At 51.6% G+C, this 43,177-nt stretch carries 42 protein-coding genes and 1 pseudogene; 12 read left to right on the top strand and 31 right to left on the bottom strand.

The window, feature by feature from the left end; genetic code table 11:
* Positions 1-148 precede the first annotated feature (148 nt).
* The 6 genes from MKX70_RS33345 to MKX70_RS33320 all read right to left on the bottom strand — a co-directional run bounded on the left by MKX70_RS33345 (position 149) and on the right by MKX70_RS33320 (position 5,808).
* Positions 149-1,360: an MFS transporter gene (locus MKX70_RS33345; protein ID WP_340841747.1), complete on the bottom strand. Its 1,212-nt coding sequence runs from the start codon at positions 1,358-1,360 to the stop codon at positions 149-151.
* Between the two features lie 320 nt (positions 1,361-1,680).
* Complete coding sequence (locus MKX70_RS33340) at positions 1,681-2,244, bottom strand: TetR/AcrR family transcriptional regulator (protein WP_340841749.1); 564 nt, start codon at positions 2,242-2,244, stop codon at positions 1,681-1,683.
* 273 nt (positions 2,245-2,517) lie between these two features.
* On the bottom strand, positions 2,518-2,868 hold the full coding sequence (locus MKX70_RS33335) for a type II toxin-antitoxin system PemK/MazF family toxin (protein WP_019913013.1): 351 nt from the start codon (positions 2,866-2,868) through the stop codon (positions 2,518-2,520).
* A gap of 3 nt (positions 2,869-2,871) precedes the next feature.
* Positions 2,872-3,153 carry a CopG family ribbon-helix-helix protein gene (locus MKX70_RS33330; protein ID WP_039307597.1) on the bottom strand — a complete coding sequence of 94 codons (282 nt, stop codon included), beginning with the start codon at positions 3,151-3,153 and terminating at the stop codon, positions 2,872-2,874.
* Between the two features lie 210 nt (positions 3,154-3,363).
* Positions 3,364-4,545 (bottom strand): alanine racemase, encoded by a 1,182-nt coding sequence (alr, locus tag MKX70_RS33325; RefSeq protein ID WP_042233123.1) that lies wholly within the window; start codon positions 4,543-4,545, stop codon positions 3,364-3,366.
* A gap of 180 nt (positions 4,546-4,725) precedes the next feature.
* On the bottom strand, positions 4,726-5,808 hold the full coding sequence (locus tag MKX70_RS33320; protein WP_042233121.1) for a LolA family protein: 1,083 nt from the start codon (positions 5,806-5,808) through the stop codon (positions 4,726-4,728).
* A gap of 275 nt (positions 5,809-6,083) precedes the next feature.
* Between MKX70_RS33320 and MKX70_RS33315 the strand changes: the two genes are divergently transcribed.
* Complete coding sequence (locus MKX70_RS33315) at positions 6,084-8,147, top strand: methyl-accepting chemotaxis protein (protein ID WP_340841746.1); 2,064 nt, start codon at positions 6,084-6,086, stop codon at positions 8,145-8,147.
* A gap of 104 nt (positions 8,148-8,251) precedes the next feature.
* Here MKX70_RS33315 and MKX70_RS33310 read toward each other — a convergent pair whose 3' ends face one another.
* The 5 genes from MKX70_RS33310 to MKX70_RS33290 form a co-directional block, all read right to left on the bottom strand.
* Positions 8,252-9,214, bottom strand: coding sequence for a DUF4367 domain-containing protein (locus tag MKX70_RS33310; protein WP_340841745.1), 963 nt, complete (start codon positions 9,212-9,214; stop codon positions 8,252-8,254).
* Positions 9,211-9,774: a sigma-70 family RNA polymerase sigma factor gene (locus MKX70_RS33305; protein ID WP_340841744.1), complete on the bottom strand. Its 564-nt coding sequence runs from the start codon at positions 9,772-9,774 to the stop codon at positions 9,211-9,213. Before MKX70_RS33305 ends, MKX70_RS33310 begins: the two co-directional genes overlap by 4 nt.
* 216 nt (positions 9,775-9,990) lie before the next feature.
* The gene (locus tag MKX70_RS33300) at positions 9,991-11,694 is read right to left on the bottom strand and encodes a methyl-accepting chemotaxis protein (RefSeq protein ID WP_340789798.1); all 1,704 of its coding nucleotides are present in this window, start codon (positions 11,692-11,694) and stop codon (positions 9,991-9,993) included.
* On the bottom strand, positions 11,691-13,016 hold the full coding sequence (locus MKX70_RS33295; RefSeq protein WP_340841743.1) for an ABC transporter substrate-binding protein: 1,326 nt from the start codon (positions 13,014-13,016) through the stop codon (positions 11,691-11,693). Before MKX70_RS33295 ends, MKX70_RS33300 begins: the two co-directional genes overlap by 4 nt.
* Before the next feature lie 276 nt (positions 13,017-13,292).
* Positions 13,293-14,495, bottom strand: coding sequence for an MFS transporter (locus tag MKX70_RS33290; protein ID WP_340789801.1), 1,203 nt, complete (start codon positions 14,493-14,495; stop codon positions 13,293-13,295).
* 182 nt (positions 14,496-14,677) lie between these two features.
* On the opposite strand from MKX70_RS33290, the gene MKX70_RS33285 reads away from it, so the two are divergent.
* Positions 14,678-15,253, top strand: a complete 576-nt coding sequence (locus tag MKX70_RS33285) for a TetR/AcrR family transcriptional regulator (RefSeq protein WP_042233109.1) — start codon at positions 14,678-14,680, stop codon at positions 15,251-15,253.
* Here the strand turns inward: MKX70_RS33285 and MKX70_RS33280 are convergent.
* From MKX70_RS33280 to MKX70_RS33265, 4 genes are all read right to left on the bottom strand, one after another.
* Complete coding sequence (locus MKX70_RS33280; protein ID WP_042233107.1) at positions 15,218-15,550, bottom strand: aspartyl-phosphate phosphatase Spo0E family protein; 333 nt, start codon at positions 15,548-15,550, stop codon at positions 15,218-15,220. The two genes, MKX70_RS33285 and MKX70_RS33280, sit on opposite strands and share 36 nt — an antisense overlap.
* A 2-nt stretch (positions 15,551-15,552) precedes the next feature.
* On the bottom strand, positions 15,553-16,188 hold the full coding sequence (locus tag MKX70_RS33275; RefSeq protein WP_197073038.1) for a DUF3600 domain-containing protein: 636 nt from the start codon (positions 16,186-16,188) through the stop codon (positions 15,553-15,555).
* A 109-nt stretch (positions 16,189-16,297) separates the two neighbouring features.
* Complete coding sequence (locus MKX70_RS33270; RefSeq protein ID WP_042233105.1) at positions 16,298-16,882, bottom strand: sigma-70 family RNA polymerase sigma factor; 585 nt, start codon at positions 16,880-16,882, stop codon at positions 16,298-16,300.
* A 61-nt stretch (positions 16,883-16,943) separates the two neighbouring features.
* Positions 16,944-17,858: a DMT family transporter gene (locus tag MKX70_RS33265; protein WP_340841742.1), complete on the bottom strand. Its 915-nt coding sequence runs from the start codon at positions 17,856-17,858 to the stop codon at positions 16,944-16,946.
* Between the two features lie 193 nt (positions 17,859-18,051).
* On the opposite strand from MKX70_RS33265, the gene MKX70_RS33260 reads away from it, so the two are divergent.
* The gene (locus tag MKX70_RS33260; protein ID WP_042233103.1) at positions 18,052-19,176 is read left to right on the top strand and encodes a stalk domain-containing protein; all 1,125 of its coding nucleotides are present in this window, start codon (positions 18,052-18,054) and stop codon (positions 19,174-19,176) included.
* A 25-nt stretch (positions 19,177-19,201) separates the two neighbouring features.
* Entirely contained in the window at positions 19,202-19,981 is a 780-nt protein-coding gene (locus MKX70_RS33255) for a TatD family hydrolase (RefSeq protein WP_042233102.1), read from the top strand.
* Between the two features lie 208 nt (positions 19,982-20,189).
* Here the strand turns inward: MKX70_RS33255 and MKX70_RS33250 are convergent, their stop codons facing one another.
* From MKX70_RS33250 to MKX70_RS33235, 4 genes are all read right to left on the bottom strand, one after another.
* Positions 20,190-20,765, bottom strand: a complete 576-nt coding sequence (locus MKX70_RS33250) for a histidine phosphatase family protein (RefSeq protein WP_042233100.1) — start codon at positions 20,763-20,765, stop codon at positions 20,190-20,192.
* Between the two features lie 85 nt (positions 20,766-20,850).
* A complete protein-coding gene (locus MKX70_RS33245; protein ID WP_042233097.1) occupies positions 20,851-22,140 on the bottom strand; it encodes an MFS transporter in 1,290 nt (429 codons plus the stop codon).
* A gap of 86 nt (positions 22,141-22,226) precedes the next feature.
* Positions 22,227-23,381: a winged helix-turn-helix domain-containing protein gene (locus MKX70_RS33240; protein ID WP_042233095.1), complete on the bottom strand. Its 1,155-nt coding sequence runs from the start codon at positions 23,379-23,381 to the stop codon at positions 22,227-22,229.
* 314 nt (positions 23,382-23,695) lie between these two features.
* A complete protein-coding gene (locus MKX70_RS33235; RefSeq protein WP_340789817.1) occupies positions 23,696-24,451 on the bottom strand; it encodes a YjgB family protein in 756 nt (251 codons plus the stop codon).
* Positions 24,452-25,022: 571 nt separating this feature from the next.
* On the opposite strand from MKX70_RS33235, the gene MKX70_RS33230 reads away from it, so the two are divergent.
* The 3 genes from MKX70_RS33230 to MKX70_RS33220 are packed head-to-tail and all read left to right on the top strand — an operon-like array spanning position 25,023 to position 28,175.
* Positions 25,023-25,499 carry an RNA polymerase sigma factor gene (locus MKX70_RS33230; RefSeq protein WP_445323733.1) on the top strand — a complete coding sequence of 159 codons (477 nt, stop codon included), beginning with the start codon at positions 25,023-25,025 and terminating at the stop codon, positions 25,497-25,499.
* Positions 25,496-25,840 carry a hypothetical protein gene (locus MKX70_RS33225; RefSeq protein WP_042233091.1) on the top strand — a complete coding sequence of 115 codons (345 nt, stop codon included), beginning with the start codon at positions 25,496-25,498 and terminating at the stop codon, positions 25,838-25,840. Before MKX70_RS33230 ends, MKX70_RS33225 begins: the two co-directional genes overlap by 4 nt.
* Entirely contained in the window at positions 25,830-28,175 is a 2,346-nt protein-coding gene (locus MKX70_RS33220) for a carboxypeptidase-like regulatory domain-containing protein (RefSeq protein WP_340841741.1), read from the top strand. Before MKX70_RS33225 ends, MKX70_RS33220 begins: the two co-directional genes overlap by 11 nt.
* A 92-nt stretch (positions 28,176-28,267) precedes the next feature.
* Here MKX70_RS33220 and MKX70_RS33215 read toward each other — a convergent pair whose 3' ends face one another.
* Genes MKX70_RS33215 through MKX70_RS33205 form a run of 3 tightly spaced genes read right to left on the bottom strand, consistent with a single transcriptional unit; the run spans position 28,268 to position 29,690 of the window.
* Positions 28,268-28,819: an RDD family protein gene (locus MKX70_RS33215; RefSeq protein WP_340841740.1), complete on the bottom strand. Its 552-nt coding sequence runs from the start codon at positions 28,817-28,819 to the stop codon at positions 28,268-28,270.
* 19 nt (positions 28,820-28,838) lie between these two features.
* A complete protein-coding gene (locus MKX70_RS33210) occupies positions 28,839-29,324 on the bottom strand; it encodes a hypothetical protein (RefSeq protein ID WP_340841739.1) in 486 nt (161 codons plus the stop codon).
* A gap of 57 nt (positions 29,325-29,381) precedes the next feature.
* Positions 29,382-29,690: a hypothetical protein gene (locus MKX70_RS33205; protein WP_340841738.1), complete on the bottom strand. Its 309-nt coding sequence runs from the start codon at positions 29,688-29,690 to the stop codon at positions 29,382-29,384.
* A gap of 201 nt (positions 29,691-29,891) precedes the next feature.
* Between MKX70_RS33205 and MKX70_RS33200 the strand changes: the two genes are divergently transcribed.
* A complete protein-coding gene (locus MKX70_RS33200; RefSeq protein WP_340841737.1) occupies positions 29,892-30,872 on the top strand; it encodes an N-acetylglucosamine kinase in 981 nt (326 codons plus the stop codon).
* Between the two features lie 64 nt (positions 30,873-30,936).
* Here the strand turns inward: MKX70_RS33200 and MKX70_RS33195 are convergent, their stop codons facing one another.
* Positions 30,937-31,845 carry a L,D-transpeptidase family protein gene (locus tag MKX70_RS33195; RefSeq protein WP_340841736.1) on the bottom strand — a complete coding sequence of 303 codons (909 nt, stop codon included), beginning with the start codon at positions 31,843-31,845 and terminating at the stop codon, positions 30,937-30,939.
* Between the two features lie 256 nt (positions 31,846-32,101).
* On the opposite strand from MKX70_RS33195, the gene MKX70_RS33190 reads away from it, so the two are divergent.
* A complete protein-coding gene (locus tag MKX70_RS33190; RefSeq protein ID WP_340841735.1) occupies positions 32,102-32,665 on the top strand; it encodes a hypothetical protein in 564 nt (187 codons plus the stop codon).
* A 117-nt stretch (positions 32,666-32,782) separates the two neighbouring features.
* Here the strand turns inward: MKX70_RS33190 and MKX70_RS33185 are convergent, their stop codons facing one another.
* Positions 32,783-33,790 (bottom strand): sugar kinase, encoded by a 1,008-nt coding sequence (locus MKX70_RS33185; RefSeq protein ID WP_340841734.1) that lies wholly within the window; start codon positions 33,788-33,790, stop codon positions 32,783-32,785.
* Complete coding sequence (locus tag MKX70_RS33180; RefSeq protein ID WP_340841733.1) at positions 33,787-34,842, bottom strand: SPFH domain-containing protein; 1,056 nt, start codon at positions 34,840-34,842, stop codon at positions 33,787-33,789. The genes MKX70_RS33185 and MKX70_RS33180 overlap by 4 nt, the downstream gene beginning before the upstream one ends.
* Before the next feature lie 349 nt (positions 34,843-35,191).
* Here MKX70_RS33180 and MKX70_RS33175 point away from each other — a divergent pair, with 349 nt between their 5' ends.
* Together MKX70_RS33175 and MKX70_RS33170 are read left to right on the top strand one after the other, a co-directional pair.
* Positions 35,192-36,196, top strand: a complete 1,005-nt coding sequence (locus tag MKX70_RS33175) for an ABC transporter substrate-binding protein (RefSeq protein WP_052416012.1) — start codon at positions 35,192-35,194, stop codon at positions 36,194-36,196.
* 146 nt (positions 36,197-36,342) lie between these two features.
* Positions 36,343-38,055 carry a helix-turn-helix domain-containing protein gene (locus tag MKX70_RS33170; protein ID WP_340841732.1) on the top strand — a complete coding sequence of 571 codons (1,713 nt, stop codon included), beginning with the start codon at positions 36,343-36,345 and terminating at the stop codon, positions 38,053-38,055.
* A 232-nt stretch (positions 38,056-38,287) separates the two neighbouring features.
* Here the strand turns inward: MKX70_RS33170 and MKX70_RS33165 are convergent, their stop codons facing one another.
* The 3 genes from MKX70_RS33165 to MKX70_RS33155 all read right to left on the bottom strand — a co-directional run bounded on the left by MKX70_RS33165 (position 38,288) and on the right by MKX70_RS33155 (position 41,067).
* Positions 38,288-38,980 carry a copper homeostasis protein CutC gene (locus MKX70_RS33165; RefSeq protein ID WP_340789847.1) on the bottom strand — a complete coding sequence of 231 codons (693 nt, stop codon included), beginning with the start codon at positions 38,978-38,980 and terminating at the stop codon, positions 38,288-38,290.
* 363 nt (positions 38,981-39,343) lie between these two features.
* Positions 39,344-40,075 (bottom strand): ThuA domain-containing protein, encoded by a 732-nt coding sequence (locus tag MKX70_RS33160; RefSeq protein WP_039309665.1) that lies wholly within the window; start codon positions 40,073-40,075, stop codon positions 39,344-39,346.
* Between the two features lie 113 nt (positions 40,076-40,188).
* Positions 40,189-41,067 carry an AraC family transcriptional regulator gene (locus MKX70_RS33155; protein WP_340841731.1) on the bottom strand — a complete coding sequence of 293 codons (879 nt, stop codon included), beginning with the start codon at positions 41,065-41,067 and terminating at the stop codon, positions 40,189-40,191.
* A 200-nt stretch (positions 41,068-41,267) separates the two neighbouring features.
* Between MKX70_RS33155 and MKX70_RS33150 the strand changes: the two genes are divergently transcribed.
* Positions 41,268-41,927 carry a sensor domain-containing protein gene (locus MKX70_RS33150; RefSeq protein ID WP_340841730.1) on the top strand — a complete coding sequence of 220 codons (660 nt, stop codon included), beginning with the start codon at positions 41,268-41,270 and terminating at the stop codon, positions 41,925-41,927.
* Here the strand turns inward: MKX70_RS33150 and MKX70_RS33145 are convergent.
* From MKX70_RS33145 to MKX70_RS33535, 3 genes and pseudogenes are all read right to left on the bottom strand, one after another.
* Entirely contained in the window at positions 41,919-42,209 is a 291-nt protein-coding gene (locus MKX70_RS33145) for a hypothetical protein (protein WP_042233062.1), read from the bottom strand. The two genes, MKX70_RS33150 and MKX70_RS33145, sit on opposite strands and share 9 nt — an antisense overlap.
* Before the next feature lie 71 nt (positions 42,210-42,280).
* Positions 42,281-42,757: a DUF3658 domain-containing protein gene (locus MKX70_RS33140; RefSeq protein ID WP_340841729.1), complete on the bottom strand. Its 477-nt coding sequence runs from the start codon at positions 42,755-42,757 to the stop codon at positions 42,281-42,283.
* Positions 42,758-42,766: 9 nt separating this feature from the next.
* Positions 42,767-42,850 (bottom strand): annotated as a pseudogene (locus MKX70_RS33535) (DUF1835 domain-containing protein); the annotation flags it as partial.
* Positions 42,851-43,177: the final 327 nt, after the last annotated feature.

The raw sequence follows: 43,177 nt of genomic DNA, 5'->3' as shown, positions 1-43,177 counted from the left end.
ATATGCCTTAGATTAAGTGCTGTTTTTCCAACTGCTGTTTGAGAGCAGCTTCTTCATTTATGAGGAAGTGGAAAAAATCCAACTATTTCCTTGGCCTGCTGCAGCCCCCCTGGTTAATGAGGAAGTTCCCGGTGTCTTTACCCTCCCGTTACCGCATCACCGGACTCCGCCGGCTCCGTTTCCTTCTGCCGTAACTCAGCGACATGAGGAAGCAGAGCACCATGACGAGCGCAGCCGCCGCATAAGGGAAATTCACATCCATATCGAACAGGATTCCGGCAACAATCGGGCCGGCAATATTGCCAAGACTGGTGTAGGCAGAGTTCATCCCCATGACAAACCCCTGCTGCGATTCATCCGCCATCTTGGAGAGTTGTGTGCCGACGGCGGGGCGGAGAATATCCATTGCCAAGAATACGATGAAGGTCACTGCAACGATAGCTGCGAACCCATGAACGAACAGCGTGAGGAAGATAAACAGTCCGGCAATGAGCAGACAAATGGAGATCACTCTATTTTCGCCGAAACGGTTCAAAATCCAGCTAAACACTGTAACCTGAACCACCGCACCCGCGATGGAACCGAATGTCAGGACAAACGCAATATCCTTAGGAGTGAACCCGAACTTATGATCCACAAACAGCCCGAACACTGTATCATAGTTAGCCAGTCCGAAGGAGAGCACGAATATGATCACCAGACCGAAGAAATAAGGCTCCCGGTAAGAGCGTAGCATCTGCATCCCCAGATTCTCCTTGTTCCCCTCATCAGACTTCGCTTCATGTCGCTTCTCCGCAGACAGTGATTCCGGCAGAACGGCAAAAGTAATGAGTGCCACAACGGCAGCCGCTCCGGCAGCGACGAAAAAAGGGACCCGGATGCCGAGCTCAGCCAAATACCCGCCAATTCCCGGACCAATGATGAATCCCGTAGTGATGGCCGCATTAATCAAGCCCATACCTTTGGCGCGTTCTTCAGAAGAAGTCGTATCGGCAACATAAGCCATAACCGCCGGCATAATCATCGCCGCACCCGCACCGCCGAGCATTCTGGATACGAAGAGCAGCCAGGGTACCGTGGCCAGACCAAAGAGCAGCTCCGAAAAGGCAAAGACAATTAGTCCGGCGATAATGATTTTTTTGCGGCCCATCCGGTCCGACCAGTTCCCGGCAAACGGTGATACCAGCAGCTGTGTCAGGGCAAAAGCGGCCACCAGCAGTCCGACAACACTCCCGCCAATGCCCAGCTCATTCATGTAGGTCGGCATAATAGGGACAACCAGACCAATCCCCGTGAACGCCAAAAATATATTCAACATCAGGAGCAGCATCGCGCCCCGGTTTCTTAGTAATAATGACATTGTAAATCCCTCCGTATTTCCCGGGCAAATCTTCAGGCTCCAGGTGTACTTCATCTCATGTAATAACAGTCTCTCCCATTAACGGCAAAGAACTCATAACGGCACGGGTACAGCTGCTTGCATAACGCCGTGGACTAGACCGACCATCCGGTCTATTTAAAAAATGATAATTTATACGCTTCGCACCGCAAATAATTATCCCTATCTTTCACGCAGAAACAGCCTGAAAGCAATATGCAATATCGCTGCCTCGGAAGCATAAGCTCCTATGAATGAAGCTTAGCCGTTTCTGCTTGTGGATTAATAATCCCGTTTACCGTTCAGCTCTCCCGGGTACGCAGTCCTTTAAGCAACAGCTGAATGGCCCCGCGGTAATATTCCCTGATATCCTCAGGCCCCTTGGCGAGTGCTGTAATCTCGCTGACCCTGCCGATCCCTTCCAGCATGCCGCTGACGATGGTCACATAGTTGTCCAGATTGCCTGGAATCAGATATCCGGAATCCATACCCTCCTGAAGCAGGTCACGGCAGGCCTGTGAAGCAGATTCGTAGATCTGCGAGAGCCGCTGGCGGATATCATCGGTAAGCGTACGGGATCTGGCGTATTCCTCCAGCGCATGAATCAGCGGATTCTGGAAGTCATTCGCGTAATGGTCTCCCAGCGCGAACAGCCTGGCTTCCGTCCCGCTGATCTTGCTCCGCAGCTCCTCCCACTCACAGAGCCACTTCTGGGTATCATCCTCCACCACATACAAGAACAGTTCATCCTTGCTGGGAAAATGGTGATACAGGCTACCCTTGCTGACCTTCGCAGCTAAGCAGACTTCATTCATACTTACCGCACCATAACCCTTGTGTGCGAACAAATGTGAAGCATTCTGCAGAATGCGGTTCTTGGTTTCTTCTCCATCCGAGCGTCCTTTGATATGTATCCCCCCTATAGACCGACTGACCGGTCTAATTATAACATAAGGTCAAGCCCTAGCACAACACCCGGTGAGACTATCCAATAACCCACACAGCGGGACATTATCTTCGATGATTACGCAGCTACTTTCCGTGAACTCCGAACGTATTTATCCTTGTAAAAAAGGCATACCGGATACATCTCCGGCATGCCTTTTAGTACAATTATTGATGTCATAGCCCTATATGGTTCAGAAGTCAATCAGACCCAGGCTGATTTGCAGCGAATCATCCACCAGCTTCATGGTCTCATCGTCCAAGTGGGTGATCTTATCGGTTAAGCGTTGTTTGTCAATGGTCCGAACCTGCTCCAGCAATATAACGGAATCCCGGTCAAAGCCATGGGCAGCCGCATCAATCTCCACATGCGTCGGCAGTTTGGCCTTCTGGATCTGGGCAGTGATAGCTGCCACAATTACAGTCGGGCTGAAGCGATTGCCAATGTCGTTCTGAATGACCAGTACCGGCCTAACTCCGCCTTGCTCTGAACCCACGACCGGTGAAAGGTCGGCAAAAAAAACGTCGCCGCGTTTAACAATCAATATTTACACCCCGCTTACTAAGCGGCCAAGAGTACTGTCTGCATCTTCCTCTGCGAGAAAGGCCTCGCTTGCCATGGTCAAATTAATCTTAGCCATTTCCATGTATCCCCGCTGCATCGACTCCCGGATGGTACGTTTCCTCCGTTCAGTCAAGTACAGCTTCATGGCCTGCCTGATCAATTCACTACGGTTAGAGTTCTCCAATTGAACGATCCCATCCACTTCCTGCAAGAGATGATCGGGCAAGCTGATCATGATTCTTTTGGTGTTCTGCAAATTGGCCACCTTCTCTTCCACCCCCACAAACCTTCTGCCCTTGTGTTCCAGTGTTACAATATACAAGGAATTTTATACAAGGAATATATGCCGCCAGTATATCAAGTATGCTGCATCCCATTATAAACTAGAAATGGCGGTTCGTATAGACTATAAGTCACATGCTCTATACGGGTAGTCCTTATTTTCAATTCCTGGATAAGGTCTCTGGTCAGGGCTTCAAGTCTGCAGCAAGGGATTCACGAGGTTGGGTAACATGCCTTCGCGTACATATACGCGGGGCACCCGGTGAGCCAGCATACAGATGACTTCGTAGTGAATCGTCCCAAGATGGAGCGCCAGTTCGTCTGCCGTGATCGACACAGCTCCCTGGCGGCCGATGAGTACAACCTCTTCGCCAGCTTTGATTTGTTCCGCTTCTTCAGCGAAAGATTTGAGTGATACCATACACTGGTCCATGCAGATGGTTCCGACGACAGGAACGCGGCGTCCGCGTATTAGCACCTCCGCTTTGCCCGTTAGCATGCGGGAATATCCGTCAGCGTATCCCACGGGAAGCGTAGCGATAACCTCATCGCTGTCCGTGAAATACCGGGTGCCGTAGCTGATGCCTGAGTCAGGCGGCAGGGTCTTGATATAGACAGCCTGCGTCTTCAGCGTCATTACCGGGTGTAAAGCCACCAGCTCACGGTTCACCTCACTTGAAGGATAGAATCCGTACAAGCTTATGCCTACACGCACCATGTTGCTGGATAAGAGAGGTGTATCAATGGCCGTAGCGCTATTGCCCGTATGTATGATCGGGATCTTAATATCCATATCCCGAAGCGTTTCCGCCACGCTCATGAAACGTCGGTGCTGCATCAGTGTATAGCTTTTGTTCTGTTCGTCTGCCTTAGCAAAATGAGTAAACATGCCCTCCAGCTCCGCCTGCGCTACTGAATGCACTTCAGCAATGAAAGCAGGTGCATCGGCCGGCAATAATCCCAGCCTGCCCATCCCGCTGTCAATCTTGATGTGCACCTTCAGCCGGTGCTCCTTCTCTACAGGAAGCGCTCTAACAGCTTCCAGTACTTCCGGTGTGAACAGTGTTACGGTAACGTTATTCTTCCAGGCAACGGCTATTCCTTCCGGGGAGGTGTAGCCCAGCACCAGAATAGGAAGTAGTATTCCCGCCTGACGCAGCTCCAATGCCTCATCCAAAAAGGCGACACTAACATAATCCGCTCCAAGTCGTTCCAGCTCCCGGGTCACTTCCACGGCACCGTGTCCGTACGCATTTCCTTTGACGCATCCCATGAATTTGGTCTCCGGCAGCAGTGCCGCCCGGAAAGCCTCATAATTGGCACGCAAATCATCCAGATTGATCTCGGCTACTGTCGGTCGATAGCTTGCTTGCACTTCAGGTTCACCTTCTTACATTGTAGTAAAACATCTACGCCGAAATCACATAGAACTTGGGGTCTTACTGCAATGGTAATGCTCGGGAAGGCCGCTGTCAATGTAAGCAGAACTAGCAAAAAACGGACACTGCGTGTAGAGGAATAATTCCCACATTGCGCAGTATCCGCCTACTGAACTTTATTTACCCGATTGTTCCTCCATAGAAGCGGCTATTTGCATCATTTCCGTAACTGGCAGATTATCGCTCGTGATCCGGTATTCGACGCCCTCATTCATCCAGGTCAATGTCTGCTGCTCGTCTCCGCTGAGAAGTCCCCAGGTGAACCCGAGATCGATCACACTACCTGGAGCCAGCGATACCGCACGGTCCAGCGGACGGGCTTCCATAATGGTGTACTGGTAGATACCGTCATAGCGGATAAGCACCGCATGATCCTTGCTGCCTTCGATTTTGTTCGTATCCTTCAGCTTCACGCCTGCCGGAACATAATCCGGCTCGATGATTCCGAAGTCACCCAGTTCTGCCGTAACCGGCTGGCCGGCCTGTTCCCCGTCTTCCGCCACTACCGGATTTCCGTTCTCATCCACTTCAGCTACAGTGCTCTCTGAAGGTGAGCCCGTGGCCATATTCTTTTGCATATCAAAAGAATCTGCGGCGAATTCCGGATCAAACTTGAAGCTGTCGAAGGTCACGTTAACGACAACCTTGGCTTCGGAATCCGATACCTGAACCTGCTTGGGTTCATAAGTCTTTTTGGCGAGCCAGATCTTCTGGCGGACCAGCGCACTGCTCTGATAATTTGCGGCTACCTCAAACACATAATTGTCCCCGTCCTCTACGAACTGGCGGTTGTTGTCAGAGACAATTCCCTTGAGCAGCGTCTGGTACAGATATACCTGTCCCTGGCTGTCCGGCCAGTCGCTCTGGAAGCGGAAGCTTTTGCCGAGGCTTGGTGTCAGTACGAATACGCCCTCATCATTGCGCAGCACAATCTGCTTCACATCCTTCTGGACATTAGACAGGCTGATCCGGTAGTAGGACGGATTCTTGTACCACACTTCCACTTTGTATTCCTGCGGCTGCTCCCCGGTGTACAAGGTCATCGTGCCTGAGCCTTGATAAGCTCCCTGCTTGCTCTCCAGCTTGTCAGACACACTATTCAAATCCTTGACCACAGAGGCGGCATCCTTCTTCCCGCACCCCGTCAATACTAAGGCCACGCTCATAATGATCGCGAGTACCCATGTTATCCGGCGCATGACATCATCCCCTTAACCTGTTTTGAATGCATTGATTAGTACATGTCTATGAGGAACTTGGCCGCATTATGCAGACGGGCATGACAAGCGTAAGACTTGGACCAGTGAAAAGAAAAAAGCACCGGCTACGACTGTTTCATATGTTTTCACAATTTTATATTTTTAGATCACAAATTCTCTATAACTGCTTGTTATAAATAAGTCATCCCTAGGATAGGTCGCGTAGAACGCCTAATTTTTCATAGACATATATACATTGAAGGAGACTGGATCAGATGAAGAACATTAGTAGATTCACCCAAAAATTTAACACGATTTCATTAAAGGTTAAGCTGCCTCTCTTAATGAGCTTGCTTGTTGCTGCAGTACTGCTGGCCACTTCCGTTACGATATATTGGGTATCGTCCGATTTATTAGTGAAAAAAAGCAAAGATGAAATCAATGCCAATGCGGACCGGATCGGTGAAGGACTCTGGAATTCGATGAAATTTAAGCAAGAGGCGTCTTACGTAATTTCAGTACACGATACTTTCAAGGAGCTTCTGAAGCTTAGAGCAGAAGGCACACTCTCAGACCAGGAGTTCTACTCGTCAAAAAATCCGTACTACAGCAAAGCCAATAAAATTCTGCAAAACAGCATGAAGGGTAGCGTAGGTACAGACTCTATGCTCGTGCTGGATTTAAAGGGGACTATCGTGGCGGGAACCAATGCGGATAGTCATGGCCAATCCCGGTCGGACCGCGAATATTTCATAGAAGGTCTGAAAGGCGCTCCCTATATCGCTGATGCCATTGTGTCTAGATCAAACGGTACATTAGTTATCCCATTTGCCCAGCCCATCAAAGATCAAAGCGGCAAGCTGCTTGGCCTCTTCGTCTTCACCATAGACAGCAATCTTTTTCTGGACGAATTAGGCGGCATTAATATCAATCAGGAAGGCTTCGTCCAGATTGTCAGCCGTGGCGGAACCGTCCTCTACAACTCAGCCGATCCGTCGAAGAAAGGGCAAAGCCTTGGAAACACTCCGGAGATCAAAGCTTTTCTGGCTGACCGTGCTACTACAGAGATAAAAACCCAAACCACCACGATAGGTGATGATTATGTAAGAATCAGTAAAATACCGGGTGTTGACCTCACGGTATCGGTGTCAGATCCTTATAATGACATTAAGCGCCCTGTACAGGACATGTTTAACAAGCTGCTGATCGTTACGACAGTGGCCCTTCTTATAGCCGTCGGGTTCGGTCTGCTGTTATCCCGTTCGATCGCCAATCCCATTGTCAAATTGACCAGCCTGTTCACACAATTAGCTACCGGGGATTTGACCGTTGAAGCCGAAGGCCGCTATGACAATGAGTTCAGGGAATTGGCTGACAGCTTCAACCATATGGCCCGGCAAAATAAAGCTCTGATCAGCAGCATGAACGATTCTATCGCCATTCTTCATAGCAGTACAAATGAACTGGACGAAACATCGAAGCAAACCTCCCGGTCCATTAATGAAACCTCAGTCACTTCCATGGGGATCGCCCAGGCTATGGAATCCCAGTCCGAAGATACCGATACTATTGTCCAAAAATTTCATGGGTTTGGCGAGAAATTCGCTGCAATGAATCTCAATGCCCAGCTGGTCCGGACAAGAGCAGAAGAAATCGTCGGAGTCTTCCATACAAGCACACAAGTGGTTGAACAATTAATTGAAATCAACGTAAAGAATGAAGAGGAAGTTCATAAAATTTCAGAAATTACCTTGAAGCTTCAGGAGAGCTCCAGCAGCATCAGCCAAATTACAAATGCGATTAGCCAAATTGCAAGTCAGACCAATCTGCTGGCGCTGAATGCATCTATTGAAGCTGCACGGGCAGGGGAACACGGCAGAGGATTTGCAGTCGTAGCCTCCGAAATCCGTAAGCTGGCGGAGCAAAGCTCCAGACAATCGAATGAAATCTATGCGATCATCCAACAGAATCTTGCATATGTAACTGAAAATAATAGTAGTGTCGCAGCCATTAACCAAATTTCCAATAAACAGGATGAACTCGTGGGGCATACCCAGGATTCATTCAAAACCATTCTGAAGAAAATCACAGAAATAACTGCCCAGATCAAAACCATGGCAGATGAAATTTCCTATTTGCAAAATGACAAAGATGAAGTCATGGAATCCGCCCAAAGCCTGTCCGCTTCAGGAGAAGAAATCTCAGCTTCGGTTGAGGAAGTTACAGCTACCATGCATGAACAATCCTCTACCGTACAGCGGCTTGCGGATATGGTCGAAACTATCGATCAGTTAACCAAGACCCTCGCCGATTCTGCAGCAAATTTCAAGGTGGAGTAACCTTCACCGCATGCCCATATAACAAAAACAACAGGCTGTGAACCCCCGTTCAGGGATCATTGCCTGTTGTTTGCGGTTCACCATCTGTCCCGGTTGCTATCCGGTTACCAGCGGATCGATTCGGCGATCTTCAGCACCTCGGCCCGGTCGAGACCATGGGTGCTGAGGTCATACAATACTCCGTTCGCTTCCCAGTCCAAGGTCCGTTCGTTCATCATGACGGCATCGACTCCATTGAGCTCCACCTGCTCCATCTTGCCGCTCGTCGACATCTCATAGGCGTTGTCCTTATTAGATAAGCGCAGCTGCATCCAGATCCGTTTGCCGGTCTGCTCACTAGTGAAGAACAATTCAACAACCTGTCCATTGACCCCTTCCTCGCCCTTGTAGAATTCTCCATGGTCAAAGGCGAAGCCCTCAGGCAGATATTCCGGCAGCTTCACTCTGAAGAGAGCGTATTTATCCAGCTCCGCAGGATCCTTGACGGCAAAGATGCGCGCCGCCTGTTCCTTATCCAGCTTCTCCTGCTCACTCTGGGTAATGAGTTTGTCTCCGTCAAAATTCACTATACGTTCACCCTCAGCATTAAAGACTGTGCCAAGCTTATGATTAAATGAAGTGATCGGATGGCCGTCTTTATCAAACATTTTGCCTTTCCACGCTTCCGGGAACTCCGGCTTGTAATTCGGATCCATTTCACTCGCAATAATGTGGCCGAGATTGATGGTATTCAACGCCCGGACAAGCATCTCCTGTGCAAAAGAAGGCCTGACGAAGGAAATACTCACTATGCCTGCTGCCAGCAGGGAAGCCACGATCATGGCCGGCCGTTTGATCCGTTGTCTAATGCTCATCTTTGGTTCCTCCTGTTCTGTTAAGACACGGTTTCTGGCTTGGAGGAGGACCGCCGCCTTGTTCGAGCCCTGGCTGAAATCCTGCCGGGCCAGAACTTCTCCCAGCTCCAGGAGCTCCAGATATTCCGCAGCATCCTTATCTGTAGCGGATGCCGGATTCCCGCTCCGGGCGTCCATATCTATGGAGAACTTCTGCCAGTCATCCTTGTTCATAATCCCTCCACGCTCCCAATTTCAGATTTCAGTTTCCTCATACTCCGGTAGAGGATAACCCCGACGTTGCTCTCTGATATTCCTGTAACCCGTGCAATTTCTGTATTCTTCAGATCTGCCCCGAATTTAAGGGCGATAATGTTCCGTTCCTTCGCGCTGAGTGTATCCAGCGCCCGGTTCAGCCTGTCACTCCGCTCGCTGTCCAAGATCAGCGCCTCAGGCTCTTTTTTGCCCGATACCAGCTCCCGGAGGGTATCCAGCGAGAAGAAACGGTGCCTGGCCCGGCTTCTGTAATAGTCATTCACTACATTTCGGGCAATGGCGAACAGCCACACTTCCAGCGGCGCCTTCTCCATGGAGTAACCGGATAGCTTGGACAGTGTCTTCTCGAACACCTGGCTGGCCAGGTCTTCGGCGGTGTAACGGCAGCTCACCCGGTAGGCAATATAATTGAATATCCGTTTATAGTAGGTTTCAAAGATCGCAGCGAACTGCAATTCTGTCTCCATATTTCCTCGAACCCTTTCGTGAATCAAAGGCTGCAATGCGCGCTCTTGCATCCTGATGGCCCTCCCTTCCCGGCTGAATTTACTTGGCCAAGTAATGTACATCAGCTAATACGTCACCTATAGCCATTCCATTACATCATCAGACCAAATAAAAATAAAGAAAATTCCAGCCCTGCCAATCCGAATACGAAGAGGGTGCCCTCAGCGCCATGTTAAATGGCCACGAAGAACACCCTCTGTCTATTAACTGCAGATGAACGAAATTGATTAAACCGTAAACTTAGATATACTCTCCTGAAGTTCTTCCGCAAGTCCCGACAACAGACGCGATGCGGCAGCAATTTCTTCTACGCTGGCCAATTGCTCCTGCGCTGAAGCTGAGACATCATGCGTTCCTTCAGAGGAAGCAATGGTGATCTGATTAATCTGCTCAAAAGCAATGACCAGCTCATGGGTGCCATTGGACATTTGCTGTGAAGAGTCCGATACGCCTTGAATCTGTTCATTAATTGCCCGGATAGAATCCTTGATCTCTGCAAAGGACTTCCCTGCGGTTTGAACCGCATCAATTCCGCGCACTACTTCCTTCTCTCCTTGGGAGACCATCTCTATCGTACGGTGCGTTTCCTGTTGAATCGAATGGATAACATCGGATACCCGCTTCCCGGATTCAGCCGTCTTCTCCGCCAGCTTGCGCACTTCACCGGCCACAACAGCGAACCCGCGGCCATGCTCCCCCGCTCTCGCGGCTTCAATAGCTGCATTGAGGGAGAGAAGATTCGTCTGATTGGCAATATCCGTAATAATAGCGATAATATCGCCGATTTCTTTGGAGCTTTCACCCAAAGCTCTGACCACTTGTGAGACATCTCCTACATTCGCGGACACAGCATTCATCTGGTCAACAGCGATTTCTACAGCCACGATACCGTCTGTGGCCAGCCCGAATGCTGCATCCACCGAGTCTTTGACATGAATAGATGCCTGTGCGATTTCCTTTGCTTCACCATCCATTTTCTGAACAAGGGCCACACTGTCTTCGATGCTGTTCACCTGGACCTGCGCACCTTCGGCCAGTTTCTCTGTAATCAGCGCGACATGCTCTGTAGCTTGTCCGGTCTGTTCAGCGCTGGCAGTCAGCTCTTCAGAAGAAGCAGCCACCTGCTCTGCATTCATGCCGACCTCCTGAATTAAGCTCCGCAAATGGTTGCCCATGTTATTGAAGGCTTGCGCCAATTGGCCGATCTCGTCCTTGTTCTTAATCTCAACAAGTGTATTCCTTAAGTCGCCTTCAGCAATCTGGGCGGCCATCTTCTGGAGCTTGCGGATCGGATTCGATATTGCTCTACTGATCAGAATACTGGCAAGCACGCCGAGAAGCAGGGCAGCTGCTGTCAAGGTAAGGACCAGGATCTTAATGTGAGCGACTTGATCAAACGTCTGATCGGCTGCTGCCTTCAGATCATCCTCCTGGAGCTTCACGAACCGCTCTGCGGTACTGCTGAATTTCTCCAACACTGGGGCCTGGCTGGCAATCAGCTCCAGGTAGGCGGCACTGTCATTCTGTTTCTTGCTGTCGATCACCTGCATGGCCGTACTGCTGTAGCGGCTCTGCAGCAGATCCAGACCTGCGATGATCTGTTTATCATTCCGGTCCTCGATCAGCGGCTTCAGCTGTGTTAATATTTTGTCAAAGTTCAACTGTGCTTCTGTAAATGCCGTCAGGCTCTCCTCATCGCCGTTGATTACATATCCGTAAAGACTGGACTTCTCCGTCTCTACCGTGATCCGCAAATCTTTGATTAACTGCACCGACTCCGATTTATTCCGCAGCAGATAAGTATAAGAGTTATTTACCTCTGAGAGATAAGAGTAGCTGCTGACAGACACGATGATCAGGAGCAGCAGAACTAGGCCAAACCCGCTGTACAGTTTTTTTCTGATCGTATATTCACCAATCAATCTGCTCATTTCTCGCCCTCCGTCCCAGAACCCTGCAGGATCCCGGTCGCCTCTGAGCGGTAAAATTTAGCACCTTGTTCCGGTGTAATGCTGCCTTCTACTACATGCTTGAGGATTAACAGGAAAGAATTACTTACAACAATGGAGTTCCCGGGAGCAGGAGCATCTATAGGCGCCGAATGGGTGTTCAGATATTTGATCAGCTCCAATTGCTGCTTACCGGTCTCATCCGCTTTTGCTGATAGCTTGGCAGAGATCACTTTGGATACCGGAATGCCGCGTTCGCCCTGGAGAATATCATTCGCCTCTGCATTATTCACGAAGAAGTCCAGGAATTTGACAGCTTCCTCCGGATATTTGGAATAGGAAGACACCGCCAGGAACATCGACGGCTTGATGAATCTGCCTTCACCGTCTTCTGTGATCACAGGAAGGGGCAGCAGCTTGATGGTGTGGCCGGCTAACTTGCTCAGCGCAGCAACATTATTGCTGAACCCGAAGTAAAAAGCCGATTGTCTGCTGATAACCGGATGACTCTCATCTACAGGGATATCTTGGTAGGAATCCGGCTTAATCAGGCCTTCGTCATACCACTGCTTATACAGGGACAGATAATCGGATAATATAGTATCGTCATCATATCCCAGATTCGTTCCTGCAGCGTTGAACATCGAGGCTCCGCGGGTTCTCAGATAATAATTCGCATTAAACATATTCCCAAGCGGATAGAAATCCGGAGTATCCACTGTTTCTTTCAGTTGCGTTAGCAGGGTATGCAGTTCATCAATCGTGTAGTCCATTGAAGGAACTGCAAGGCCGGCCTCCTGGAAAAACTCAGGATCGTACAAAAGAGCTTCAGAATTCATGCCGATATTCAGCGCAAATAATTCATCACCCTTCATCCCCGGAAGCAGTGTCGACTTGGCAATATCGGAAGTCGAAAGCGTCTTATTTTTTATGTAAGGATTCAGCGGTTCAATCAGATCACGGTTAATATAATCGAAGATGAAGCTGTAATCCCCCTGTATAATATCAGGTGTAGCCTGGTCGGCGGTCTCCATTGCCAGCTGGGTAGCAACATCATTATTCACTGAGTAATCTTCTGTCATAATATGTACGTTCGGATGCTGCTTCTCATAGAGTGCAATAACCTTCAGGGTATCCTGCTTGCGCTGGTCCTTCCCCCACCAGATAAACTTCAGCTTCACTTCCTGATCCTTGGCGGTCTTGTCCGCCGTACTTCCGTTTGATGAACTGCAGCCCAACATAGCCGCCAGTACAATAATACTAATTAACACCTGTGAAACTGTCCTCAATCGTCTTACACTCACTTCATCAGCCGCCTTTTCTTGTCGTTTAATGTCGAATTTTTGAATATATTGTAGTTTTATCTCTATGCTACTTTCTCTTTATCGGACACTCTATCGTCTTTATGAAATGGAAAATAGTACTTGTGAAAAAAATGTCACTTTGTATCTGTTTCCATAGCAGAACTTCTCCAAAAAGTTATTTTCCATATCAATAGTTATTGCACAAAAAAGACCTCTTGGTGTAAGAGGTCCTCAAACAGGGAGATTCCCAGTGAACCGCAGGCAGGGGTTCCGTGCTTATCCGTTATTCTTCTTTTCGGTCAAAAAGTAGACCAGCGCCAGCACCGGCAGAATAAGCCCGATCAGTGTGGCAAGGTTCCAGCCGCCGTAAGCATAGGCCCAACCGCCCAGAGAAGAACCCACCGCTCCGCCTACAAAAAATATCGCCATAAACAACCCGTTCAGCCGTCCTCTGGTTTCATTGCCGAGTGAATAAATGACCCGCTGTCCCAGTACCAGATTGCCGGATACACTCATGTCCAGAAGGATTGCCGTCAGTACCAGCAGGCCAAGTGTAAGTCTAGAATCATCTCTTAGCAGATAAGCCATGATAAACGATATTGCGGCGAGGGATATGGCAAGGCCAGTCAAGGGTCTGGTCCAGCCCTTGTCCGCCAGTCTTCCCGCAATCGGGGCTGCTACCGCTCCGCCCACACCGGCGAGAGCAAACAAGGCAATGCCTTGCTGGGACAGGTGATAGTAGCTGGACAGGTGCATTGGAACTGTCGTCCAGAACAGACTGAAGGCGCCGAACAGGCTGGCCTGGTATATCGCCCGGCGGCGTAACAGCGGCGTATGCATCCACAGTGTACCCAGCGAACGGATTAATTGGCCGTAATTCAACGTAGGTTCTGGCTTGCGTGCCGGAAGTATGCGGGACAGAAGCAGGGTCAGGAGCGCAATCACAACTGCAGAGACAACAAATATAGACTTCCAGCCCCACAATCCGGCCATGAAGCTTGCCACCGGCCGGGCAAACATAATACCCAGCAGCAGTCCGCTCATCACATTGCCTACCACACGGCCGCGTTCCTCTTCTGCCGCCAGATACGATGCATACGGCACCAGGATCTGCGCTGCCACTGAACCTAGCCCGATGAACATGGAGGCTGCAAGAAACAGCGGAGCATTCGGTGCAAGTGCCGCAGCTGCAAGTGCAGCTACGACCAGAATTAGGGACGTTACAGCGAGCCGCCGGTTCTCGATAATATCACTGAGCGGGACAATGAACAGCAGCCCGACAACATAACCGATTTGTGTCAGCGTCACAATCAGCCCCGTGGCTCCTGGAGACAGATGAATGGCCTGCCCGATCGGTCCGACCAGCGTCTGTGCATAATAGAGATTCGCCACAATCAGGCCGCAGGATACTGCGAGCAGAAATGTGATCCAGCCTGGAATAGCCTTGTGGTTTACAGAAGATACAGCTTGTTGTTGCATATCAATTCCACCTTTCAATTTTAAATACTGAACGTACAGTTTAGTAATTCCTATGACCAAATAATATACTAAACGTTCAGTTTTGTAAATAGGCGGTTTTATGATATACTCCAGTTACAGATCGATCTTGAGTTTGGATGTCGCAGGTTATATATGTAGTCATCTATTAGGAGGAACGCGCCATGGATAAGAAGAGGGGCCGGCCGCGCAATACGGAGGCGAAGAATGCCATTCTGAACGCTTCATATGATTTATTGCTGGAGATGGGATTCGGTGCAGTTACGGTGGAGAAAATCGCGGAACTGGCTCAGGTCAGCAAAGCGACCATCTATAAATGGTGGCCGAATAAAGCTGCGGTAGTGATAGACGGATATCTTTTTGCCGCTTCCGCCAGACTGCCTATACCAGACAGCGGCTCTGTGAAGGAGGATTTGGTGATCCACGCGGGAAATCTGGCCATGTTCCTGTCCAGCCGGGAAGGCAAAGTCATTACTGAACTGATCGGTCAAGGGCAATTCGACCCAGGACTGGCTGAGGCTTACCGCAGCAGATTTTTCGGTCCTCGCCGCCAGGAGGCCTGGCAGTTGCTCGAACGGGGAGTGGCGAGAGGAGAATTGAAGCAAGAGCTCGACATCTGGAGCAGTATCGACTTGATTTACGGGCCTATTTTTTACCGGTTATTGTTGACGGGGGATGCACTGAACGAGGAATCTGTCCGGAACTTAGTCTTGCTGGCGCTTGAGGGAATTCAGGCCTGACTGCTCTTTGTGATATTCATTAGTGAGGTCGTCCAATTTTTGAGACTGTCTGATTACACTGGGATGCAGGCGGCCGTGCTGCTCATCCATCTGATTCAGCCGGGTACGCTCCTTACAACGCAGTATGGCAAGTGGAAACGGCTTTGCCGTTCTTTTGTAAGGACGGTACCGTTTCAGCGAGAAATAGAAGGATAAGTTATCATGTGAAACATATAAATTCTTATATTTATATAAAAACCACCGGATATACGGGAATTTCCCCTGTCCGGTGGTTTTTGATTTTGTGCATGGCGGCATTTTTAACGGTTAGAAGGCTTTATCCTATACCCCATCTTTTCCAGATATGGATTAAGCTTCTCCAGCAGAGCGGCATGCTCGGCTAACTCAGCATCTGATACAATGCTATGATCCGGACCGCTCATTCGGGCTGTATACATCTTCCATTCACCAATCAGCTGCTGGACTGCAGCCAATTCTTCACCGCTAAACGTCTGCTCAGCCTTAACAAGCAGTTGATCGCTAAAGGCGGCGAAATCCGTATCCGTGGTGCTTGCGGCAGTTCCCGGAGCTTCTGCCTGATTCAGCTTGTCATTATACGGCTCAATTGCTGCAGCCAACTCCTTGTAGCGTTGCTGATCTGCGGCACTCAGCTTCTCAGGATGAAGCCCCCCCTGATCATCGGCGATCTGCAGATTATAGCCAGCTAACTCATGCAGCAGAGTTGACAGTGCAGTGAAGTCATCCCCGCTCAAACTGGACTTGGCCTGCTGTAACTTAGCCTCAAGCTGGTCGTAATGCTGCTGTGTGCCGCCGATCTTCGCTGTATTGTCCTGCGAGCCGTATAGTGAATCCGCCAGATAATTGTAACCGGCATACGCTCCGGTAGGGATTATTAAGGTTGCAGCTACTACTGCCGCTACCAGCCATTTTTTCATGCGTTTCCCTCCTTGTCTGAGTGCAATCCTGTTAAGGATCTCCCCTTTCAGTTCGGGTGGAGCGTGCATAGCTCCGGCTTCTTCCTGAAGCGCCCGCCGCAAATTGTGCTCAAGATTCATGCAGATCCTCCACCTTCCCTAACCTGATCGTAGTCACCTGATGTTTCCGTCTAAGCTTCTGCAGAGCGGCATGGAGCCGTGATTTCACCGTTCCCAGCGGAATCTGAAGGATGGCAGCGATCTCTTCCTGAGTATACTCATGCAAGTAATGCAGGATAATGACCTGCTTCAGCTTGTACGGCAAACGGCTTACCATATCGGTAAGTACCCGGTTTGCCATCCGGTCCACAACATCGCTGGCGAGATCATGTTCTATAGTCTGGCAAGTCTGCTCCGCTTTGTTCTGAATTCGGAACTGTCTCCACCTTCTTCGCCTATGGGCATGAATCTGCCGTATCGTGAGCCCCATAAGCCAGGGTCTAAACGCTTGTGTCCTGTCAAATTTCCTAAGTGAACGGTACAGCTCAATATATATCTCCTGCACAATATTCTCTGCATCTGAAACCCCGGAAACGAGGAAACGCACGGCCTTATAGACATCATGAATAGTCGCCTCGTATAACTCACCGTAAGCTTCACGGCTGCCGGCTAGCGTGAGTCCGATGAGCTGCGAATATGGTTCTGTTGTCTTCATCCGTCATTCCCCCTTCAGGCTTACACTATCTACTTGGAAGGATTCAGGGATTTCGTTCGATTTAATTCGCGATCTCTTTAGTCCGTGATTTCAAAGAAACCATTACAGTCATAAGTACAACCATTCCCGCTCCCAGTGCCTGGTACAGATTGAAGGGGACGGACAGCCAGATTACGGAGGAGACAATTGCTGAGACCGGTTCCGTACAGGACAGCAGGCTGGCTTCATGCGGAGCAATGTGGCGGAGACTGCCGATGTATAGATAGAAGGCGGCTAATGTTCCCAGCAGAATAACGAATAGAATAGCCAGAATGATAGACAGCGACCAATCGGCAGACGGAACGGACCAGACCGGATGAATGAGACTCATCCCTGCTCCTCCCACAATCATCCCCCAGCCCATCAGCAGTGAAGTGCTGTACAGCTTCAGCAGCGGACCTGAATAGAGGGTATAGAACGTCAAGGACACTGCGGATAGAATCCCCCAGATCAAGCCTCTCAGGGGAACGGTCAGCTCCGAGGAATCGCCGCCGGTCAGCAGTAAATACGTTCCTCCCAGCGCGAGCAGCGCACCGATGATATCCAGCGGAGCCAGCTTCGTTCTTGTCCAGATAACAGTGTACAGGAGAATAAACAACGGGGCTAAATACTGCAGCAGTGTGGCGATTGCAGCATTGCCTGACTCAATGGAAGCGAAGTACGTGTACTGTACCCCAAGCATGCCCAGCAGCCCGAACAGCAGCATTTGAAGAACGAATCTCCGGTCCAGCCACAGCTTCCATACCTGCGAGCCCTCCTTACGGAGTGTAAACATCAGGAACAGGACTCCCGATACCAGCAGTCTCAGGGTCACCAGCCAGGCTGCAGGCAGCATGGACTGCTGGAACAAATGCTGGGCGACCGTCCCCGATACTCCCCATAATAACGCTCCGCCGGAGGCCATAATAATTCCTTGGGTCCGCAACAATAACTCCACCCTCCTGCGTATATGTATAGATATTTAGTGTTAATTATACGGAATTACCGGCTGTCTCCTCTGGTAGATAGATCATACTAAACTTGAACCGTAACAGGCTTGACTTATCTTTGTTAACAGAACGTGACCCGCAAGCGGAGTTTTTCATTTATAATAAAATGGATTGGAATTTCCAGACTCCGGAGGTTATCTTATGAAAAAATTAATTGCCGCTTCCGCGATTGCCCTGCTCATCGCAGGTCATGCGGCGGCATCATCCATAAATATTGCCCATTCTGCTGCAGCTCCACTAGCCCTTAAGGTAGACGGACAAGCCGTTCTTCCCCAAGTTCCGCCATTCCATTCCAATGGGATATTATATGTACCGGCTCTTGCCCTGAAGGAATTTTACCCTATCCAGCTGCAATGGAATAATGTCCTCAAGCAGCTTACTCTCACGACTGGTTGGGATACTAAAGTCCTTACCCCCGGCAGCTCCTCTATCCAGGTCCGCTATACACAAACAGATGGAAGTTATCAAGATAGCCTGGAGGCTACTGTTATTCTTAAGGCCGGACATGTATATATTCCGGCAGATAGTCTGAATTCGCTTACGGGTGCTACCACAGAGCTGGAATCGGGAGGAACCCGGGTCGTGATTACGCCGGGCAGTCTCAGCACAACCGTCAGGGTTCCCGCTGAACCCCTCGTTGTGGCCGGGGGTCATGCCAAGGTCAAGCTGTATGCCGCGCTGAAGGACGGCAACACCTACAAAGGATTCATCCTGGAAGTGAACGGCAAGAAGCACAGCTTCGACTGGACCGTAGACAGAGATTTCTCGAATCCGCCCCAGCTCTTCTATGCGGATGTAGATTCAGACGGGAAACCTGAAGTAACCGTTGTGTTCACACTGGGTACCGGAACTTCGCTGGTAGTGCAGGAAGTTCATGTGGTCAAGCCTGAGCAGTGGAAGGAGCTCTCCGTGCCTGCAGCGGAACAAGCTGCTTCTGCTGTAGTATCCTCCAGCATTTCGCTGGATAAGAAGGATGTGCTGCTGAAGCTTGAGCTCAAAGGAGCAACCCCGTCCAAAGTAACGATAAGAATTCCGGACCGTGCAGAAGACGGATTGAAATATTTCGGCAAGACTGCAGGAATCGGTGCTGTTACCTACTACTCGGTGAAAGACGGCAAGCTGTTAGCGGATACCAGCCTAATGGTAGGAATGACCGAGAGCATGGGAACGCTGAAGCTGGAATACAAGGCAGGGACAGCGGGGCTGGAGCTTGGCTCGATCATTTTCGAACCGCATGATAGCACTCAGCAATTTGTAGAGAAGTAACCTGCGGAGGAAGGAGCAATTACGCATGATTGATGCCCATATACATCTGGACCAATATGAAGAGACTTTGTTATCCTCCTTGCTGCAGAGCTTGCCGGAGCAGGACATTGAGGCGCTGATTGCGGTCTCGATGAACCTCACTTCCAGTCTGCGTACTCAGGAGATAGCAGCCCGTTATCCCGGGCTGGTGAGACCCGCCTACGGCTTCCATCCCGAGCAGCCGCTGCCGCCGGAGGAGGAGCTGGCCGCGCTGCTGGACTGGATCACGCTCCATGCCCCGGATATGGCAGCTATAGGTGAAATCGGGCTTCCTTACTATTCCAGGGCCGAAGCTATAGAACGCGGGGAGGCATGGGATATGGAACCTTATATCCGGCTTCTGGACAGACTCCTTGAGCTGGCAGCTTGTTTAGCCAAACCGGTGGTGCTGCATGCCGTCTATGAAGATGCCTGGACCGTATGTGATTTGCTTGAGCAGCATCACATTACCCGGGCCCATTTCCATTGGTTCAAGGGCCCGGAAGATACTGTCGACCGTATGATCAGCCGCGGCTATTATATTTCGTTCACTCCCGATATTCTCTATGAAGAGGAGATTCAGGATCTCGCGCGCCGCTACCCGCCGGAGCTGGTCATGGCGGAGACCGATGGTCCGTGGCCTTTTGAAGGCCCATTCACCGGGCGTACCACCCATCCGGCAATGGTGCATGACGTTGCCGCCGCCTGGGGAGCGCTGCATGGATATACCGGGAGCGAGGCGAAGGCTATTCTAACAGCGAATACGGTGCGGTTCTACGGACTGTAGCTTAGCCGTCACCGTACCCCGGTGAATGATGGACTCGGCCGCGCCGCGGTGACCGCCAGCAAATCCTGTACAAACTACAACATTCCCCGCATCAAATCGTCCACAATCTCAAATTGTTGTAGAAAAGGTAGCATTTCTACTCCCTCGCGCCAAAGAACGCACCCAGCCAATCCGCGGCTTGGGACGTTGTTCCGGCCATTCTCCATGCTCATTCCTTAACTAGAAGACGCTCCACCCCGGTCAACCGGCCTTCCGAGAAGGCCATGACATAAATATCTGGCTTGGTGGTCTTTAGCAAGAAGTCCAGATCATATCCGGGGGCAAAATAACCCATCATTAGCGCCATTACCAGCCCGTGAGTCCCAATGGCAATTCTTTCTCCTTCATGTGCCTGCAGGATTTCCTGCAGCGCCTCTACCGCCCTTGCCTGGCATTCGCGGTTCGATTCACCGCCCGGCAGGGCAAAGTCCGGATCGTCGTACATCTTCTGCAGTGCCGGAAGCAAATCTTCATCAGCCAACTGACGGTTGCCCTCCATCCAGACCTTCTCTCTCAGGTCCTCCTTAAGGGTAATTTCCTGCCCAAGTACCTTGGCCAAATCGGCTATCGTATCTATGGCCCGGATATACGGGCTGCTGTACAGCGTGTTAATGCCTTCATTACGCAGGCATGCTGTTACTCTGCGCGCATCCCCTTCCCCTTTTGCAGATAGGCCGCGCGTCCATTCGTCCACCCCGGTCCGGAGTGAATCCCCGTGTCTCACCATGTAAATATATGTCGTCATTGGCTCCTCCTGAATATGTAATGTGGCAGTGCAGAAAAAGCCCCGAAGGGCTTGATCTTAAACTTACTGTCTGCCTTTTTTTAATCTACCCCTGATCTACTGCGGCTACAGGCTGTGCACCTTCCAGCTTAAGCTTGGCCTCAGGCCAGAGCAGCCGCCCGAACAGCAGACCCGCCAGACCCAGAAGGAGCAGCAGCAGGCCGGTGTTGATAAAAATACGGGCAGGGCCTGCATACTGGACAAGCAGACCACCCAGCAATGGTGCAATAATAAGTACCGTGCTGAGTACGGTGTTCTGGATGCCGAAGATACGGCCTGTCATATGCGGCGGGGTTTCTTTTTGCAGGCAATAATTGAACGTAACCATAAATACCCCGTTTCCGATCCCCAGTACAAATCCGATCAGCAGAACCCATACTATCGAAGCGCCCGGCTGGAGCGATCCAAGTGCAGCAATGGAACCGCCAATCAATACATATCCCGAGCCGAGCCTCCAGCTATATCCCGTTTCCGGATTCAGCTTGTTCAGGAGAAGTATAATCAGCACAGCTCCTACTCCGGTAGCGGCTACCATCCAGCCGAGCAAGGATTCCCGCTCCGGTGCAAACACCCGGAACAGGCTGGTGAACTGGAAGTCGACCACTTGAATCACCAGTGCCCCGGCCAGCCCGAACAGCATAGTACTCAGCAGGATCCGGCTGCGCAGCATGAAGCTCCAGCCTTCCCGCCACATCGTATGCAGCGGAATCTTGTCTTCCGGCGCCTCAGGCTGTTTGCTGTTATCTTCATCCGTGCGGATGTTCTTCACGGACAGCAGCAGCAGATAAGAGCAGCCGCGCAGCAAGGCATTGATCAGGATGCACCATTGCGGCGTAAGGAAAGCGAGCGCCAGACCTCCGAGCAGAGGGCCGGCAATTTTGGAGCCCTGGTTAACCAGCCCATTGAGCGACGAGGCTTGCAGCAGCTGGTCCTCTCTGACCAGGCTGCGGGTCAAAGACTGCTGGGCAGGCATATTCAGCATGGATAGCGCTGAACGCAGCGCCAGCAAAGGCAGCAGCCAGAACATGCTCGGGGCGAATAGCACCAGTACAGTCAACAGCGCAGTCAGCAGATCGCAGACACGCATCAGCTTCAGCTTGTTCAGCCGGTCGGCGGCTACTCCGGCAACCGAGCCAAACAGAATGCTCGGCAGCGCCAGCGCCACCGGAATAAGCGCCAGCATCAGCGGCCCGGCCTGCCAGCGGTAGCCGACCAGCACCTGAATAGCCAGTGCATCGAACCAGTCGCCGAAGCTTGCCGTGGCGAAGGCGCTGTACACGCGCATGTACGTTTTGTTATGCAGCAGGCTGGTTCCCTGCTTCGTTGAAAGCTCCATCTGACATTCCTCCAGGTTACATGTAATATCATTGAATGTGCGAAACATTCATGATCCTACTGTAACGGAGAATTGTCAGAGAATTATCAGTGGGCCTCGAGCAGCGGCAGCAGCAGATTTTCGAGTGCCCGTTCCAGCCTTACCAGACCAAACGCTTCAAGCTCTGCTGTAAACAGGCTCTCGTATTTGCGTCCCAAGGGACTTCCGGCCAGAAACATGCGGCAGAAATGGTTGATCCGGTACACCGAATAGAACCGCAGCGGCACAAACCCAGACATATCGAGCACCTGCAATCCTTCATTGATCAATTTCTCTCCCTCTGCCCACTGTGCCCGCCGAAGCGCCCAGAGTCCCTTTACTACTTTGTAACCGCCGATCTCCCGCAGAAAAGGCTTGTCCCTCAGGGTCCGGCTGACGGTTTCGTCCATACGCTCCAGCTGCTCATCCCCGGTTCCCGCCACCAGATGAATGAACAGCTCCGTAATCTGCGTCGCCGGAACGAAGTTCTCAAAATCCGGTTCGGATATTACCTGATAGGAACGTTTCAGGCGTTCCAGCGCTTTGTCCGGCTGGCCTGCCAAGGTGTACAAATCCAGCATGGTCAGAATCTCCAGTTCCAGCTGTTCAGGGGGGTTCAGCAGTTTCCGCTCAATCAGACGCTCGGCATATTCCATCTTCACCTTAGGGTCACCTATGAAGAAATAGAACAGGTTGAGGTAAAAAAGCCGGTCCTTCAGCGGAACCTCGTCCGTGTAGATCAGCCACTCCAAATCTCCCTGGACGAAATGAACGACCATCGAATAATGCGGGTCCAGCTCGTAGCCGAGAATGTCCTGCTGGCGTGCGAGGGTCAGCATCGATTTGCCCTGACCGTAGATATGAAACTTCATGAATACCTCACTCATTGTATTCCGCAGCTCCGGATCATTCGTTGCCGGATTCATCGCTACGCCCTCCGGAGAGCCCTGCACAGCCAGACTGTATCCGAATCCGCGGATGGTCTTGATGTCGATTCCGCTAAGGCCGCGCAGCTTCTTCCGCAGCCGGTAGATATGATCATCGACAGTCCGCTCCACCGGATACTCCATGGGCCAGACTTTATCCAGAAGCTGCTCGCGGCTGAAGGTCCTCCCCCTGTTGCGGTACAGAAACTGCAGAAGCGCAAACTCCTTGGGCAGCAGCTCTATGGTTAATCCGCCGGCAGATACTTTATATTCACTTTCGTTCAACTCCAGATGCATAGCTGTGCCTCTCTTCTTTCTACAGATCAACCCATAAACTGATTATATCAGCAAGAAGTTCTGCGCACGATAGCAGCAGCTGCATTCATGAGGGACAGCCGGTTCGGGGATGGCGTAACTTCATCGGGAGCGTAGGGAAGCATGTAACCAGCAGACTTCGTCGGAAGCCGAGCCTGCTGGCAGGTACTTATCTGCAATATTATTTGCGGTTAACAAGAAGAGTCCCTCCACAGTTGCCGCTGCGAAGGGACTCTTCATAAATTGCTATCTATGTGACTGCAGCTGCCGCAATCCGGGGGCTTACAGATGCTGTTCTAACCAGCCATATTGTTGATGGAATCCTGTTTGGAGAATACTGAGATATGATCCACGGTACCCGTTAAATCCGGGATGATGAACTTGAGCTGGTACTGCTTGCCCGCCTGGTATATATAAATGTCATCGCTGCCGTTCACTGAGGTAGCGTCCGGCTTGCCGAGGACTTCTTCAATCTGCTTCAGCGTCAGCTTTTGTAAATCGGAGGCGCTTGAACGCACATCAAAGATTTGGCTGCCTTTGTTAAAGCCGAATACCACGTGCTTGCCGGCATACGTGGAATAAATGCCTTTGCCTGCCGATTCTTTGGTGTCCGGCTCTCCCCATGCTGCTTCCACATCGTCAATGAGTCCACTGTGTGCAGCATATTCCACGCCGGGCACCTTGCCCTGCTTGGCAAGCTGCAGCAGCTCTTTCAGCTGCTTGCTCAGCTCCTGCGGCGTAGCAGCCGACGAGGCTCCTGCCGCTGCGCCAGGCTCTGCAGCCGCAGGTGAAGCGGCCGCGCCAGTGCCGCCTTGCGCAGCAGGAGCCGCGTCAGGTGCAGCTGTTGCTGCACCGCCGCCAGCTTCAGCCGACTCCGTGCCCGCACCAGGGGCGGGACTCCCTTCCGGCTGTGCAGACGCCGGAGCCTCCGAGGCTTGCGCAGCCGCCCCGCCGGTATTCACCGCATCCGGCTTACCGGAATTACAAGCCGTTAGACTGAGCATTCCGCCAAGTAGAATTATACCTGCTATCGTTTTGAATGATGTGATCATGATGCCATCTCCTTCGTTTTCGGGAACTTCCTCTACAATCTAAACTGTTAACCTATGACGCAGTGCCCCCGCTAAAGGTTGCACGATGCTCCTTCTCAGGCCGCCCTTCTATAGAACATTTTTGGCATGTTCCAGTTGGGACTGATACTGCCGCGTGTAGTTGCAGCGTTTCTCTTACCGCTACCCGCCCCAAAGCTGCAATCCGGATCTGTTGCATTTAGCAATAGAACTCCCTAAAAATCACCCGGAATTTGATTCTATTGCACTTTCTGCAGGCAACAATCAGAAAAACACCCTTATACAGTCATTCCTCAAAATTCTGTTGCATCAAATACAGCAGATTGCTTTCCAGCCTCCAAAAACGAGTTTTCTATTGCACTTTCTGCAATTGAAAAACAAATTCGCTGCTCAAGCCCTTCAATTCAGGAATTATTTCCCTGCAGCACGCAACCTTCCTCCCGCAGCACGCATCTTACTAATAAAGGGAGGGGAGCTTCATCTGGATATTATAGAGAGAATCAAAGCCAGGGATGAGTCCGCTCTCCGCCAGCTGATGGAGCAATATGGGGATATGCTGCTCCGGACCGCCTGGCTGCTCCTGCGGGACCGGCAGTCTGCCGAGGAAGCCGTGCAGGATACCTTCATTCAGGCCTATGCCAAAATCGGGCAGCTGAAGGACCCTCAGCGTCTGAGACCCTGGCTGATTGCCATCGTGGTTAACCGCTGCCGGATGAGGCAGCGGACATGGAGCTGGCGAAATATTTTTCCTGCGCCGGAGGGCGGGGCCTGGGTACAGAATGAAGCAGGCGCCTCCGCAGGCGCAGAAGAGCTGTTTATAGCAGAATGGCATAATCTGCAGCTAAGTGAAGCTGTAAGAAGTCTGGATTACATCTACCGCGAATGTCTGACGCTGTACTATTACCATGAGATGAGCATCCGTGAGATCAGCGGGCAGTTGAGATTACCGGACAATACGGTGAAATCCCGGTTATCCCGGGGACGGACACTGCTGAAGCAGATTCTGGAGAAGGAGGGGCATGTTCTATGAGCAATGAACAAGAACACATCAAACGCCGTCTGGATGAAGAGTTGAGCAGCCTCTCCTTCAGCGGACAAGAACGGGTTCTGCAGCAGACTCATCCTACCGCACCGCTGGCCCGCCTGCGGGCACTATGGAATAAGGAGCTGGAAATTCCACTCAAGCCACTGGGTGCGCTATCTGCGCTATTAATCGCAGGTGCGCTGATCCTCTGCTACCCGCAGAGCGGGCCCCCGGAACATGGGGCCCGTACACTGCCCGTACAGGGCCAGCGGGAACTGATTGAAGCTGGCGGCAATACGTACTGGAAAGACATCTATGAACAGGCGGTGAGAAGCCATGAAAATTAGGATCAAGGTCAAGCAGCTGGTGCTGTTCGTGCTGCTTCCGCTTGCGCTGCTAATTCTAATACCAGCTGTTCTTCAACAGGCAGCAGCGCCATCGGTTCAGCTTGCAACCTCCGCCACAGCGGATACCGGGACTCTGGCACGCGAAATGCTGCTGAGCAAGCTGGATGCCAGCAGCGGGAGCAAGCGTATGACGCTTATCCGCACTAAAATAATTGAACCAGGCAATTGGATACAGCCCTATGATTTCAATGTGTATATCGGCTCCTCTTCTAGCCAGTGGAGCCAGAACAATAACGAAGAAACACCACTGCCGCTGCTACCCGCAGATAAGCTCCGGTTCCTGAGAGAATATATGCTAGAAGGCCCTATAGACGGCTATTTGCTTACTGCCGCTAAACAGCTTGTATATGAATACGATGTCCTGGGTGCCGGAGATGACGGGGATGCGGTACTTACGGAAGTACGCACCAGAATCAGCAGTAAATCCTCTATGTTCAGAGAGCTGGCTTTGCTTCAGGCTGAGAGGGCATTGAACGCAGGGAATTGGGCGGCTGCAGGAGACTTGCTGAAGCAAGCCCATTCCCCCGTACATGATGGCGAATACGAACATGAAGCCCGTTCAGCCTGGCTTGGTGCGCGGCTGCTCTTTGCAGAAGGTAAGTGCAGCGAAGCGCTGGAGCTGGTGAACAACAGTCTGAAGAGTTACCAGGAGTCACGTGACAAGAATTATCATGAAGTGAACGAAGGAAATGACTTAAGCCCCCAGGGCTCCACAGAGCAACCTTCATCGGCTCAAGATTCCCTTGAAGCTGCTACAGAGAATATGAGTGAACCCACTTCCGAAATGCAGCGGCAGCTGCTTGCACTGCAGACCGCACTTACAGCTGCTGCGGAAGCAGGAAACTCTGCTCCTGCCACATTGTCAGGGACACTAACCTACAGCGACGGCACTCCGGTCTCCCGGGCAGGCATCTTCCTGCGGCCGGAGAGCGAAGTTAGTCATAGTGTGTTTTATGGCTCGGAGCCGTATGAAATCGTCACAGATGCACAGGGCCGTTTTTCCTTCTCAGGCGTCATTCCCGGCTATTATCAGTTATTTTTGGGCCTGAGCTTTGAGCAGATCGATGGCTGGACCTGGCCTGTGCAGGCGGATGACTGGATCGAAATCAAACCAAATGACCGTTTGACTAATAATATTATCCTTCAGCCCTTGCTGGAGCTGAAGTCACCGGTAAATTCGCAGCTCCTTACAGGTGATTCTGTAGAATTCGAGTGGGAGACTGTCCGGAATGCGGCCTCTTACAGTCTCAGCGGCACAGTCTCAGCCGAAGGCAGCACCTTCAGTTATGTAATCCGCCAGCATATCACGGGGAATAAGATTTCCATCCCTGTAACAGATCTGTATAACAGCGGCGGTTTCTCCACCAGCAGCAGCGGAGAAGGCTGGGAATCCGTTGAGCCCTCCTCGCTGCTCGGCTTCGCCGATCCAAGCGGACGCTTCTCGTGGAGCATCGAAGCCTATGATGTATCCGGGCGGGTGATTACCCGCAGCAATGGCTACCGGCTGAACGAGGACACCGTCGGCAATCTGCCTTTCTTCTATTTACAATCACGCAGTCTTACCGCTGCCGATCAGCTGGTTAAAGCGCAGAAGCTTGAACAGGCACTGGAAGCGTACCGCCACGACTATGCCAGAGATCCACAGGATGATCATGCGCTCAAAATGCTGGTTCATCTCATGACAGCCAAGGCTTCCTATACTAAAGACAAATCCTTAGAAGCCGCAACGATACCTCTGCTAGTGAAGCTTGTAGAGCTGCGTCCGACTGCAGACTCTGTCTTCAACCTGGCGCTTTACTACTATGAGCAGTCCGACTGGAAAAGCTACAATCATTATTATTCCTGGTTTCTTGAGCTGCGTGACCAGAAACCGAACAGCTATGATCTGGGTATTAACGCTACCGCGCTGATGCACCAGGGGGAATTGGACGAAGCCCGCAGGCAATTCATCGCCTCACTGGAGGAGGATGGCAGCCACCGCTTCACCGGCAGCTATCTGGCTGCAGAGCTGGCGGCGGGACAGCCGCTCGATGCCGTACTAAAGCTTGCTCAGCATTATCCCCAGCATAGTCCCGGCTCCAGCCCAGTTAACTGGGCGAAGCTGATAACCCAGATGAAGGCAGAGCGTACGGGACAGCCGGAGCTCTTTGACCGGCAGCTGAAGCAGATGCTGGAGCTATATACAGCAAGGTCCGGGAAGCTCAGGGAATGGACTGGAGAAAGCGGGGATTCCGCGCTTAAGACGTTCATGAAGGCCGTTCTGGAGGTGGGCTAATCCACCTCCGGAGCAGGGCAAAGGGGATAGACAGGAGCGGCAGCGCCGCCTGGTCTATCCCCTTTGCAGTTGGCTTATTCTATTCTTTTGGCTCAAACAAGACGGTCCAGTGCATTCTTTTTAACCACATAGGTTCCGGCCATCATATCATGCAGCGCCCGGCTGCGCCGGGTGAATGCCACGAATAGGCAATCGGCGACCACGACCCAGCCAAAGAACACATTCAAACTCATGGCGAGCGGGCTCCAGTTGGCCAGACTGCTGGAAACCGCAGATAATTCCTCAGTGTTCAGACTCACAATAACCGCAAGAAAGCCGTTAACGATGTAGAAGAGATATCTAATCAAAGCCTGCTTCAGCACCGGATATCTGCCGTCCTCATTAATAATTCTTACCCCCAGAAGCAGTCTGCCCGGAGTGCCTCCATATTTGACTACCATGAACATATTGAAGCCTATCAGCAGCACAAACTGAATAAAAAGTGGAAAAGCCGACTCCGCCGACTCTGCGGCAGAGACACAAAACCTGTTCAAAAAATACGTAGGAAGGGCCAGAATCAGAAAATCAATGAAGCTGATCAGTACCCTTTTCCCAAAACCTACATAGTCATCCAAATCGAGCTGTTCCTCTACCCGCTGCTCCATACTGTTCCCCCTCCGCCTTCTACTTGCTATCCCAGGCCGAACCCATAATATCCTTCCCGGTCTGTATGGCCTCCTCTAGCGTATTAGCCGGACCCGAGATATATCCCTCTCCTGCGGCAAGTCCGTAGCGCTCATCAAGATGGGTCAGCATAATCCAGAACTTATCCAGCTTCTGAGACGCTATAATTGAGCCAACCGAACGCCGTGACCGGTCTGCATCCAGGACAGTAAGAATTCCCAAATAGTATCCGCCGCTATCCTTAAGCTTCACATCATAATGAAGATCCCCATCCAGTGTAAGCTCTCCGGTAAACTCACTTCGTCCGGGTACGCCTCCCCATACTTCACCCTTCAGCCCGATTGCGCTATGCTTCACGACTTCATTATTGGAGTAGATCACACTAGGGTACTCCCGCTCCACATGCTGCGGACGAAACCATGCATAACCCAGGGATGCTACGATCAGTACTGTTATTGCGGACATTATCCATGATTTCCGGGTCAAAGCTCTCCCCCCCCTTGTACCATTCCAGGAGATGCGTCATCCTCTGTACAAAACTAATTACATCAAGAACGGTACCGCAAACGGAACAAAAATCAGCAGCAGCGCAGCGGCACTCAGACCCCGGGTCCACACCGGCTTCAGCTTCTGATTCTTCTCCGATTTGTACCAGCCCTTGAACTGCCAATAATTCCGGTATAACACAAAGAACAGGAGAAAATTACCGATTACAGCAGTATACAAATACCCGGTCCATCCATATAACATTTTGAAGATCCACTGCTCCGCACCCCCGAGTACACCTAGTGTCAGAACCAGCAGAACCACTAAACGCAGCATTTCTGCCATAAAACTTGCGAGTTTACTCATTTTGTCCTCCAGATCAATGTTTTCCATCATCCTTCTATAAATTCTATATTTATCCTGTCATTCCTTCTTCAGCAACCGCAAGCTGGCGGTATAGCGGCTGTCGTGAAGGAGCATTTCTCCCTTGCAGTATCTGCCTGTGTTATATCCAACGCCGGAGTGATTATAGTATTCTGTAGAAAAGAACGTGAAGAGGTGTCTAGAATGCAACGAACAGATGTGGTAATTGGAATCGATGGAGGAGGAACTCATACCCGGGTCATAGCCGCTGATATCGAAGGGAATGTACTGGCTTATTGTAAAAAAGGAAGCGCTTCCGCATACCGGGATTCTGCTGCTCAGCACAATGTGCGGTCCGCAATTATGGAAGCGCTGGAACGCGGCGGCATCGAGCCCGGAAGGGTCATCGGCATTGCTGCCGGGATTGCCGGTTACGACTCGCCTGAGGATTTGGACTGGATCTTGCCGCTCACCGGGGTTCCGGAGCTGAGTTGTCCGAGGTGGCATGTCAATGACGCGCTTATCGCCCATTATGGAGCACTGCTTGCGCAGCCCGGCATTATTGTCATTTCGGGAACTGGCTCCATCATTATTGCCATTAATGAAGACGGACGTTATTTACGCAATTATGATTTCCATCATTATGCCGCAAGTGCCGCCCGGCTCCTCTCATATAATACCGTCTTTGAAATACTGGCCGGTCACACGGATTCCAGCGATGAGCTGCTTGTCGCCCGGATGCTGGCACACTGGAATGTCACTTCAGTCATTGAACTGTACATGCTTGCAAGTGAAGGGTTTGACGATGACCGGAAAGCCCGGGACAGAAGCTTTGGAGAATTTGCTCCTATAGTTACGGAAGAAGCGGAGCGCGGAAGCTCCACCGCCGACCGGGTCTGCGGCAGAGCTGCAGAGCAGATTAAGACGGGCATCGGGCTGCTGGCTTCTTCTTTTGCGCAGCAGACCGTCCCGGTAGCCTTCATCGGCAGTGTGGCAAACAGCAGGTATTTTCAATTGGAATTACGCAGTTTACTGAAGAACGGGGCCAACAAACAGTATAAGGTGGTAACGCCACAGCTCCCGCCCGAAGCAGGAGCTGTCCTGTATGCAATGGAGCAATTAGGCCGGCCGGTCACAGAAAACATAATCAGCCGGTTGCAGCATAGCAGCAAGCTGCCACAATGACATATATGCAGCGCGTAATTGCTACGAACAGACCTTCCATCTGGCAGCTTCTAGCTTAGTCGCTTCACAGCTCCACAGTCGCCTCTTTGGCATTCCATATGACGGGAAGGCCAAAGAGCGGCGTCAAGCTGCCTAAGGGAATATACAACCGCCCGTTTACGCTCCGCGAGGCCAGCATGGCCACCGTTTTGCCGTTCACCTTCGCTGTTTCGCTAAGCGGTTGATGGACCGCGGTGTGCCCACCTATAGTAATGATAAGCGCTCCGGTTCCCGCCTCCAGCTTCAAAGTTCCGCCCAGCAGGGCAACCGATTCGCGGAGCGGAACGAATACCCGTGAATTCTCCAGCAGGAAAGAATCCTTAACCTCCAGCTTTTCTCCATTGATGATAAAGACGCCCGCAATCATCGTCGGCCCCGCGGAATAGCCGCTCTTCACTGCGATGCTTGCCATATCAAGTCCTGAAGTAGTAATGATCACGGGAGTATTATTGGCTACCCTTGGATACAGCCAGTGGATATCCTCATTATGCATCCGGATGCATCCGGCGCTGACATATTTACCGATGGAGGCCTCATTATTGTTGCCATGAATGGCATAGGTCGTGCCGTAGGTATCGTTCACTTCCAGCCCCAGCCAGCGGTCGCCCAGCGGATTGGCCGGATCGCCTCCGGGAATCTTTTCTTTGTAATAGGGTCTGTTCTTGATTTTGACCACAATTTTGAAGCTGCCTTCAGGCGTCAGGCTCTTGGTCTTGCCGGTAGCGACCGGAAAAACCTTCTCCAGCTTACCGGCGCTGAAATAGGCCAGCTTATTCGTCTTTTTGTTCACAATAATCAGATCTGAGGATGATGATGACGCTGCTGCGGCTGATCCTGTGAAGCATGCTGTGAACAGCACTGCGAACACAAACATAAGCTTGATGCTCCTTGGAACATAAGTTGTAGTCAGGCTGATACGCTCACGCAGATTCATGGTTGCCCCACCTCCAGGTTATGGGTGATTCTGGAAACTCTTTTCTACATAGACGCCAGTCTGCCGCATTAGTTGCACAGCAGCATGTACCTATTCTTATCAACTCGTCCCTGCGGATTTGAAGCAGAGTTTGCACAATTGTAACCGTTCAAGCGGTGCTTCGCGTGCGGTTTCATGAGGATGAATATTAACTGCCTCCGCCAGAGATAATAAGCCCGCATGACCATTACAGCACCCGCCAAGGAGGCCACTTACTTTGAATCCAAACCATTCCAGCCAGATCAGCCAAAGCGAACAAATCATCCAGCAGCTGATGACACAGACCCAGCAGGGCACGCAGAATTACCAGCAGCTTCTGCAGCAGGAGCAGGAGCATGCCGCCAAATTGCAGGAGCTCAGCCAGCACAGCAATAAGGCCATTCAGATGATTCAGCAGGCATTGCAGGGCCATCAGACCGCTATGCAGCAGCTGCAGCAGGTCTCGCAGTTAATCAGACAGCTGGAGCAGATTCCGCAGACTGCCGGCTACAATACAGGTGGTATTCAAAGATTTAATACCGAACAACAGGGCTTCAATACAGGAATCCCAAGCTTCAGCACTGGTAACTCTGGCAATCAAAGCTTCAGCACAGGCTCTGGAGGATATAATTCTTCCTTCAGCCCGTCCTTCACTTCCAATAGCCAGCCGGTAAATTCACTGCATAGCCCAATTAACGCTTCAATTAACTCTTCATTTAGCCCGCAGCCGCTGCATACACCCATGCAGACTAACCATTCCTACGGTTCTATGATGAATCAGGGACGCAGCTTCCAGCAGTAATATACGCCGGACTACGCGGTTCAAGACAAAAGGGGTTCTCTCAGCCATACCAGCGGCACGCGGAGAACCCCTTCTTTGTATCTGCGCTTTGCGCCTCGGCATTCATACATATGCATGTTAGACTACCAGCCGTCCCCTCTTCTCCGCGAGACCAATCGTCGCCTCTACGCCGGAGTTGAATTCCAGGTAGTCGCTCTCGACTCCATCGCTGAAGATTACCCCGTCTTCCGGCATCTGCGAAGTAATTCGCAGCGGCATACGGCTGTTGATCCTGCCGAATACCAGATCGGCCGAAGTCGTCCGGCTGGGAAAAGGCTCCCGTACCGTAAAGTAGAGCTCCGGATGATCCCAGGCCAGCTTGAGCACCCCGCCGCTTTCCTGCGGTCTGCCCCCATCTACAGACACGTGTGCTTCCAAGCCTGCATTTACCGTCACCTGTTCCGCTGCCTGCCATTGTGCCGCCTGGCTGACAATTCCCGCTGCTCCGGCGAGAACGCTTTTGAGCCAGCCGGTGGAGCCCATGCCGGTGGAGACAATAATCCCGCTGGAGGACTGCTGCTCCAGCGTGCCGTTCAGTTCAAGCTGATAACGGGCCGAGACATGGGTCCGGCGGCCGATGAACAGATCGTTGACACCGTACAGGCTCTGTCCGTCGTTCAGCTCTGCCCTGGCAAGTGTAACCTCGCGCACCTGCCGCTGGCTGCGGAGGACCTCCGGCACCAGCTGCCGCAGGTCCTTAACCGTGAAGGGCAGCAGCACACCATCCCAGCGCTGCGGATCCGGATTCACACCGATCAGCGGCTGCTCCCGCAGGTATTTCAGCGTATTGGCGACCAGACCATCCTGCCCCAGCACCACTACTGTATCCCGCTCTCCAAAAATAAAGTTAGGCACATGCTGCCGGTCCAGAAGCTGCAGCCGGCCTACCGCGCTCAGCTCGGTTACAGCAGCCTCTACCGCCTTGCGGTAAGTGAAGTCCTCGCTGAGATAATCGCTGAAATCGGCCCCCAGCCGTTCAATATAGAACTGGGCCTGCTGGATCGTATTGTAGCGGACCACCAGTTCTTCCAGGCGCGTCTTGCGTTTGATCAGAATAATCTTGTTCTCGGATACCGGGCTGCTCATCGTCCGTTGCCTCCTCTTACCGCGCCCGCCCCGTTACCCGGCGACCCGGCCATAATTCCCTGCAAAAGATCCGGGGTAATATTGAGCTGCCCGATCTTCCCGGCATTCTCAGCCAGCTCCTGGAACGCGATGGCAATCAGCTTATCCGGATTCATGCCTACATTCGTCAGTGCCTGAAGTACACCTGGTGCTACGCCCTGGAGCGAATTCATCACCGCCGACAACTCGTAGGCCTTGGCATCCGCTTCCGCTCTCTGATTCGCCACCGTCAGTTCAATCAGCTCCTGCTTCTTCTCCTCCAGCGCAGTATCGAAGCTGAGCTGCTCTTCCTTCATCTCGTTCTGCTTCTGCTTCACCGAGCGTTCGGCATCGAGCTGGGTTTCGCGGATCTGCCGCTTCTTCGTCTCCACGGCGATCTCCGTATTCAGCTCATTCTCCTTCACACGCCGCTCCTGCTGAATCGAGGCATTGCGCCGTTCATACAGCGCATCGTCGGCGCTGCGGAGAATCTCCTCCCTGGCCTGCGCCTCCAGCGCGCGCAGCGTTTCCTTATTCGGCACGATCGCCAGAATGGACAGCCCCATTAGCTCGATGCCCAGCTTCTCTATCTCCGCACTCTGTCCGATTTCGAGCGTAATTGTCTTAGCCAGACGTTCACTCGACTGAATGGCTTCCTTCAGCGGCAGCTGCCCGAGCTGCTTCTTGGTCAGCACCTTGGCGATATTGATCACCCGCTGGGCCAGCTTGTGCGGATCATCGGAGAGGTAGGTATTCTTCCGCAGATTATACGTATAGTTAAGAATCTGTGTAGTCTTGCGGTAATCCACGATCCGGTAGGTCAGCTGCCCCTGCACGGTCACCGTCTGATAATCAGCCGTAATTTCCTCGAACATAAACGGTACATCAATCGAAGAGACCGGCACCACTACAACCGAGGTCGTAGGCGCGTAATAATGGAAAGAAAGTCCTACACCTTCCTGCACTACCTTACCGTTCTTCACCTTAAGGACATATTCACTGGGCTGGAACTTTACGAAGCGGAATCCGAACATGGTCATTACCTCCTGCTGTTTATTTTAGAGATTGATATTAACTTAATGTTATTATTAATTTGTTATTAACAACATCTTAGCAGACTTTGATGATATTATCAATATGTTAATAACTAAAATCCGCTATATTTCCCCACACCTAAGAAGACCTGCGGAAGGGACGGATTTCATGCATCATTACAACCCAAACTGAATATTGACTGAATGGCGGCATTCTTCTTTTGCACAAACTCGAGTTCCCGCTTTGGGTTTTGTCCATTGAGTAACGAAGGGTTATCCTCTATGATAATTTAAACGAGAATGATTATCATTATTGGTAATCGGTATACACATGGGAGGCATACTTACAATGAACAAGGCAAGACAACCTTTCGCTATCCTGTGCATCATCTTCCTGATGAGCACCTTACTGCTCGCCTGCAGCAGCAAGAATGATGAAGGCAACGCTGCGGCTAACACAGCTGCCGGCAATACCGCTGCAACCGCCGCTCCAACCGTAGAAGCTACTTCAGAACCGGCAGCCACAACACGCCCTTACACCGATTACAAAGGCCATACGGTTGAGATTCCTGTGAACCCGCAGCGAATCATCTACTCCGGGGAAACTTACGGCGATCTGATTGCCCTGGGCGTACAGGCCATCGGCTATCCGCTCTCCATGGCTGAAGGCCAGGTGTTCAAGGACAAGCTGACCGGGGTAGAAGATGTCGGCTTCCCGATCAACCTGGAGAAGACGCTTGAGCTTCAGCCGGATCTGATCATCTATGCCGGAATTGAAGAGGCTGATTTCGATGCCTTGTCCAAAATCGCTCCAACGATTATCTTCGATACCTTCGCCCCGCTGAAGGAACGGATGCAGGAAATCGGCGGTATCTTGGGCAAGACGGCAGAAGCAGAAGCCTGGCTGGCCCAGTACCAGACACAGGAAGATGCCATGTGGGCCCAGCTTAAAGCTTCAGGCATGAAGGAAGGCGAAACTGCCGCAGTCTTCACCTACTATCCGGGCGACAGACTGTTTGTAATGGCTACAACCGGCCTGTCGCAGGTACTGTATGGGGAGAACGGATTCAAGCCTACTCCGGCGATCCAAAAGGTGCTTGACGCCGACATGGGCTTCCAGGAGATTTCGATGGAGGTTATCCAGGAATACGCAGGGGACCGTATTTTCCTTCTGACGCCGGTAGCTGACGAAGCCAAGGCATCGACCGACAAGCTGCTGGAGAGTGCAGTCTGGAAAAGCCTGCCGGCTGTTAAGAACGGCTATGTCTATACACAGGACATCATGAAAACCTCCAGTGATGCCGCCACCAGAGAATGGCTGCTGGGTGAAATCCCCGCCATGCTGAATAAGTAACGATTACGCATGCAGACAGGACGAATATTAAAAGCAGCTTATCAACTAATGTTGATAAGCTGCTTTATTTTATATACAATGAGGTTTATTGATAATCGTTCTCAATATACATCTAAATTCAACTGCCCTGAAAGGAGTGCTGAGCCTTGAGACAGAATGCCTTGAATCCGGGACTCCCCCCTGCCTCCGCACTCGCAGCGGCTCCGGCCCTGCCGGCGGTTCCGCTCCGCTCCCTGCTGTTTCAGCTGAAGGGCATTGAGCTGGTAATCCAGAGTGCCAACACTGTGTCCGCTGTGCAGACTGCCGGTCAGCATACACTTCTGATCTTTACCGGAGGCCGCGGTGAGCTCTGTATCGGGGAGCAGCCGGCCCTTTCAGTACATGCAGACAAGTGTTGTCTGCTGTCCCCCGGAACTTCCTACAGTACGGATAACGCAGAAATGACACTATACTATTATTTGATATCCTTTGCCGCTATTACGGCTGGAGATTCCCCTGCTTCCCATACAGCTGAATTGCTGCCGGGCCGGAAAGAGCTAATCGTCCACCCTTTCACCCGGGTGATCCGGCTCGCGGAAGAGCTGCTTGCGAACCCGGGCAGCGGGGACGAGCTCCAGTATTTCAGACAGCAGCTGCAGTTCCAGGAGCTGCTGCTCCTGCTGTTTGAACATAATTACTCCACCCGCCAGCTGCCCAGTCCCGCGCAATCCGTGGAGAGTACGATCCAATTCCTGCAGGATCATTATATGGAGAGCATTACGGTGAAGCAGCTTGCGGAGCTGGCACAGGTCTCTCCCTGGCAATACACCCCTATCTTCCAGAAGCTGACCGGCAAGCGGCCGCTCGATTATCTGACCGATTTGCGCATCGGGCACTCCAAGAACTATCTGCAGGAATCGGCCGAGCCGCTGCGCGAAATCGCCCGGCTGGTCGGCTTCTCCGATGAATATTACTTCAGCCGCCGCTTCCGGCAGAAGACGGGAGTCACGCCCGGGCAGTATGCCCAGGCCCAGCAGCGCAAAGTTACCGTCAAGGATTGGACGGGGCATGAAGTGGAAATTCCGGAGCGGCCGAAGCGGATTGTCTACCACGGGGAGACACTGGGAGATTTGCTGGCGCTGGGAGTCAAGCCTGCCGGAGGCGATGAGGCCTTCGCCCGGAACAGCGTCTATAAGCACCGGGTCAAGAATCTGGCCAATGTCGGCTTCCCGCTGGACCCGCAGCTGACCCGGCTGATCAGCCCTGACCTGATTATTATCGCGAATTCGGACGAGCGCGCCTATACGCGCGTCTCCGGTATCGCCCCGACCCTCACCTTCGATTCGTTCGCGCCGCTCGAGCAGCGGCTGCGGATACTTGGCGGGTGGCTCGGCAGGCAGCGTGAATCGGAAGCCTGGCTGGAGGCCTATCACGCCAAAAACGCTGCCATGTGGCAGCGTCTGTACGCAGAGGGACTCCAGCCGGGAGAAACCGCCTCCGCGTTGGTCTACGACCATGGCAACCGCCTGTTCGCTATGGCGATGACCGGACTGTCCACGGCCCTGTATGCTCCCGGCGGCCTGCAGCCGACGGCAGAGATTAAGGGCCTGCTGGACCAGGGGCTTGGCTTCGGCGAGGTTGATCCGGCGAAGCTGCACAGCTACGCGGGGGACCGCGTCTTCATGCTCATCCCGGAGCGCCCGGACTCGCGGGAAGCCATGGAGCAGCTGCTGCGGACGCCGCTGTGGAACAGCCTGCCCGCCGTACAGGAGGGCCGCGTCTATATGCTCGACGGCGCCAAATGGAATTCCGGCGATGCCCTGACCCGCGAGCGGCTGTTGACCCTGCTGCCCAGGCTGCTGGGGGGAGCGGGCGGGTAGCCCGGGCAGTGGCTTAGGTTGCCGCCTCTCTACAGCTCAAATGTTTATTTTGCCGCTTCAGGAGTAAAGTCCTTGATTTTCAGCAACAGAATGCCCAGGCCGGCTTCGCTTCCGGCAGTTCTATAGTGCGGCCGCCTGCGGCCCGGCTCCATTTCAGCTCTCCGTTCCAGCTTCTGCTCTTTGCGCAGTTCATGCAACGTCCGTTATGTCAAAGTGCCAAAGCTCACCTCTTCTATGGCTGGAGTATCCTGCGGACAGCTTCCAGCCGCCGGGGGTCAACAGGCTTCAGCGGATCACCGTCCAACCGGACTGCTGAGCCGAAGTGTACCCGGCTGACTGCGGTATGGGCAAGGAAATCCTTCAGGCTTGCAGCGTTTAAGCCGCTGCCGGCCAGGATGGATAGCGGAGTATCTGCAGACAGCTGCTGCAGTACGGCAATCCGTGCCATTCCCTCCGGCGAAGTAGCTACGGCACTGCCGCCGGAGGTCAATATATCCGTAATCTGCGGATACCGCTTCAAAACCTCTAGGGCCTCAAGCTGATCCCGCACCTCATCAAAGGCCCGGTGGTACGTAACCTCCATTCCGTCCGCAGCATCAAGCAGCCGGATTAGCAGTTCTTCATCTACAGTCTGGTCACTGCGGAGCATACCCATAACCAGGGATAAGCCGCCTATCCCGGCAATGTGGCGGATATCGCGCAGCATCGTTTCTGCGTCGGATGGGTCATACATGAAGGAATATGCATGCGGCCTCACCATCACTCTTACGGGAATACTGACTGCCTCCCGCACAGCTTCAATCAGCCCTAGGCTGGGTGTTAATCCGCCTTCACGGATCCCGGTAATCAACTCGATCCGGTCCGCTCCATAACGTTCTGCTGTGATTGCATCACTTACTGTCGTGGCTATGACCTCTAGCAGCATAATTCACGCTCCTTCCCTTCCTTGTTTTATCTTGTTCCTAATCATCCACGCCGCGCCCGGTCATTTCTATCCCAGCCGCCCGCTGCCTCTAGTTGTTCCACCGCCACATATCATCAGCCTCTTCCACGATCCAATAAATTTCATTCAGTATAAAGGATTCCGCAGGCTGATGCATCGAAATGTTCACCATCCAAATTTGTGAAGGCCAGCCTCAAAATGAAAATGTTGTACGTAGTGCTACTCGAACCTCCCTATACTGAAGCATTTTTAAGGATTGTTGTATCCGTTAAGCGCAGCAGCACAAAAAACCGCCAAACCGTTAGGTCTGACGGGTAACTTTTCTATCGACTGCAAGGCTAGAGGTTATACACCTACTGTGCTTCTAATCGGCTCCAGTGCCTCGGAATGGCCGTACACCGGAACATCACGCTTGACCGGAGCACACCAGTTCACGCCGTTGATGATAACCTGCTGAATTTCCTTGTTGTAATAGGTTGGATAGGACTCGTGGCCGGGCTGGAAATAGAAAATATTCCCGCTGCCGCGCCGGTACGTTGATCCGCTCGGGAACACATTACCGCCTTCGAACCAGCCGACAAAGATCAGGCTCTCCGGTGCAGGCACGTCAAAGTGCGCCCCGTACATCTCTTCCTGCTCCAGGTCAATATATTCGCCGATGCCTGCGGCAATCGGATGGCTGGGCTCCATCACCCAGAGGCGTTCTTTCTCCCCGGCTTCACGCCATTTCAGATCACAGCTTGTGCCCATGAGCTTGATGAAGATTTTGGACATGTGGCCTGAATGCAGCACCACCAGCCCCATCCCCTCCAGCACACGCTTATGAATCCGGTTCACTACCTCGTCACTCACTTCCTGATGGGCAACATGCCCCCACCATACCAGTACATCAGTGTTATTCAGCACTTCTTCTGTCAGGCCATGCTCCGGCTCATCCAGCGTTGCCGTTCTTGTATCCAGTCCCGCTGCGCTCAAAAAAGAGGCCAGCTGTACATGTATGCCATTCGGATAGACCTGGCGGATTCGTTCTTCCTGCCGCTCATGGCGGTATTCATTCCATACGGTTACTCTGGTCACTATGGACACTCTCCTGTTTCAAAGGTGAATTTTACGGTTAATTTTAATTTTTGACTACTTTTTATACCTCTATCATACAAATCCGCAAGCAGGCTTTCTTCCTGCATTCTTGCTCAATTCTTCCCGGATATTGTCTTGCGGTATTTAAGCGGAGAGATCCCCGTAGCTTCCTTGAATAAATGGTGAAAGGTCTTCCCGCTGCCGAAACCGGCCGCTTCCGCTACCGCTGACATCGGCAGGTCTTCGTTGAGCAGAATCCACTTGGCCTTATTCAGCCGGTATTCCGTCAAAAACGCAACAAAGGTCATCCCCGTATTCTTCTTGAACAGCTTGGTGAAATAATACGGGCTGAAGCCCATGTATCCGGCCACCTCATTCAGTGTAATCGCTTCCTGATAATGCTGCTCCACATAGCTGAAGATCCGCTCCAGCCGCTCCAGCGTCTCTCTGGACTGGGACAGCGTGTCTTCTGAGAACTTGGGCTGCTTCTTGACCCTGCTCTTCGGCACCTCCCGCATAATAACCGTCAGCATTTCAAACATCCTGGCCTTAATCAGATAAGCGTAGCCTTCCCGGCGCTGTGTATCCTCCTCATAAATGCTCTCAATCAGAGCCTTTATACTGGCGGCAGCCCCTTCCGGCCACTTTGAACTGGAGAATTCCATCTCCATGAACATATCCCGCAGCGGATAATCATTGCCTCCCAGTGCTGCAACCTCCTGAAAGAAATTCAGATCAAACTGTATCACTACCCGCTCACTGCCCGTTGACGCCAGGAAATAATGCACATCTCCGCCGTTGATGAACTGCACTTCACCCTGCTCCATCCGGATCGGCACATCATTGATTCCCAGATTCAGGCTTCCCTTGGTTACATAGATAATTTCGATTTCTTTATGCCAATGCGGATAGGTCAGATCATCTCCTCCGCAGACCAGGCTGCGAAACGGAAAATGCTTGTCCACATCCGGAATTTCCAGATAGATATTCATAAGCGCGGCTCCTTGTCCGGGATATTGATCACTGCACACTCTATATTCATTTTAGAGAAATATGCCTGCCCATGCCACCTTAAAGTAAAGGAGAGCCGCACTAGACCAAAGACCAGTATTATTCCCGCCTCCGGGTGCGTGTATTGTATGGATTTAACCTTTATACTGAAGAAGGTAAAATTTGGAGAGGGGTTGCCCTGATGTTACGACGAAGTATAAATGCGTGGAAAATGCTCATGCTTTCTTTGCCTAAAGGAATTATCGCTTTTGTTATTGCCGTTACAGGCCTATGTGTAAGTCTGCCTCTGGTAATTATATGGGTTGGGCTGCCTCTGCTGGCCCTGACACTAACCTGGTGCCGCACGATGATGATCAGTGAACAGAAGGCTGCTGAAGCCTGGTCTCATGGTAAAGGGGGAGCCGCGCAGCTAATTATGCCAGACCATCCGCCTGCCTTCCGCTGGGAAGGTCTGCGGACATTAGGATACCAGCTTCGCCAAGGCCAGTCGTACCGGGGAATTCTGTACAGCATACTGCAGCTGCCCGCAGGTATTCTGGGATTTACCCTTGCTCTTGCCCTGCCCTCGGTTGCCATTAGTGCCGTCCTGTCACCTGTAGTCCAGAAAGTCAGTTCTTCCGTATTCTCCTTTGACCAGAATATGCTGGACCCGGACGTCTTCGTGTTCCTGTCTGATACAACACCGGACGAACGCTCCTGGATCGTATGCGGAATGGGATTTGTACTGCTGCTGATCCTGCCGCTACTGCTATCGGGCCTTGGACGTTTGTATACTGCCTGGATCAACATGATCTCTGGAACACATCAGGATGTGAAAGCTCCGCTCGAAATATTAGCGTAATGATTTGTCACTCTTAGTGGTTATATTTCTCAATATTCTCCAAGTAAAATATACAATTATTCCAAGTAGCATTAGACTGGAGAATTCAATTATTCTCCACATTGAACTATATTCATGTCCAAATGTTATTTTATGTTGTAGATAATCCATAGTCGTATACTCATTTACAATGTCTGGAACATATTTCTTTGAAAGATACATCCCGCGAATAATCTGAATAGCATAATAAACAAATGCAAATATTAGTCCTACAATCAGGCTTCGAATTAATGGTTTTTTCATAGTGACCTCCTTCTATTCAATAGGCAGCCAATGATTTTGGCTGCCTATTGTCATGCTGCTATCATTATCCGTTAGCTCAACCTACGGGTGCCAAGTTTAACAGAGAACTGATACAAGGGCCTTGGCAGTCCGCTAAACTCTAAAACCCCTTGGTTAACTAAGATCCATATTCTATTGGTAATAAATGAGTACCCTACAAGTTGGTGCGACGTATCACATACTCTCGCGAAGACAATCCCCGCCTTGATAAACCCGTTCTCATCTTGTTCTTGCTTTAGTTCAATGACCGACCTTATTATCACTTCGTCCAGAGCAGTTTCATCAGTGCCTATAACAGAATCTTCTTTCCACAAACGGAGCACATGATCTTCATTCGAGAGCATTAGCCATTCTGATTCATACCTTTTTCTTTGGTTAGGATCAAGAGGAGCACCTTCATAATTCTTTTTTACGATTTCCTGAAAATGCTCTCGATCGATTAAACCACTAAAATAGGGGTTTAATCCTTCTTTGTAATGAAGCCCAGTAGCATTAAAGAGTTCTGTCACATTGACAACATTAACTGGCTGTTTTCGATCTCTCAACAAATGTATTACGAAACGTAAGCCTGTCTGATCATGTGCGTTATCCGCGCACCAAATGACAATGGTTTACTTTCTGGAATATTCTTTACTGCCTCTACCATTTTCGCAAGCAGATGCTCTGGGACATAGCTAAAGTCTCCATCGTTTTCCGTCAACCAAAAAAGTCTATTCTGCTGCCCAGTTTTCTGTGAAAATACGTCTGGCACTGCGATAAACGCACGGCTTACGCGGCGCACCCAGTCCAATTGTGTTCGGTTTTTCGATTACATTTGGCCTACGCGGCGCACCCAGTCCAATTGTGTTCGGTTTTTCGATTACATTTGGCCTACGCGGTGCACCCAGTCCAATTGTGTTCGGTTTTTCGATTACATTTGGCCTACGCGG

Source organism: Paenibacillus sp. FSL R7-0312 (assembly GCF_038004445.1).
Lineage (GTDB): Bacteria > Bacillota > Bacilli > Paenibacillales > Paenibacillaceae > Paenibacillus_AQ.
This window is presented reverse-complemented; position numbering and strand designations above follow the sequence as displayed.

Bases quoted from the DNA above. Each gene is read 5' to 3' on its own strand.
- MKX70_RS33245 (WP_042233097.1), bottom strand. From the start codon at position 22,140: ATGGAGCTTTCAACGAAGCAGGGAACCAGCCTGCTGCATAACAAAACG.
- MKX70_RS33220 (WP_340841741.1), top strand. From the start codon at position 25,830: ATGAAAATTAGGATCAAGGTCAAGCAGCTGGTGCTGTTCGTGCTGCTT.
- MKX70_RS33225 (WP_042233091.1), top strand. From the start codon at position 25,496: ATGAGCAATGAACAAGAACACATCAAACGCCGTCTGGATGAAGAGTTG.
- MKX70_RS33270 (WP_042233105.1), bottom strand. From the start codon at position 16,882: ATGAAGACAACAGAACCATATTCGCAGCTCATCGGACTCACGCTAGCC.
- MKX70_RS33180 (WP_340841733.1), bottom strand. From the start codon at position 34,842: ATGTTCGGATTCCGCTTCGTAAAGTTCCAGCCCAGTGAATATGTCCTT.
- MKX70_RS33345 (WP_340841747.1), bottom strand. From the start codon at position 1,360: ATGTCATTATTACTAAGAAACCGGGGCGCGATGCTGCTCCTGATGTTG.
- MKX70_RS33195 (WP_340841736.1), bottom strand. From the start codon at position 31,845: ATGAATCTGCGTGAGCGTATCAGCCTGACTACAACTTATGTTCCAAGG.
- MKX70_RS33310 (WP_340841745.1), bottom strand. From the start codon at position 9,214: ATGAACAAGGATGACTGGCAGAAGTTCTCCATAGATATGGACGCCCGG.
- MKX70_RS33175 (WP_052416012.1), top strand. From the start codon at position 35,192: ATGAACAAGGCAAGACAACCTTTCGCTATCCTGTGCATCATCTTCCTG.
- MKX70_RS33255 (WP_042233102.1), top strand. From the start codon at position 19,202: ATGATTGATGCCCATATACATCTGGACCAATATGAAGAGACTTTGTTA.
- MKX70_RS33240 (WP_042233095.1), bottom strand. From the start codon at position 23,381: ATGCATCTGGAGTTGAACGAAAGTGAATATAAAGTATCTGCCGGCGGA.
- MKX70_RS33315 (WP_340841746.1), top strand. From the start codon at position 6,084: ATGAAGAACATTAGTAGATTCACCCAAAAATTTAACACGATTTCATTA.
- MKX70_RS33260 (WP_042233103.1), top strand. From the start codon at position 18,052: ATGAAAAAATTAATTGCCGCTTCCGCGATTGCCCTGCTCATCGCAGGT.
- MKX70_RS33320 (WP_042233121.1), bottom strand. From the start codon at position 5,808: ATGCGCCGGATAACATGGGTACTCGCGATCATTATGAGCGTGGCCTTA.
- MKX70_RS33150 (WP_340841730.1), top strand. From the start codon at position 41,268: ATGTTACGACGAAGTATAAATGCGTGGAAAATGCTCATGCTTTCTTTG.
- MKX70_RS33230 (WP_445323733.1), top strand. From the start codon at position 25,023: ATGCTGCTCCGGACCGCCTGGCTGCTCCTGCGGGACCGGCAGTCTGCC.
- MKX70_RS33280 (WP_042233107.1), bottom strand. From the start codon at position 15,550: ATGCCGCCATGCACAAAATCAAAAACCACCGGACAGGGGAAATTCCCG.
- MKX70_RS33300 (WP_340789798.1), bottom strand. From the start codon at position 11,694: ATGAGCAGATTGATTGGTGAATATACGATCAGAAAAAAACTGTACAGC.
- MKX70_RS33145 (WP_042233062.1), bottom strand. From the start codon at position 42,209: ATGAAAAAACCATTAATTCGAAGCCTGATTGTAGGACTAATATTTGCA.
- MKX70_RS33200 (WP_340841737.1), top strand. From the start codon at position 29,892: ATGCAACGAACAGATGTGGTAATTGGAATCGATGGAGGAGGAACTCAT.
- MKX70_RS33185 (WP_340841734.1), bottom strand. From the start codon at position 33,790: ATGAGCAGCCCGGTATCCGAGAACAAGATTATTCTGATCAAACGCAAG.
- MKX70_RS33285 (WP_042233109.1), top strand. From the start codon at position 14,678: ATGGATAAGAAGAGGGGCCGGCCGCGCAATACGGAGGCGAAGAATGCC.
- MKX70_RS33165 (WP_340789847.1), bottom strand. From the start codon at position 38,980: ATGCTGCTAGAGGTCATAGCCACGACAGTAAGTGATGCAATCACAGCA.
- MKX70_RS33215 (WP_340841740.1), bottom strand. From the start codon at position 28,819: ATGGAGCAGCGGGTAGAGGAACAGCTCGATTTGGATGACTATGTAGGT.
- MKX70_RS33275 (WP_197073038.1), bottom strand. From the start codon at position 16,188: ATGAAAAAATGGCTGGTAGCGGCAGTAGTAGCTGCAACCTTAATAATC.
- MKX70_RS33205 (WP_340841738.1), bottom strand. From the start codon at position 29,690: ATGAGTAAACTCGCAAGTTTTATGGCAGAAATGCTGCGTTTAGTGGTT.
- MKX70_RS33155 (WP_340841731.1), bottom strand. From the start codon at position 41,067: ATGAATATCTATCTGGAAATTCCGGATGTGGACAAGCATTTTCCGTTT.
- MKX70_RS33290 (WP_340789801.1), bottom strand. From the start codon at position 14,495: ATGCAACAACAAGCTGTATCTTCTGTAAACCACAAGGCTATTCCAGGC.
- MKX70_RS33305 (WP_340841744.1), bottom strand. From the start codon at position 9,774: ATGCAAGAGCGCGCATTGCAGCCTTTGATTCACGAAAGGGTTCGAGGA.
- MKX70_RS33250 (WP_042233100.1), bottom strand. From the start codon at position 20,765: ATGACGACATATATTTACATGGTGAGACACGGGGATTCACTCCGGACC.
- MKX70_RS33235 (WP_340789817.1), bottom strand. From the start codon at position 24,451: ATGATCACATCATTCAAAACGATAGCAGGTATAATTCTACTTGGCGGA.